Here is a 57,671-nt window from a genome sequence, read left to right on the forward strand (position 1 = left end):
AGTTTATGCTTTTCTGAAATTGAATTATATACTATTATTTTCATCAATGAAATTTAATTAATTTTCCCTAAAAGAAATTAGTAAGGATGTATCAATGTGACTATTATTTAGAATATTTTTTAAAAAATTCATCGATTTTATTAGTTGCTTGTGACACATATTCAGGATAATCATAGAGGTCTACGTGTCTTGCTCCTTTAACCTCAAAAAGCTCTTTTGGTTCTGATGCCTTTTCATAAAACTCTATAGTTGCTGGGGCAGTATTTGCCATTGCTTCCGAACCATATATTCCTAAATATGGTGTATATAAATAAGGTGCCCATTGCATTGCACTCACTAAAGGTTGTGTTTCAAACATCGTAGCTGCAAGTTTATAACTATAATTAGGGAATGTTTGAGTTCCAGCTCTTTCGGTTTGATAGTAGTCATAACCTTGCCCATTGATTGAGTTAGGGTCAAGCTTTTTAGGATCGTTCTTCTCAAAACCTAAAACATCGGTAGGTTCAAGTTCACCTTCTTCATACAATTTCTGTCTTGCATCATTGGACATTTTTATTAGTGTAAGCATTTGTTCTTTGCTTTGTCCTCCAAAAAATCTTGAATGAGCATCCAGCAATCCACTTACAGTTACAAGTGCTTTTATTCTTTTATCTGTAACCGCTACTATTGGCATATAACTTGCACTTGCACACCCTGCGATACCAAACAATTTTTCTCTATCTACAAAAGGAAGTGTGCCAAGGTAACTTACGCCATCTCTGATGCCTTCCATTTTCTTGAATGGATTTTCATCCTGCCTTAAATTCCCTTCACTATCGCCAAATCCAATATGGTCAAAAGCCAGATAAACATATCCAAGTTTAGACATTGCTTCGCCGTAATTAGTAGCCATTTGTTCTTTTACCTGTCCAACTGGTCCAGAAAATATAATGGCTGGATATTTTTTAGTTGCATCAAAGTCTTCTGGTGCGAATACTATCCCTGTTAGTTCTACTCCTTGACTTTTAAAAGTCACTTTATTTGTTCCTGCTTTAAAATTGCTCATAGTAGTTTCTTTTTTTGATGTGTTGTTACTTTTATCATTTGTACTCTGTTCTTTGTTACAGCCTACAGTTAATAAAAGAACCGTTATTAAAATTGATGTTTTTTTCATAATAATCGTGTTTAATTATCTCGTTACAAATTTATTGACCAGACATACCTTAAAACTTATACTTTCTTGTAAAAGACTTATACTTTCTGTAAAGTTTAAACCAAAAAAAGCCCACCAATTAGTGGACTTTTTATAGTATTTTTTGTGCGTTGAAACTTCTAATTTAAAGAATATGTTTTAATATATTGCTTAGGGCTCATCCCAACTTTCTTTTTAAATACTCTTGTAAAGTATTGTGGATATTCAAACCCCAATTTATAGGCAGTTTCTGAAATGGATAAATTAGGGTTCAACAACATGCCTTTAGCCTCTTCTACTAAAAATAAATTGATTTGGTCTACAGCAGTTTTACCTGTTTCAGCTTTAATGGTATCACTCATGTAGCGGTGGCTCACTTTTAGCTGAGCGGCCATCCAATCTACTGCCGGAATACCTTCCTCTGCGAATAAATTTTGCTCAAAATAGGTGTTGAGGATATCCTTAAATTTTGTGATAAGAATCTTGTTGTCATCCGTTCTATTGAGGAACTGTCTTTTGTAAAATCTGTCTGCGTACTTTAATAAAGTTTCTAACTGCGAAATGATAATCTCCTTGCTAAACTCATCCTGATTGTTATGATATTCGGTTTTAATATTCTTAAAAATATCCTTTATGATCTGCTCTTCTTTAGGCGATAAGTGAAGAGCTTCGTTGACATTATAATTAAAGAAATTATAGGTCTTAATCTTTTCATAGATATCTAAAGAACGTATATAATCCTTATGAAAAGATATATGATAACTCTCAGAGCTAAACACCACATCTTTGAACGTCAAGGTTTGATTCGGTGCCGTAAACAACATCGTTCCTTTGGTACAGTCGTATTTGGTACGCCCATAAGACATCTCACCCGAAATAATATTCTTAAGACTTATGCTGTAAAAACCACAGGTCATCACAATAGGTTCCTCAAAGGCATAGCTTTCGCAATTTGCTTGTTCATTTTCTGCTAATTGCGCATGCGAAACACTAAACAAAGGGTTTAACGGTTCCTTTATTTTAAAATGATTATGAAAGTCTGCTATATTTTTGAAATTCAAATTCGGCATTTCTGAGATTTTTTTTCTTTTAAAGTTACGACTTTATTTTAGGGATTAACTCTAATAAAGATGCTCGTATTAATAAGATTCGGTAGAGACCATTTCTGATCTCCACCTTATAATTTTTATTTATTGAAAAATTCCGCCACTGCATCTGTTGACACTTTTACAGCTTCTGGTTTATAATAGAAATCTACATGACTAAACCCTTCCAAAGCTAAAACTTCAGGATTATTGGTAAGTTTATCAATAAATTGAGTTGAACAAGGTGCCGTTGGCGCAGTTTTACCATATACCACTAAAGTAGGCTGTACAATTTTGTCTGCATAGGCTTCTCCTATAGAAAAAAGAGACTGCATCGCTTGGTCACCTATGTGCATATTCGAGTAATTTTCAACCGCTTTTGGCCCTTTAACGCCATCTCTACCATAGTAGTCATAAGTTTCTCCTGCCATTGCTGGATATGCTGCGGCTGCAACAAACTCTTCTCTTGACTGCTCATCAGTAAGTCCAAATGGCGCTACATAGTCTGGCTCTCCTGTTTCGTACTGCTTTTGCATTGAAGCATTTGCTGCTGCAATTTGTGCGTCGGTGACTTCTCTACCAACCCATTGGAAAGCATCTGCTGCCATCATCCCAGAAACGGTTGCAATTTTCTTTATTCTGTGGTCGGTTACCGCTGCCGATGCAATGATAGAACCACCTTGACATACGCCCAATCCATAAATGTCGCCTACAAAAGGTAGAGTCCCTAAATAAGAAACGGCATCCCAAGTGTTTTCTATCAATCTAAACATATACCTAGATTTTTTATGCTCGCCTGGTAATGCTGGTGAATCTCCCATTCCTAAATAATCAAACCCTAAAAAGATAAAACCTCTTTTTGCCATTTCTGTGCCATAAGTTGCTGGAATTTGACCTTTTACCTGTGGAAACGGACTTGCTCCTACAATGGTTTTATATTTCTTGTTTGCATCGAAACCTTCTGGAAGGTATAAGTCTCCTGCCAATTCTACGCCAAATGATGTAAAAGTTACACTGTTTTTTCCTGCTTTTAAATTTTCCATTTTATTTACTGTTTTGTTTGTTAATGTGTTATTTGCACTATTTTTTTGATTTTGTTTTTGCTTACAGCTTACTGTAAGGATGAGAATGCTTAGTATTGCTATAACCTGTTTCATTGTAATTACTATTTACTGATTTACATTGCAAATTTAGGTCGGCACATCGCTTAGAAATTTATACATTTTGGTAGGAAACTTATACATTTTGGTTTGCGCAAAACAAGCTGTTGAAAATTTATAATCATTAAATTGAAAAATTGTGTAACTTATCAATAGGTCTGCAGACAGACTCTTAAGACATAAAAAATAAAAACATTACAGATGGCATTTTTTAAACGGGTATTATCCACAATTGTAGGGCTCATTATTTTTTCATTTTTAAGCTTTATACTATTCTTTATGTTTATTGCTTTTCTGGGAAGTCAAGGAGAAGAGCCAATTATCGTAGAAAACAATTCGGTATTGAACTTAAGTCTAAATTTCGAAATCGAGGACCATATCGGCAAGAAAGAATATAAAGATTATACCTTCCTAAACGAGCATCCTAAACATAGTCTTTTTGGGATGATTAAAGCCATTGAATTTGCTAAAACGGATCCTAAAATAAAGGGTATCACTATAGAAAACAATCTCACTTTTGCTGGATATGCACAGCTTAGAGCTCTTAGGGATGCTTTAATCGATTTTAAGGATAGTGGTAAATTCGTCGTGGCTTACTCGGACATCTACACACAGCAATCGTATTATTTAAGTTCGGTTGCAGATAGCATATATGTCAATCCTTCTGGCACTATTGAATTTAAAGGTTTAGCATCAGAGCAATATTACTTTAAGGATTTTCAGGAAAAAACAGGTTTGAAAATGGAAGTGGTGCGCCATGGCAAATACAAAAGTGCTGTAGAACCATTTTTAGAAAATGAAATGAGTGCCGCGAATAGAGAACAAATAGAATCCTATTTGAATTCGATATGGTCAACCATCAAAACCGATATTAATCAGAGCAGAAACATCCCTTCAGAAACTTTAAATGTCATCGCAGATAGCCTACTAGGTCGTACTCCAGACTTAGCATTAGATAATAAACTCATCGATAAGGTGGGCTATTATGATGAATATACGGGTGCACTTAAGCAGCAATTAGGACTACAAATTGAGGATAAATTACCCAGCATTAGCATCCGTGAGTATTCAGAATATACCTATTCTAAATGGGCGTCTGGCTATAAGAAAGATAAAATCGCCGTGATTTTTGCTGAAGGAGACATCATATATGGAGAAGGAGATGAAAACTTTGTGGGACAAGGTATTATAAACAAATCCTTAAAAAAGGCTCGAGAAGATGATAAAATCAAGGCTATTGTTTTACGTGTCAATTCCCCAGGAGGAAGCGCCTTAACTAGCGAATTGATTTGGAGAGAAATTGAATTGACTAAAAAAGTTAAGCCTGTGGTAGTTTCTATGGGTAACTATGCAGCCTCTGGTGGCTATTACATTGCTTCTAATGCGGACTATATCGTGGCAGAACCTATGACTGTAACAGGAAGTATAGGCGTGTTTGGGATCTTACCAAATGGCACCGAGCTTTTTGAAAAATGGGGCATTAGCACACATCAAGTAACCACAAATACGAACGCCATTACCTATAGCTTTTCTAAGCCACTCTCTGAAAATCAACATAAGTATATCAAAGAAGGTATTATCGATGTTTATGATTTATTCTTAACCAGAGTTGCCGATGGAAGAGGTATGACAAAAGATGATGTCAATACTATTGCACAAGGTCGTGTTTGGACAGGTAGTGAAGCTATTGATATTGGACTCGTTGACGAATTAGGTGGTCTTGATACGGCACTTAAAAAAGCAACAGAATTGGCTAATATTGAGGACTATGCTATAAAAGAATTCCCCGTCTTTAAAAAGGATTTTATGGAGTCCTTAAGTCAATTGGGATTGATGAAAACCAAAGAAGAACTCCTAAAAGAAGAATTAGGTGAAGACGGCTACAAGGTTTGGAAAGAGATTAAAACACATACGCAACGCGAGGGCGTTCAACTGTTATTTCCTTATGGAACACATATTGAATAACTGAACCGTATGATGAGACCCTGATCCCGATAGTTATCGGGACAGGGTGACAGATTTACTTTTCCAAATATGCCCACATAAAATGAGGATGGTGTCCATCGCGACGTACCATCTTTACCCAAAGTAAGGTCATGTGTTCTAAATGTAGTGCTTGGTCCAAAGCACCAACATCTTTTGCATAAAATCCACTTGCCTCAATTATTGAAGTGACTTTATGCTTAGCATCGCTATCATTTCCAGCCATGAGCATGGCAGGTTTTTCTTTTGCATTCAGATATTCTGGATTGCTAAAATTCTCAAAACCATATATGGTATAGGCCTTCACAACATGGGCCGTTGGCGCCCATTCTTGAACCTTCTCCGATCCAGATACTTTACTGTCTAAGCCATGTGATATTCCTGCTCCAACAGGATTGCTGCAATCGACCAAAGGTTTTCCTTGAAAGTCTAAACCTTTGAGCAAGTCTTCATTTACATGAAATGGTGTCGCCAAAAACGTGACTTCCGAAGCTTCAATCGCCTCTTGAACAGGCAAGACCTTAAAATTTGGATTTTGAGTTAATGCCTTTTGTACACTCTGAGAGTTGGGATTATCATTGGCTACAATGATGTTATATCCTTTTTGTTCTAAGTTATGCGCTATGGCAAAACCTACATTGCCAATACCTATAAATGCTAGTGTCATTGTGTGTTGTATTTTGTCAGTTCGTGTGACGATTCTTATTTGTTTAACTGTGCCACTACCATTTTAGCTGTTGCTGCACCAGAATTCTGTTGTTGACCCGTAATTAAGTTCCCATCTGCTATGGTATAGCTTGAAAATGGCGCTGCGACTTTAAAATTCGTGTCTTTAAGTTTTCGGGCTTCAGTTTCTATTCTATAGGGTTGAATTTGCATACCCACGGCATCATCGGCAAATTGTTCTTCAGCATCAGCAAAACCTGTCCATGTTTTTCCCTTTACTAATAATTCTCCATTAGATGTTTTGACTTCCAATAAAAGTGTGGTGGAATGACATACTGCCGCACTTGGTTTGCCAGACTCGTAAAACGAAGTGAATAAAGTCTCCAAGTCTGAATTCCCTCTAAAGGTATACATCGGTCCTTGTCCTCCTACCAGGAAGATGGCGTCATAATCTTCTGAAGACACTTCGGTGAGCTTCTTGGTATTCGTCAACATTTGATGAAATTGATCTTGTTGCATATATCCTAATGATATCACATCGTGTGCTGAATAGCCACTTTCATCCATAGGGTTTGAATAGCCGTCCATTTCTAGTTGGCCTCCTTCGGTAGAAACCAGATCTACCTCATATCCCGCTTCTTGAAATACATATAAAGGATGCGTGAGCTCTGCCGCCCAAAAACCAATAGGCCAACCCGTTTGTTCAGAAATTGTCGGACTACTAGCCACCATTAAAATTTTTCCTTTAGTTGGTGCACCATGAAAATGCACATAATCGTTTTGTTCTATAATATTCATAATGCCTTGTCTTTAAATGCTATTCAAAATTATTAGGAATTCGTATTAGTTTGACATTTTGCTACCTTTGTTAGTAACTAACATCTATGTAAGTATGCCTGATTTTCTAAAAAATAACAAACGTTATTACACCCCTGTTGAATATGTCTTTGATAAGATTGGCGGTACCTATAAAATGCCCATTTTATGGCGATTAAAGGATAAGTCCTGGCGCTTTTCGGAATTAAAACGAAGTATATCCCACATCTCTGACCGCATGCTCAGCAAAAACTTAAAAGAATTAGTCGCTGATGGTTTTGCTACCAAAGCTATTATTCCTGAAGTTCCTGTAAAAACAGAGTACAGCATTACCGAAAAAGGAAAACGCGCCATCCCGATTATTGTGAGTTTACGCAATTATGGGTTTCAGTTGATGCAAGAAGACGGCATCAAGGACTAATTGTTCTCAAGAACAGCATCTCCCCAATCAGCAATGGATTGAACTATAGGGATTAAAGATTTTCCCAAATCTGTTAGTTGATATTCAACCCTTAAAGGTGGCTTTTTAGTATATACTTTTCTACTCACAACACCATCTTCTTCTAACTTCTTTAGCTGTAAACTCAAGGTACGCTCGGTTACTGTTGGCATGTCTTTTCGCAACTCATTATACCGCTTTTTACCATCTATTAAATGATAAAGAATTACGGTCTTCCATTTTCCACCAATGATGCCCATGGTAAGACTCGTACAGCAAGGATATTCTTTGCCTTTAAAGGTTAACATACTATTAAAATTTGGCAAAAAGGGATACTATCCTTTTTGACCGTTATTGCTTCAATACAAAACTATACTTAATTTTGCTACTATAAAAATTATAGTATAAAAAAATATTATTATTGAACCTATATGGAAACACCAAATATCAGTAAAGCCGACATCCTAAATGCATTTCAATACAGACATGCTACAAAAGAATTTGATGCTACTAAAAAAGTGTCTCATGACGACATTAACTTTATATTAAAAACAGCTAATCTATCACCTAGTTCATTCGGTTTTGAACCTTGGCATTTTGTGGTGGTTCAAGATCCAGAACTGAGAGAATTACTAAAACCCGTTGCTTGGGGCGCTCCTCTAAAATTAGATACTGCAAGTCATTTTGTTCTGGGCTTAAGCATGAAGGCTCCAATGACCAAATGGGACTCTGAATATATTATGCATATGATGAAAGACATTAAGCAATTTCCAAAAGACGTCATTGAAATGTATTCCAAATTTTACAGAGAGTTTCAAGAGCGTGATTTTAATCTGGATAGTGATAAAAAACTATTCGATTGGGCTTCAAAACAAACCTATATTGCCTTGGCAAATATGATGACCTCAGCTGCTTTGGCTGGAATAGACAGTTGTCCGATAGAAGGTTTTCACCAAGAAAAAACCGAAGCTTTATTAAGAGATAAATTCGATATTGACACCAACAAGTACGGGCTATCATTTATGGTAGCCTTTGGCTATAGGAAAGCAGAACCGCCATACGCAAAGTCTAGAAGAGATTTTGACGAGATTGTAACTTGGAAATAAAAGTTAAACCCCGATGAAACGCAGTAAGAAAATGCTAAAAATAACCTGTTCTCTTATAATTGTAGGAGTCGTATTTACCTGTAAAAACTCTAAAAATGAAACAGATTATAACAATTCCGACACAAAAGAAGACATCCAAAACCCAACAAATAAAGTTGTGCTAAGTTCTGAAATTGTTTGGGAGAAATTGAATCCGGCCAGAGGAGATCAGAGTCCACAGGCAGGAACTATCTGGGGAGATAGACAGGGAACAATAGCAACAGGGTTTCTAGCAAAGTTTGTCGATGGCTTTTCATCGCCACCACATATTCATAATGTTACTTATAGAGCCGTGGTAATTGAAGGCTTAATTCACAATGACGACCCGAACGCCGAAACCATGTGGATGAAGCCTGGTTCTTTTTGGACACAACCTGCAGGAGAAGCCCACATAACGTCAGCTAAGGGAGAAACCACCATTGCCTACGTCGAAATAGACTATGGCCCCTATTTAGTTAAACCCATTAATGAAGGCTTTGATAATGGCGAACGCCCCGTAAATATAGAAGCTTCAAATATACAATGGCTTAATAGCAATCAAACCCGCTGGATACACCCAGAGACTAAAGCTGAGATGAGCTTTTTATGGGATCATAAACAAATGAAAGGACTCAAAGGTGTATTTGTCAAACTTTCTCCAGGATTTAAGGGGTATTTAAAAAGTGATAGCAATACCTTTCATGCTGTTGTTATTCGAGGTAAGACCAACTATAAGATGCCAAAAACAGAAGCTATAAAGCAATTAGATGCCGGAAGCTATTTTACCTCATTAGGTCAATCTGTTCATACAATTTTTAACAGTGATGAAGGTGCAGCTGTCCTTTATATCCGGACCAATGGGGAGATTAAAATAGAGCCCATAAGTTAAAAACGTGCTTTGAATAAATATGGAATTCGAAACTATAAATAAGGGATACAATTCAGTTTTTAAACCTCACCAATTAAGTATTGGCATTGTAGTTCCTATAGAAAACTATGGTAACAATCCTATTCCGACATTGCAACACCATTTAGAGCGTGTAAAGCTCATTGAAAATCTTGGTTTTAAAGCTTTGTGGGTTAGGGATGTACCGTTTCATGTACCGTCATTTGGTGATGCAGGGCAAACTTACGATCCTTTTACATACTTAGGATTTTTAGCGGGGCAAACAAGCAAAATAGCCTTAGGTGTTGCTAGTATTGCCTTACCATTGCATCATCCTGTTCATGTAGCAAAATCTGCCATGACTATCGACCAACTTTCTAATGGACGATTGATTCTCGGTGTGGCTTCAGGAGATCGGTATGATGAATTTCCGGCTATGAATATTAATTACGAAAATCGAGGTGAGTTATTTCGTGACGCCTTTGAATATATTAGAAAATCACAAGATAATTTTCCAGCTTTAGAAAATAATCACTTTGGAAACCTAAAAGGCCATATAGACCTCTTACCCAAGGCTACAGCACATAAAATCCCTATGATGGTTACAGGTTATAGTCAGCAATCCTTAGAGTGGAATGCTCAATATGGTGACGGATGGATGTACTATCCAAGAAACTTATACCAACAGCAATACCAGATTAGAGAATGGCGCGATTTAGTTGAGGACCAGAGTCAATTTAGTAAACCCTTTATGCAACCGCTGTATATAGATTTACAAGATGATGATGATTTTAGGCCGCAACCTATTCATTTAGGATTCAAAATTGGAGCGAAACATTTGGTGAGCTATTTTCAGCATCTGCAGGATATTGGTGTAAATCATGTTGCCATAAACTTACGTTTCAACAATAAAAATATTGAGCCAACCTTAGAAGATTTAGCCAAAAAAGTATTACCCCATTTTTACTCAGAAATTAAACAAGAAACTACAAGATGAGCAAAACAATACTAATCACGGGAAGCACCGATGGCATAGGGAAATTAGCAGCCATAAAACTGGCAAAAGATGGACACCATATGTATTTGCATGGACGAAATTCTGAAAAGCTAGCCAATGTTATTTCAGAAGTAAAAGAAGCTTCTGATAATAACCATATTGATGGTTTTGTGGCTGATTTTTCAGATATGCAAGAAGTGAAAAATATGGCTAATTATATTAATGCTAAACTTTTAAAAATCGATGTACTTATCAATAATGCTGGTATTTTTAAAAGTCCATTAGATAAAACTAAAGATAGCCTAGACATTAGATTTGCGGTAAATTATTTTGCACCATATGTGCTAACCAATGCCTTATTGCCCTTATTAGAAAAAGGAGAAGATAGTCGTGTGGTTAACTTAAGTTCAGCCGCACAAACAACAGTGAGAATAGGTGCTTTAAATGGTCAAGCAACGGTCAACGTAGGCGAGGCTTATGCGCAAAGCAAATTGGCCTTAACGATGTGGAGTTTTCATTTGGCCAAACAATTAAGTGAAGTTTCGGTTATTGCGGTAAATCCTGGGTCATTACTAAATACGCGTATGGTGGCCGAAGCTTATGGACAACATTGGTCTCCTGCTGACAAAGGCGCCAGCATTTTATATGAATTGGCAGTTTCTAACGATTACAAAGGTATCACTGGAAAGTACTTTGATAATGATAAGGGCAGTCCAAAAGGGAACTTTGGTCCTGCACATCCTGATGCTTATGATGATGTACTAATTGAAAAACTAATGGTTAAGACTAAGGCTATTTTGGATCATATTATTTAGGAAAAAAGACCTAAAAGTAAAAAGTTTCATTAATTCCTTAATATGTTTAATTTAATGCTACGTAGTTTAAATATTTTTACTGGTCTAATCATTGTTAAGCATCATAATGAAATCCTATTCTATAGCCGAATTTGTAAAGTACATTAATGTCTCCAGGAATAAGAGCGATGACATTCACATCACCAAGTACCATGAGCATCCGAATTTACGCTTACAGTCCGATGCCATTACCACGAACTTTTACCTCATCGCTTTGAAGTATGATTTTGAGAACTATGAAGTTTTTGGTCAGACCAACTATGATACAGGAAGCGCTTTCGCATACTTCGACCTACCTCACCAACCCATAGAGTGGTCCGTAAAAAGACCTTGGAGTGGCTATCATATCCTTATTCATGAAGCTTTGTTTAAACGATTCGCAAAGGACTATAATTTCCTTAATTACAAGAACCACGAATCGCTTTTTGTTACCGAAGAAGAAGAGCAACTGCTCATAGATTTATTTAAAAAAGCCTATGATGAGTACTACAAAGCACATTTTTCAATAGAAATACTCTTGTCTTACGCACAGTTAATCCTGTCTTATATTAATACCTTTTACCAGCGGCAGTTTAAAACGCGTAGTAAAAAGTACAACAAAGTAGTCTCTGATTTTTACAAAAATCTTGAAGCGTACTTTGATGATAGTAAAGACGTATTCGAATTACCTTCTGTTTCCTATTTTGCCTCAAAATCCAATCTATCTTCAAACTACTTTGGCGATGTCATTAAACACTTTACAGGCAACTCGCCAGCCGAACATATTCAAGAGCATTTATTATTGGTTGCGAAAAACAAATTGCGCCAACCCGATTTGAGTATTAGCCAGATTGCCTACAGCTTAGGCTTCGACTATCCTACCTATTTTACACGTTTTTTTAAGAAAAAAACTGGTGTTACACCAACCGTTTTTAGAAAGCAGTAATTTGTTTCAATCATACCGTAATTTGTTTTCAAGCTTAGGGTAGTGCTTACCATAATTTTGTGCTTATAAAAACAACATTATGGCTTTCAAAAAAATATTAGATTATCGTATGGACAACGCCCTAAGAGGTAGAATGGGTGAAAACGCATACCATAAAGCGCTACTTCAGCAAGAGGAAATCTCAGAAGACAACTATGCCACCATAAAATATTTAGCAGAGTTTGCTGTTCGACCGATGTTTAGAACACCAGTACACAAAACACCAGCTGACCATGGCATGACTACTTGGGAGGATATTTATTTTCCATCAAGTGATGGTACACCATTAGAAGGTTGGTACATCCCATCGGTGAAAGGCAAATCCGATCAATTAATTATTATCAACCATCCCATGCCCATGAGCCGATCTGGATTTACTGGGCATTTTGGCGAACCCTTTTCTTCGGTAGACAGCTTAGAAATCGATTTTGTAGCGCATATGAAACATTTATCGGAAGCTGGCTATAATATTTTGGCCTATGATTTAAGAAACCATGGCAATAGCAGCGCTGCAAATGGCGGTATTTGTGGCATTGGACGTTATGAATGGCGTGATGTGGTTGGAGCACAACACTACGTAAAAAACCACCCCAAATTAAGGACCATGAATGTTGGATTGTACAATCGTTGTACTGGTGGGAATGCGGCCTACGAAGCCATGTACCGTCACCCAGAGTTGTTTGAAGACATCAAATGCTTCTTCGGTCCTTTAACCGTTTCCATGACCGCTTTAATGACTTCGTTCGCAGGTTTAATGGGATTAGACCAATACATGGCGCTAATGGATTACGAACAGCTAAAGCTAGGTGGATTTACTAATGGCGAAATGCATCCTCAAAATTATGCGAAGGCCGTAAAGGTACCTTATTTTATGGCGCAAGTATTAGAAGACGATTGGACGGATAATCCAAAAGATGCGCAAGATATTTTTGACCATATTAGCTCGGAAGACAAGGAATTATTTTGGATCGAGAATACTAATCGACGATTTGATGGCTATAACTACTTCGGTTTATATCCAGAAAAGATGATTGCTTTTTTTGATAGGTATATGAAGTAAAAACAATAAGCCACTAGAACATATAGCATAAATAAAGCAGTATTTACATACTGCTTTTCTTATTTTTATAGTGTATAAACCGAAGAAACCTAGGCTATGAATATTCATCACATTCGTAACGCTACTATGATCATTGAAACTGGTGAACATGTCATTTTAGTTGACCCCATGTTAGGTGCAAAAGGAACGGCTGGACCACCATTCACCTTATTTCGGTTTAAGCCAAAACGCAATCCCATAGTTGATTTGCCAGACCATTGTCAACCTATTTTAGACAAGGTCACCCATTGTCTTATTACCCATAAGCATCCTGACCATATTGACAAGGCGGCTGAAACCTTTCTAAAAGAAAATAACATTCCTGTTACGTGTAGCATTTTGGATGAAGCATTTTTTAAGAAAAAAGGATTGAATGTTGTACAGACGGTTGACTATTGGAAACGTGCTGATTTTTTAGGCGGTAAAATTGAAGGCATCCCTGCACGCCACGGTTATGGTTATGTGGCTAAGCCCATGGGCAACGTTATGGGATTTTATTTAGAACTCAGAGATGAGCCTAGCCTATATTTAAGCAGCGATACTATTTACACTAATGACGTCGATAAAGTGCTAAAAGACTATCAACCAGAAATTTCAGTAGTAGCTTCTGGCACAGCGCAGTTAGACTTTTTTCAACCTTTATTGATGCGTATGGATGATATTGTAAAGTTTACAAAAACAGCACCGGGTAAAGTTGTTGCTAATCATTTAGAAGCTGTAAATCATTGCCCAACGAAGCGGTCGGATTTAAAAGCACATTTTGAGCGAGAAGGTCTTTCGCATAAGACTTTCATTCCTGATGATGGGGACCTGATGGTATTTTAGAGGTATTATATATTTACAATTTTACAGTCTTCAAATGCTATAGCATCAAAATTCTTAGACGTCCAATGACTTAATTGTTTTAAAATGGGCAACAGACCTTTGCCCCGCTCCGACAATGAGTATTCTACACGAGGTGGAGTCTCTGCAAAACGTTGGCGCAGAATTAATCCGTCGTCTTCGAGTTCCCTTAGTTGCTGCGTGAGTACTTTTTTTGAAATATTTGAGATAAACAGCAATAGTTTCCCAAAGCGAAGCGGTCCATTGGCCAAAAGATAAATGATGATAGGTTTCCATTTACCACCTATAATATTCATCGCATGCACAAGCGTACAGCTATTGGGATTATCAATTACTTTTCGAGCCATAGTTACCTTTTAGTTACCACAAATTTAAGTGAAAATTTTTTAATAGTCTCTTTTATAAACTATTAATGGTAACTTTGTGAAACAATTAAAATCCAACATCATGAAAAACATATTTATCATAAATGGTCATGAATCTTATGAGTTTTCAAAAGGACAACTCAATAATAGTCTAGTAGAACGCTTAAAAAATAGACTTTCGAATGACCGTTTTGAGATTAAAGCCACGACCATGAAAGACGCTTACAATATCGATGATGAGATTGCTAAGCACCAATGGGCAGACCTCATCATCGTACAAATGCCGGTGAACTGGATGGCCACCTCTTGGAGTTTCAAAAAATATCAAGATTATGTCTATAGCTTTGGCATGGATGGTCGTCTGTGTGCTGGAGATGGTCGTACGCGTCAAGATGCTTCCAAACAATATGGAACTGGTGGAACTCTTACAGGAAAAAAATACATGTTATCCCTAACGTTTAATGCACCTCAAAACGCTTTTAACGATGACAATCAGTGGTTTTTTGAAGGGAAGAGTGTCGATGACCTGTTTTGGCCAACACATTTAAATTTTAAGTTTTTCGGCATGGAAGCACTACCGACATTTGTCTGCTATGACGTTCTTAAAAATCCCGATATCGAAAATGATTTTATACGTTTCGACCAACATATTAAAAACTATATTTTAAATGCTTAAGAGATGATCACACAACAAAAACTTACACCACAAACGCAAGCACAAGCACTTCATGTGAACTTGCTCGGAGGAAATACTTGGAAACTCGAAGACCAAAATCCAGAGCATTTTACCATGCTTGTATTTTACAGAGGCTTACATTGCCCTGTTTGCGAGAAATATCTCAAAACGTTAAACGGTCTTTTAGATGCTTATGCCGAAAAGGGCGTAGATATTATCGCAATTAGTATGGATGTAGAGGCTAGAGCCAGAAAAGCGCGTATGAAATGGGAACTTTCCGAAGATCTTAAACTTGGTTATGGGCTCGATGCAGAGACGGCAAATAAGTGGGGCCTATACCTAAGTAAAGCCATTAAGGATTATGAGCCCGATGTTTTCAACGAACCTGGGTTGTTTTTGATAAAGCCGGATAACTCCATCTATTTTGTTACACTTAATTCCACACCTTGGGGACGACCGCATTTAGCGTCCTTTGTGAAGGTGATTGACTTTATAAACACCAGTGGTTATCCTGCTAGAGGTGAGCTATTGGACATTTAGCCATATACTGGTAAATTATCCTTAATTTCAAGGAAAATTAGTTCCTACATGGATTTAAAAAAGAATGCAGACCGATTTACCGGAAAGGATTATGTGTCTTTATACAATAGATATCGACCAGAACCTCCTAAAGCTATTCTACTTCAAGGCCTCAACTATTTAAATGTTGAAAAGGCCCATATCATCTTAGATTTAGGTTGTGGAACAGGAATTTCTACTCGAACACTAAGTAATTTCGGAACTAAAATCATTGGCATAGACCCAAGTTTAGAGATGCTAGTGATCGCAGAGGGACAGACGCATCATAAGCATATCTCATACCAACAAGGCTTTTCGAATGCAACTGGGATAGCATCCAATTCAGTCGATATGGTCACCTGTTCCCAATCCTTTCATTGGATGGAACCAAAATCTACGCTCACAGAGATCAACAGGATTTTAAAGGATAATGGTGTATTGGTGGTTTATGATGCCATTTGGCCACCAAGTCTGAGCTATGAATTGGAGGAAGCTTATTTCAAATTATTTGAGAATGTAAAAAAACTAACCGGGGAATTGGGAGAGGTCATTGCCCATAAATGGGATAAGAAGAAGCATGTTACAAATGCCGAAAATAGCAACTACTTTAGTTATGTAAAAGAATCGTATTATCACAAAATAGAGACATTCAGTAAAGACCACTTTATCGGTTTAGCCTTGAGTCAAGGAGGCCTAGAAGCCTTGTTGAAACTCGGTTACAGTGAAGAACGGATTGGTATCACAGCATTTAAAGATTATGTAAGCTCAACTCAAAAGCACCCAGAAACCTTAACCTATAATTACCGCGTTATATTCGGTGTAAAACGAAGACAATAACTTATGGATTATCTAAAAGAAACCTTTTATTTAGATTATAGCAGTCCGCAAATTCAAGATGTAATAGCTGAATTTCAGGAATTGACTTCCGATAAGGAAAAAATTGAAAAATTATATCTCAAGGTCCGCGATGGTTGGCGCTATAATGCTTATACGATTGGCCTAACTGAAGACCACTATAAAGCCAGTACAATTATAAAGAAACCGGAAGCACACTGTATCGACAAGGCCATTCTTTACATTGCTGGATTAAGGGCATTGAACATACCGGCTCGATTGCGCTTAGCAAAAGTCTCCAATCATATTGCGGCAGAACGCCTCGAAGCAAAATTGGGCACTAACGAATTAGCACCTCATGGTTTGGTGGATGTCTTTTATAATGGTCAGTGGAAAAAATGTTCCCCAGCTTTCAACAAGGAACTTTGTGACATGTATAATGTCGATGTATTGGATTTTGATGGTAGCGAAGATTCCATACTTCAAGAATACAATAAGGATAGCAATAAATTTATGACTTACTTAGACGATTACGGTCATTTTGACGATGTCCCCCTGGATTATATCAAATCTATATTCAAGGATCATTATCCTGAGCTTTATAAAAGCTATAAAGAAGCAAAGGATATTAGGTTTTAAATAAACTTTGACATTGCCTAGTCCTAATTATCTCGTAAAACCTATTATATTTGCCACCTTAATTTAAAGGTTTACTCTAGTGAGCAGGACCCTTATCTCGCAGACCTTTTTACAGACTTTGCAACTGCAAAATCTGCAGACTGCTATTACCCCATCCGAACCCTTAGACCTTACTCAGGGTGGTAGCAAAACACACCTCAAAGGCCTTGTTGGCTCGTCACTGTCCTTTGTCATTGCGGAGGTTTTTAAAACTGCCGAAAAACCTTTTCTTCTGGTATTTGACGATAAAGAAGAAGCGGCTTATTACCTCAACGATTTAGAACAACTCATTAACGACAAAGATGTCTTATTCTATCCGGGTAGCTATAGAAGACCCTACCAAATAGAAGAAACCAATAATGCCAATGTGCTTTTAAGGGCTGAAGTATTGAACCGAATTAATTCGCGTAAAAAACCAGCGATAATTGTCACCTATCCTGAGGCCTTATTCGAAAAGGTGGTGACCAAAAGGGAACTCGAACGAAATACCTTAAAGATTTCAGTGGGTGATCAATTGAGTATCGATTTTGTGAATGAGGTGCTATTCGAATATAAATTTAAACGTGTAGATTTCGTTACAGAACCGGGAGATTTTTCATTGCGCGGGGGCATATTGGACGTGTTTTCTTTTTCGCACGATGAACCTTACCGTATTGAGTTTTTTGGGGACGAAGTAGATAGTATAAGAACTTTTGATGTTGAGACACAATTATCTACCGAACGTATAAAGAAGGTCAGCATCATTCCAAACGTCGCCAATAAAGCCATTGCAGAAAAACGGGAGAGTTTCCTTAAATACATCTCGAATAAAACCGTAGTGTTTGCTAAAAATCCAGCATTTATTTTCTCAAGAATTGATGACTTTTTTGTGAAGGCTCAAGAGGCTTTTAAGAATTTATCTTCAGACATCAAACACGCTGAACCTGAAGAACTGTTTTGTAATTCTGAATTATTAAAACGTCAGTTTTTAGATTATAATTTAGTGGAGTTTGGGTCACAGGCATTTCATTCGGACGCTGAGGTTCTCGAAGCGTCAAGGGAGCGTATGGACGAGGTCACTTCGAGAACCTCAGTGACCAGTATAACCTTTAATACGACACCACAACCTTCATTCAATAAGCAATTCAATCTACTCATTGAAGATTTGAATGAGAATCACGCTAATGGTATTACCAATTATATTGCTTGTGTCAGTGAGCAACAAGCCAAACGTTTTCATGACATTTTTGAAGACCATGAAGCGAATGCTAGCACTGAGCACAGTCGAAGTGTTAACTATAAGACACTAGTGCTTTCTCTTTATCAGGGGTTTATTGATGCTGAACATAAGATTGCGGTTTATACCGATCATCAAATCTTTGATCGCTACCACAAATTTCATCTTAAAAATGGCTATGCCAAGAAACAAGCCATCACTCTTAAGGAATTGACCAACCTCGAAATTGGAGATTATGTTACACACATAGACCATGGGATTGGCAAGTTTGGTGGGCTGCAAAAAATAGATGTCGAGGGTAAAAAACAAGAGGCCATAAAGCTCGTTTATGGTGAACGGGATGTCTTGTATTTAAGCATTCACTCCTTGCATAAAATTACCAAGTTTAACGGTAAGGACGGTAAGCCACCAAAAATCTATAAACTCGGTAGCAAAGCCTGGAAAAACCTCAAACAAAAAACCAAATCCCGTGTTAAGGAAATTGCTTTTAACCTCATTAAACTCTATGCGAAAAGGAAACTAAAAAAAGGGTTTCAATATGCTCCCGATAGTTATATGCAGCACGAGTTGGAAGCCTCTTTTATCTATGAAGATACCCCAGATCAAATCACTTCGACGGCGGACATAAAAGCCGATATGGAAAGTGAGCGGCCCATGGACCGATTGGTCTGTGGTGATGTGGGTTTTGGAAAAACCGAGGTAGCTATTAGGGCTGCGTTTAAAGCCGTTGACAACGGGAAGCAAGTCGCCATTTTAGTGCCGACAACTATTCTAGCCTATCAGCACTATCGCACCTTTAAAAAACGACTTAAAGACTTTCCGGTCACCATAGATTATATAAATCGTTTTAGAACGGCTAAGGAAAAACGATTGACGCTTGAAGGCTTAGAAAAAGGGAGTGTCGATATCATTATTGGAACACATCAACTCGCCAATAAGACAGTAAAGTTTAAAGATTTAGGTTTGCTCATTGTCGACGAAGAACAAAAATTTGGTGTCGCCGTAAAGGAAAAATTAAAGACCATTAAGGAGAATGTAGACGTGCTGACTTTAACTGCGACTCCAATACCTAGAACGCTTCAGTTTAGTCTTATGGCTGCAAGGGATTTATCGGTTATCAATACACCACCACCAAATCGCTATCCTATTGAAAGTCGTGTTATTCGATTTAATGAAGCCACCATTCGCGATGCTGTTAGCTATGAAATTCAACGGGGGGGACAAATATTTTTTGTCCATAACCGTATTGAAAACATTAAAGAAGTTGCTGGTATGATTCAGCGTCTAGTACCAGACGCTAAAATTGCCATTGGTCATGGACAGCTCGATGGTAAAAAACTTGAGCAATTGATGTTGGCCTTTATGAACGGTGAGTTCGATGTTTTAGTCAGTACCACCATTATAGAAAGTGGTTTGGACGTCCCCAATGCCAATACGATCTTTATCAATAATGCCAATAATTTTGGATTGAGCGATTTGCATCAAATGCGTGGTCGCGTCGGTCGTAGCAATAAAAAGGCCTTTTGCTTTTTCATTACACCAGAGTATTCGGCAATGACTACCGATGCCAGAAAACGAATTCAGGCCTTGGAACAATTTACAGAATTGGGCAGTGGGTTTAATATTGCTATGAAAGATCTCGAAATTCGCGGTGCTGGTGATTTATTGGGCGGCGAACAAAGTGGATTTATTAATGATATTGGATTTGATACCTATCAAAAGATTTTAAACGAAGCTATTGAGGAGCTCAAAGAAGCAGAGTTTGCCGATTTGTACCAAGATGATGGTAAACCCAAACAGTATGTCAAAGACATCACTATCGACACGGATTTTGAATTATTGTTTCCGGATGATTATGTCAATAACATTACGGAACGTTTAAACCTATATACCAAACTAAATGCTATAAAAACCGAAGCCGAGCTTCGGAAGTTTGAATCCGAAATCATCGATCGCTTTGGGGAACTGCCCATCCAAGTCCTCGATTTATTTGATAGCGTCCGATTAAAATGGGTCGCCATAAAAATGGGGCTTGAAAAAATCATCATGAAACAAGATAAGCTCATCGGTTACTTTATTCAAGATCAACAGAGCAAGTTCTATCAAAGCGAAGCTTTCACAAAGGTCTTACAGTTTGTACAACAGCATTCTGGGGTATGTAAAATGAAAGAAAAACAAACCAGAAACGGATTACGTCTGCTCATCACATTTGAGAACATTAAGTCTACAAAAGATGCATTAAATGTTCTTTCAAAGATTTAAATTCATGTCACCTCGAGCACACGCGTGTCGCTGAAGCTTTAGCGACACGCGTGCGCTCGACCAGACAGAAAAATTAATGAAAACAAATTCACACACAAACCATTTGCTTTGGCTAACACTAGCCACCATTTTTATCAGTACCTCCGGTGCTTTGGGTAAGTATATCAGCATGCCTACTCCGGTGATTATTTGGTGGCGTTCAGTTTTAGCCGCTATAGCCTTATTGGTATTCTGTCTGTACAAAGGTATCAGCTTAAAAATTCATACACGTAAGGATCGTTGGACTTTCATTTTAGCTTCCATTCTTATGGGAGCCCACTGGATAACGTATTTCTATGCCCTGAAGCTATCCAATGTAGCCTTGGGGATGTTATCGCTTTTTACCTTTCCGGTCATAACGGCCATGCTTGAACCCTTGTTTTCAAAAGTCAAGTTTGATCCTATGCATATCCTCTTAGGCGGATTAGTCTTATTAGGCATCTATATTTTAGCGCCTGAATTCGACTTGAAAAGCAGTCAGTTACAAGGCATTCTTTTGGGATTATTATCGGCATTATGTTATTCGTTGCGCATATTAATACTGAAAGGACATGTAGCGACCTATAATGGGACCATGTTGATGTTTTATCAAGTCGCTGTATTAGCAATGCTATTAGTTCCTACCCTATTTATGAAAGGGGCTGCAAATATTAGCACGCAGTATCCTTATGTGATTCTTTTAGCGGTATTAACTACTGCTATTGGCCATACCTTATTTGTAAACAGTCTTAAATATTTTAGAGCCAGTACGGCAAGTATCATAGGGAGTAGCCAACCCATATTCGGAATCATTATTGCTTACTTTTTCTTGAATGAAATCCCAACAATACATACATTTGTTGGTGGATCACTTATACTGATAACCGTACTTATTGAAAGCATTCGGTCAAAAAACAAATAATGGCGTAATTATTGAGGCTAAACAACGGATTACTATTGGTAATAAAATAGTACACAACACCCCTAGAGGGGACTTTAGGGGTGTAAATACAAACTAATTATGAGAAAACTAATCTTAATAATCTTTTTAATTCCATTTTTCATAACAGGCCAAAGCGTAAAAGGCATGTTTTCTCCTGCAAAAGATTTTACACATGCGTTTTTATACCAAGCCACGCCAGAAGGTGCCAACTATGTTAATCATGGAAAATTAGATAGTGAAGGTCGTTTTGAAATCCCCATAGATTCAACAGCCCCTCCAGGCATTTATAAAATCGTTTATGCGATACCACCAGAGGAAAATAATTTTGATTTTATCTATGATGGCAAGGAAACCGTAGCGTTCAATTTTAGCTACGAAAAAGGGGTAGAGTTTACGGAATCTGAGGAAAATAAACTGTGGAATTCTTATTTAAACAGTATGGATATGGTCAACCAGACCATAAGCAATTACTATTCAAAAGGCGGTACGGATATAGAAGGATTCAGTTCTATTTTCAAGGTTGCTAAAGACACGCAATTGGCCTATGAGGCATCTGCTAATGGCAAATTAGTTTCCGCATTTATAACCGCCAACAAACCCTATATTCCGACTCAATATGAAGATTTAAGCACCTATACCAATAATTTAAAACAACATTTTTTTAAGGAAATAGACTTTGGCAATTATGTCCTTCAAAGTTCGTCATTCTTGATAGATCGCGTGACAGCTTATGTCTTTAATATGGTTGCAAATCCAACAGATGCTACTTATAAGGGTCTCATTGATGATGTCGCAGGTGCTATTAGTAATGACAACCTCGTAATAAAAACCTATCTCCTCGAAGTATTGTGGCAACGTTTTGTGAGCGCAGACAATCATGACGTCGCCAATTATATCGCAGATCAACATCTTATGGCACTGGCAAAACAAACGGACAATAAGGTTCTCGCAGAGACCATTAGTTCTTACAAGAGCACGTCTGTTGGCACCAAAGCTCCAAATTTTGAAATTGCATCTTCAGAGCGCACCACGAGTTTACATGAGCTCAAAGGCTCCGAATACTACTTGCTTATTTTTTGGAGTAGTGGATGTAGCCATTGCTTAAATGAGCTTCCAAAAATAAAACAACTGGTGGCCAACAAACCAAATATAAAAGTGGTGGCTTTTGGTTTAGAAAATGAACCAAGCGATTGGACCCAAGAAATCAAAAAATATCCGGAGTTTATCCATACCATCGGTTTGGGCAAATGGGACAATCCAATTGTAAAAACCTATGGCATTACCGCAACACCGATGTACTTTTTATTAAACAGCGCGAAGGTTATTATGGCTAAGCCTTATGAGTATAAAGATGCAGAGGCGGCTTTAAAAGATTTGTAAGAAAAACGCCCAGTCAACAAGTATCGACTGAGCGTTTTGAAACTAAATAACCAACCAAAATTTAGTTTCCTATGTTTCTTTTACTTTCCCTAGGATTATCAACCTTAGGTGTTTTTTGCTTACGCTTTTTAGGCATGCTTCTCTTTTCAGTAATTCTACCTTGCGTATCGGAACTTCTATAATAGGCGATATAACCTCGACCTTCAAATTCATAAACGGTTCCCGATGCCGCGTGGAACAGCTCTATAGTTCCGTCATTAATAACGCTAAGCTCAAAGAATTCATTGTCGAAGAAATCATAATCTAACGTTAAAGTTTTGAGATACATATTTCCGGACACATCACCTACTCCATAAACCCCCGTATAGTCCCAAAAAATGGTATTAGGGTCATTCACATTTATATCTTGTGAGCTTCTAAAGGTCGAATCGTTACCCCCAGATAAAAACTGCAAGTAGTTTTCATTATCAAACTCGTTTAAAACTCCGAAATCACTGGTATATACTTTTTCCCAGGCTTCGTATTCTTGTAAGAAATAATGGATATTGTCATAGAACACAAAATCATAATCAAAAGTTGATCTTTGGTAACCATCCAAAAAGTAAGAGGTATCATTAAATGGGTTATATAACTCTATGGTATTATTATCGATTTGATAGACATCAAAAGTGTTGTAGCCATCGATAACATGATCGACGTCCAATATCATATCGTAGGCATTGTAAGTGCCTATCTGCACACCAAAACCATTACCTTGGCTACCAATACCAACCAAGTTATTATTAGCAAATAAACGGCCATTATCAAAGCTTAAGGTAAATGCAATTTCCATATAGGGTGTTTCGCCAAACCCCTGTGTCGCATTAATATCGACATACCACAATTCGTAAGACTGCAATAACTGATTTAATGAAATTGCAGGACCATTATCGTTAATAATAATCTCCTCAGTATAACAAGAAGTTAATAGTGTCGCACATAGCGCAAATCCGAATAGTAATCTTAATGTCTTCATAATTCAACGGTTTTTAGGGTTCCTATAAACCTAATTTCAAAACGCGTGCCAAATTCAAAAATGATGCCTATATCCGTATGACTAAAGCATTTATATTTTATGTATTTTTGGAACACTAAATTGATAGATACTCCATGAGTGATTCCAAAAAATATGCTGTGTTTGGCGCGGGCAGTTGGGCCACAGCTATTGTAAAAATGCTTTGCGAAAACTTGGACGAGGTTGGATGGTATATGCGCAGCGTTTACACCAAAGAACATTTATTAAAAGAGCAACACAATCCCAGTTATTTAAGCTCCGTAGAGTTTCATATTGACCAACTGCGGTTAAGCAACGACATCAACGACATTGCAGATTGGGCCGATTATCTCATTTTTGCAATTCCATCGGCTTTTATGCAATCTGAACTTAACAAGTTAACAGTTAATATTAGTGAAAAAGTAGTGATCTCCGCCGTTAAAGGCATCATTCCAGAATCGGGTTTGTTGGTGGGCGAGCATTTCCATGATATCTACAACATTCCTTTCGAAAATATTGCCGTGATTGCTGGGCCATGCCATGCCGAGGAAGTGGCTTTGGAACGTTTATCCTATTTAACGATTTCTTGTGCTGATGCAGAAAAAGCACAGGCCATTGCAGATCAGTTATCGAGCGCTTATATTAAAACCAAAATCAGTGATGATATTATTGGTGTTGAATATGCCGTAATGTTGAAAAACATTTACGCGATTGCAGCTGGTATTGCACACGGCTTGGGTTATGGTGATAATTTTCAGAGCGTCTTGATGAGTAATGCGATACGGGAAATGAAGCGTTTCATCAAAAAAATGCACAAGATGAAGCGTAACATAAACAATTCAGCCTACTTAGGCGATTTATTGGTTACAGGGTATTCTGTGTTTTCCCGCAATAGAATGTTTGGTAACATGATCGGTAAAGGATATACCGTAAAATCCGCACAATTGGAAATGAATATGATTGCCGAAGGCTATTATGCCACCAAGAGTGCCAAATTGCTCAATCAGAAAAATGTTAAAAAAACACAATTACCAATCATCAATGCCGTGTATGCCATTCTTTATGAGAATAAAAACCCGAAAAAGGTCTTTAAAAAATTGACGGAGAAGTTGGATTAAGGCATATAATAATTACAGCGTTCTGTCATTGCGAGGAATGAGGAACGAATGACGTGGCAATCTCATTTAAAAACGAAAAACAAACCTTTTAAAGATTGCCACATCACGCAAAAAAGCGTGATTCGCAATGACATCTCAATTACTTCACCAAAACCCCTTTCAGATTCATCAAAGGTACCGTCTGCAAAGCATTTACATTAATCGTATTTTTACGAAACAGATAGGTCTTGTCGAACATTTGATTTCCCTCAAAAAAAGTCACTTTAAACGTATTATTGAGTGCCAATACCTGCTCTTGTAAATATTCAATCTTGGCATAACTTCGAGCAGGCAATTGGGCAATAGTATGCCGCATTGGAGGTGTTATTTTATCTTCTGATGTTCCCTGAGATACAATTAGTACCGTATCTAAATCGGTATCACTATTATTAATAATATAGGCATTCCAATCCAGCGTTTTATACTCAAGGTGCTCTTCTTGCACTACAGCGATATACACATCTTTAACTTGTGGGATATTTATGTCTTTTTTCATTTTATGCTGTTCCGATAACCACCGAAATTAGATATAATACTAAAATAGATTGGTCACTTAGAGAACCTCAGCTACCAAAGTAGAACTCTTATTTGATGCCTGAGGCTCACGAAGGCATCATAATTCTTTTTGTTAATTATAAATTAAAAGCAAAAATATAAAAAGTGAATTCCTTAATTTAGAATCTCACCAATAAAGCTATAGACCATGAAACTCAAACTCCTTTTTGTTGCGCTTTTATACTGCGCCATAGGCCTCGGCCAAACCAATGAAAAAATTACGACGTTGGAAACAGTCGAAGTTTTAAACAATAATGAAGAAGAAGCCCTTTACTATTTTCAAAACAACTGGAAAAAACTGAGAGAAAAAGCGGTTGAAAAAGGTTATATAGACTCCTATCAACTATTAAAAACAACCTATAGTGATGAGACTCCTTTTCATGTGTTATTGGTAACTACATTTGCTAATGAAAGTCAATTTGAGAATAGAGAAACGCACTTCCAAGAACTCATAAAAGCTAGTGGGGGCTTAAAGCTTATGAATGATAAAAAACCTTCAGAGTTTAGAAAGTCCGTTTTTTCGGTTGTTGGCGCTAAGCATTTGGAATAATCCCCCCCTTTCTTTATAGTGAAATCATGAGATTCCTGCCTACGCAGGAATGACACTAAAGCGCAGATTTAAACTGCTCTAAGAAACGTACGTCATTCTCACTCAACAAACGAATATCGCTAATCTGATTCAATAACATGGCAATACGGTCAATACCCATACCAAAAGCAAAACCTGAATACGCCTTAGAATCAATACCACAGTTTTCTAAGACATTCGGATCTACCATACCACAACCCATAATTTCTAACCAACCGGTCCCTTTGGTAATCTTATAATCGGTTTCGGTCTCTAGCCCCCAATACACATCGACCTCAGCACTAGGCTCAGTAAATGGGAAATAGGATGGACGTAATCTTATCTTGGACTTTCCAAACATTTCAGTTGTAAAATACTGCAAGGTTTGTTTTAAATCTGAAAAGCTCACATCTTTATCGATATACAAGCCTTCTACCTGATGGAAGAAACAATGCGAGCGCGCCGAGATGGCTTCGTTTCTATAAACACGTCCTGGTGAAATGGTACGAATTGGAGGTGTATTGCTTTCCATATAACGCACCTGTACCGAACTGGTATGCGTTCGCAATAAGATATCTGGATTGGTCTGAATAAAGAAGGTATCCTGCATATCTCGAGCAGGATGGTATTCTGGTAAATTCAAAGCCGTAAAGTTATGCCAATCGTCTTCAATCTCAGGTCCTTCACTAACATTAAAGCCAATGCGAGAGAATATATCAATAATCTGATTCTTTACAATAGAAATAGGATGACGTGCTCCCAAGGCAATAGGTTCGCCTGGACGCGATAAATCTCCATAAATCCCTTGCTCTTCGTCTTTGCTTTCGAGTGCTTCCTTTAAGGTATTGACTTTATCTTCGGCCGTTTTCTTAAGCTGATTTATCGTCTGCCCAAACTCTTTCTTTTGCTCATTGGCGACATTTCTAAATTCAGCAAAATACTGCTTTAACAAGCCCTTAGACCCTAAATATTTAATTCGGAAGGCTTCGACATCATCTTTAGTCTCTGCGCTAAAGGCTTCTGCTTCAGCGATGAGTTCTTTTAACTTATCAATCATGTTCTCCAATATTGAAGTCGCAAATTTAGTTTTTTTTAATGATTATTAGTCTTTGAGTCAGGTCGAAACTAGTCTATATATTCAGTTTCTACAAAATAGTTAACAATGGCTTCCTTCATTAACACGCTTTGTTCTCCTGCTCTCAAAAATGGCAACTGCTCCTTCACCTTATAATGTGGCCAACCGTCTTCATCTACATAATCGAATTCATAAAAGCCATAAGGTTCTAAAAGCTTACAGATGGCGATGTGCATTAAATCGAGCTTATGGTCCTTTTTATAATCGCGATGTATTTGCCCAAGTTCTTGTACTCCGATAAGGTAGATAATAGAATCTAGTTCTAAGGTATCCCCATCAGCAAATTGCTTAGAGAGCTTCTCAACAACGAGGTCCCAACGCTCTTTTAACTGTTCATCTCTTGCCATGATATATCATCAATGAAAGGACAAAGTTAAAACTTTTAGAATTGCCATTGCAAGCCAATAGTTATAAATTGATTTCTATAGTCTCTAAATGATCTGGCTTCTATATTGGTATTATTTGTAGTTCTTATTCTGCTGTAAAGTGTCCCTACTAAACGCAATCTATCAGTGAGTTGCTGCTCTGCATTCAATCTAAAATTGACATAGTCGTACCTCACATTTTCACCAATAGTTCCTTCATTGTCCTGTGCCTCAATATCTGTATAGTTTCTAATAATATATGAAGTATTCGCATAGATTTTTGTGCCTTTATTTTTATAGCGCATGGTCAATTCGGGCCCAAATTGATTAAATCCTGATCGCTGAATCAAATTATCGATGCGCTGATAGAATTGAAAGCTCGCTTCTATATCTAGTTGCTTTGATATTGGATATTCATAGAACGGTGCGATTTTGATATAAGACCAGTCGCGTTCGCCCTCCGAGTCGATATCCGAAGCATTAAACGTATCGTACAAACGCTTTTTAAAATAAGCCTCTATTCCGTATTTATGTTTTAGTCTATTGACCCGAAATTCCTGTTCGGTAGTCAGTTCTACGCCAAATTCGTCGAATTCCAAATCTCTGGTTCCAAAAGCGTCAAAGTCTCTAAAATTGTAAAAAAGCTCAACCGTAGTCTGATTCTTTTTAAATGGTGAAAATTCCAAACCTGTACTGGCTCCATAATTGGTGAACCCCAGTGGATTTACCAATACATCCTGAGCACCATCTAAGCCTTCACGATCCATGCGTCTAAAATTTACTTCAGCTAAAAAACGTGTGGTTCTAGTAATGTCATAGTCGTATTTAGCAAAAGTTGAAATGGACCAGTAGGAATCATCTACATTTTCATAAAAAATTCTCGCATTGGGGTTTACAGAAAATCGCAATCGATTCTTCTTCCATTTATAGCTGTAATCAAAATCGAGGTCTATGTCCTGCAGTAGACTGCTGGCTATTAAATTATCCGCGTTAAAGAACTGGCCATCGATTTGCACTTGCTTTGGACTTTTAAAGTAATTATGCTCATAACCGCCTTGGGTTTCTACCGTTAATTTTGTTTTAGATTGCGCATGTATACTGAACGCAAAGGCCATCGTTATGAAGGTTATAATGATTTTATCCATGATAAATTTTAAGAGTTAATTAAAAAATGAGAGAAAGTCGCTGAACTATTCTTTATAGTGTTGTTTAATGGCTTCTGCCATACCTATTTTATTGACCAACTGAATACCCAACCCCGGCCGTACATTGACTTCCATAATTTGGGGACCTTTAGCTGCATCGATCACTAAATCGATTCCCAAATAGTCTAAGGGAAACGCTTTAGCCGTATCAATGGCTAGCTGGTAGAGCTCTTTCCAGTAAGGAATGGGTTTGCCATTAATCGGCTCGGGATTATCTGGATGACAGTCCAAATAGTTTTTACCATCATAGGTTTGTGTTAATACCCCTTTAACCATATCTACCCCAATGCCCACCCCTTTTTGATGAAGGTTGGCTTTGCCATTAGATTTGGACGTCGGCATGCGTAACATCCCAATGATGGGCTGTGCTTTTAATGTAATAATTCTAAAATCTGGCACCCCATCTCCATAAATTTCCGCAAAGAATGGATGTGGTACAATACATTCTTCAATGAGGCAACTATCCTGAGAATTCATAGAATAAAATCCAGAGACAATACTGGTGATATGATGTGTTATTTTTGCTTCCGAAATGAGCTTCCCTCCATTTTTCCATTGTCCTGTGCTATCCTTTCTCAGAATTAATATGCCACCACCACCAGAACCATTGGCTGGTTTAACGGCCATGGACTCATACGCCTTGCAATGCGCCCATTTTCGTTTCACATCACTTATTCTATCGATGACCGCGTATGTTTTTGCTGTTGCTATATTATTACTATGCAGAATAGATTTAGCCTTAACTTTATCGTCTGCCCATTGATAGTCTTTACGTTGGTTATTGGGATAGATCAATTCAATGTTTCTCTGATTCAATCCCATCACACCATTTTTGTTTTTTAGCTTTAAAAAATTGCGAAACATTATGATATTGTTTTAAGGTTAAGTATAGGATTAAAGCGTATTAACTCCGACCAGCGTAAGCCCACATAGCGCCCTAAAAACATCGATAATACCACGATGATGAGTAAAATTTCAGGAAATATGATAAGGGCTGACGCCAATATATTACTCGATAATAACAGGTAACAAACGCTAACAGCGATTAAGGTTTGAAATAGCATATTGGTCGCTTTTCCAAATCCATCTTCGAGAATAAAAGTTGAAAATCGCTCGGCCGAAATCGTTAAAATAATTATTGGGAAAAAGCTCAAGGAGCCTAACCAAATATTATTTGTAATCACTCCAACGTAAGACCCAGTAATAATAATGACCACCATCAAGGTCAACGAAATGACCAGTTTTGGTGTGTGCAATAAGCCTAATTTAGAAAAAGGCTGAGAGATTAAACCTATAAAGAAGATTAGAAATAAAAAGATACTTATGCCGAGCATAAAACCCGTTTTTAACAATGAAAAAGCAATGAGAACCGGTAAGAAGACCCCAAAGGTTTTTAACCCAACAACATTCCGCAACAAAGCGACAATAAATCCCCCTAAGGGCAATAATAGTAGAAGAATTAAAGACTTAGCAGATAATATACCTTGATCCAACAAACGCAACAGGGAAAACGGAATCATAGCGCTAATCTCTTTGCTACTGGCATCAATAAAAGGCACATTGATCTGTTGTTTTACTTCATAGTTATAATCAAAACTTATATCCGTCGAATGTGTCAGTAAAAATTCGTCATTTTCATAAAGTTCCAAATAGTTGGCTGGTATATACGCAAAATGATTGTTTACTGTATCAAAAGGAATCCATTGGTCGTTGATATAAATTTCTACCCAAGCATGAGATTGTCTTGTATTGGCCGTATTTAGGATCATTCCCCCTTTTAATCGCGCGGCATAACCCAAATGCCTAGACAACGCGACCAGCAATCTACTCTTTCCATTGCATGAGGCCATATTTTGCTCCAATGCACTAAGGGCGTCTGTTAATGTAATAATGGGTTCGTTGGGAATTTGATGAACATAATCAAAAAGCGCCGTTATAACCTTTTTATCACTTGACTTTTTCTCCGCTATTGAGTTTGCAAGGGCTGCAATTTTTGGATGATCTTTTTGAATGTATTCCGTGCTTTCAAAATAACGCTGGTCTACAGTTGAATGACTCCGAAACTTTTCAGGTAATGAAAATGATTTAGATTTCCCTTGAAACTCAAAACTGTAATCAATTTTTGTATAGGCATTTGGCGTTGTGACTTTCCAAAGTCCTCTTAGGTTATTGCCCTCGGCTTTTTTATTGAATACCACATCAGTTTCCAATTTGTTTTGCTCTGAAGTGATGCGTTGTCTATCGGAATTTTTGGGCAAAAAAGATTTTACTTTGGCAAGTTCATCATTGGTTCTCAAAAAATATTGATAGTTTACAGTAAAGCGTTCTTCCGGGTAAAAGTCTCCGATTTTATCTGATATCGCTACTATTTTATAGACTAATAGTATGATGGCGACCATGAGCAAAGACCCAAAAATAATTCTGAAGTGGTTAAGTGAATTCATAGGTATTATTGTTTAATTTTGTTTGGTAAACAGGTTTAAACAAAAACACCCTACCCCCATTTAAAAAAATTTCTAAATGAATAATACGCCTTCTGTATGTGATGAACATATTTACAAAAAGGTATTCGACGACTACGCTGAAGAACTTAGAAATTATTTGTATTACAGATCTGGCGATATGGAACAAGCGGAAGACTTGGTTCAAGATGCATTTATTAAACTCTGGCAAAACTGCAAAAAAGTGCTTCTTAATAAAGCCAGAGGTTATTTATACGCCATCACAAAAAATGCATTTTATAATGAAGCGGCACATAAAAAAGTGGTTCTTAAATATGCCAAATCACCCCAAAAAACTGCTGATGTCGAAACACCACAGTTTAAAATGGAAGAGACCGAATTTATGGCTAAGCTAGAAAATGCCATTAATACTCTATCTGCTGGTGAACGTGAAGTGTTTTTAATGAATAGAATTGAAAAAAAGACCTATAAGGAAATGGCAGAGCATTTAGGAGTTTCGCAAAAAGCGATTGAAAAACGAATGCATAAAGCCCTAGTAAAACTGAGAAAAACCATAAAAAATATTTAGAGGGTAGGGTAAATTTCAATAAGCCTGTTATCCAACTGAATGGGGCAAAATTATGTTTGAAGAAAGAGACGATACAATATTAGCAAGATGGTTAGCCGATGCGCTTAGCCCTGAGGAATTAGAGGCGTTTGAAAAAACGGATGAGTTCTCGGAGTACCAAGCCATTGCTGATGCTAGTCGTCGATTTCAAAAACCAGACTATAATAAGGATGCACTCTTTAGTAAGATTACTCAAGCTAGAGAAACCACTCAAAAGACGAAAGTTATTAGGCTAAAACCAATACTGTACAGCTTAGGGGTAGCCTGTTCTATTCTGATTCTTTTAGGCCTATTTTTTAGTTCCAAAACCTATTCAACAGGTTTCGGTCAACAACTTGTTATCAACTTACCTGATGGCTCTAAAGTAAATCTTAATGCAAATTCCTCATTAGAACACAGCCGTTTTTTCTGGACAAAAAACAGAACTGTGGACTTAGAGGGCGAAGCCTTTTTTGATGTAGAAAAAGGGCAGACATTTAGTGTCATCACCGAATCGGGAACGGTGTCGGTTTTAGGTACAGAATTTAATGTTAGAGCTAGAGAAAAGAGTTTTGGACTTCAATGTTTTGAAGGCAAAGTGAAATTTGAAGATGCCAAAGCCAACAATGCGATTCTTACCGCTGGGGATGCTATCATTATCGTTAACGGTAACATAGAAAAGTATGAGGTTTCTACAGCAAAACCACTTTGGTTAGATGGGGTAAGCAGTTTTAACAATCAAACCCTTAAGACTGTTATCGATGAACTAAGTTCCCAATATAATATTCGTATTAAAAATAAAAATGTAGATTTAAGCCAACGATTTACGGGTAGTTTTGTGCATAACGATATTGAGACAGCATTAAAAACAGTACTCGTTCCTATGGATATTAAATATACCCTTCAAAATTCTGTTTTAGAACTAAGCGAAAAATAGCATTAATTTAATGAGATTGAATCTTGTCATATTTTTTCTGCTTTTAACCTTAAGCGGATTTTCTCAAAATACATTAGATGTTGACTACAGCAATACTTCACTTAAGCTTGTCATATCGGATATTGAATCTAAAACGCAATTGCTCTTCTCATACAAGGAGATAGTCATTGCAGACAAAAAAGTAAACTTAAAAGCTAGTGAAATCTCCTTAGAGAATCTATTAAAGCGTATCGGGGAACAATGCAACGTTAGATTTCAATATGTATCGGAAAAGCAGATTATCATTAAGTCCATAGATACACAAATTACCATTTGTGGTTACATATTTGATGCCTCTACAAATACGCCACTATCTTATGCAGATATTATCATTCTAGGTAAACCCAAAATTACAGTCAGTGATAACAACGGCTATTTTGAGATCAACGATGTATCAACAACAGATATCGTCCGCATTCAATATCTAGGCTATAGCACGCTAGAATATCAAGCTAAAACACTTATAAATACTAGCTGTAAAAATGTGTTTTTGAGCGAAGATTCTGAGCTTTTAAATGACGTCATAATTAATGCCTATATTACTTCGGGACTTGATAAGTCAAATGATGGCTCCACGACAATAACCAATAGTGAAATAGGCGTTTTACCTGGGCAATCCGAGCAGGATGTTTTTCAGAGTCTAGCCACGATTCCAGGTATTACTAGTCTCAACGAAAGTGTAAGTGATATTCAAATCAGGGGAGGTAATAAAGACCAAAATCTTATTTTATTCGACGACATAAAACTCTATAATACTGGTCATTTTTTTGGAATGCTATCTGCGATAAACCCTCATATTATTGAAAGTACAAAAGTATATAAAGGTGGGGCGAGTCCAGAATATGGGGATCGTATTTCGGGTATTATAGACTTGTCTACGGCAAGAGCCATACCTGATTCTACACAATTTGGTTTTGGAGTTAATGGCACCCATTTAGATGGTTTTATTAAAGCGCCTCTTAGCGACAAAGTAAGTGTTTTATTCTCCTTAAGGCGCTCTTATGTTGATGTAGTAACAACGCCTACCTTCGATGCTTTTTCAGAAAAAGTATTTGAAAACACGTCATTGTTTATTGATGAAGATGGCAGTATACAAGATGAAAATGACGAAGGTTCCGAAACGGATTCGGATAATACGTTTTATTTTTTTGATACCAATATGAAGTTGACTTTTCGTCCCTCTTCAAAAGACTACATAGGCATCAGTGGTCTGCTAACCACAAACAATTTGGATTTTTTATCCACCTTTGAAGAAGATAATATTCTCGACCAATTAGATATAGAGAATAGAGGGATTAGTGCGGTTTGGGTTCATAATCATGAAAAACTGTCCTACGCCACAAAAGCCTACTTTTCATCTTTTGAAAGCGCGTATAATAATTCATTTTCGAATGAAGGCATAACGGAGGAACAAAACAATCGTTTAAACAAGGTCGAGGATTTTGGTTTCAGTTTTAATCTCAGTTATAATTTTTCTAAAAAGCATAAAGCCAAAATTGGATATCAGTTTAGTAATAATGATGTGTTTTTTAACTTATCGCGACAAATTACAGATGATGACATAGAGGACGACGAGCGCGATTTCAATTCAACTGCGCAAAACTCTAATACCACACACACCGTCTTCGGGGAATACATTTTTAAACCAAAAGACAATAGCTTTATGAGTTTTGGCCTCAGAACCTCACGATACAGTGTGTTTAATGATTTTTATATAGCACCGCGTCTTAATATCGAATATCCCATTTTTAAATTCCTTCGTTTAAAAGCGACTGCGGAAAGGCGGTATCAGGTGATTAGCGAATTGGTTCAATTTGAGGACACACAGGTCCGATTAGAAAATCAAGTATGGACACTTTCTGGCATTGATGATATCCCACTACTGAGCAGTACTCAATTTTCCGGAGGTGTCATTCTAAATATTGACGATTTTATCGTAGACATAGATGCTTATACTAAACAGATAAAAGGTTTAACGTCGTTTACTAACGGATTTACCAATGCTACTCAGGATTTTTCTGAGGGTGAAAGTGATATTTTCGGTATTGATGTACTGGTAAAAAAGTCCTTTGATCGTCTTAATCTATGGGCCGGCTATACTTTTAATGACATCAATTATACCTTTAATGAAATTCAGAGTACATCCTTTAGAGGAAATAATGACATCACTAATAATTTTAGACTATCTGCAAGTTATGATCTTGAAAAGTGGCAATTCTCTTTGGGCTGGAACTATAGAACAGGAAGCCCTTTTACACCTATAGAGAGTTTTGACACAGATAATGACGACATTAATTTTGGTCCTATTAACAGCCAGAGATTACCCGATTATCACAGATTGGATGCCTCGTTAATTCATAGATTCGAGCTCTCTAAAACTAATAAAGTCAAGGGCATTTTTAGCATATCTTTCCAAAATATATATGCGCGTCAAGTGCCTCTTTCTGTGTTTTACAGAGCGGATACTAATCCATCCACAGATACGGAAGAGCTCAATAGAATTGAACAGCTATCTCTGGGTTTTACGCCAAATGCCACACTAAGAGTCAACTTTTAAACGTTATATTTAAAACCTAACAACTACTAATTCTATGAGCATTATAGACATCATACTGGCAGCCCTTATATTATTTGGATTTATAAGAGGTCTCTTTAAAGGCCTTTTTGTGGAAATTGCCTCACTCTTAGCCTTGGTGTTAGGGGTTTACGGAGCTATTCACTTTAGCTACTTCGCAGCTGATGTATTAGAATCTAAAGTGGATTGGAATGAGAAAACTATTAACATTGTCGCCTTCGCTATTACCTTTGTTATTATTGTTTTGGCCATTAGTTTGGCAGGAAAGGCATTGACCAAACTAGCGGATTTTGCAGCTTTAGGCATGCTAAATAAATTACTCGGTGGCGTTTTTGGAGCCTTAAAAATCGGCTTGATTTTAAGTGTATTACTGATTGTATTTAATAAACTCAACAAAACACTCCCTTTTATGGAAAAAGAGGATCTCGATAAAAGTGCACTATACGAGCCCGTAAAATCATTGGCACCTATGATTTTTCCCAATCTTATAAAAAGCGAGTCCGAAGAGGATATGACTACCGAGGAAGAAGTATAACGCTATAGATTAAAGCATTTCTACTTTTCCTGTATGCAGACTGTATACACCCCCAACGATAGCTATTTCACCATGTGCTTCCATCTCTTCCAAGATTGGGCTTTTCTTTCTGATGCGGTCCATCGTTAGTTTGACATTATTCTCAACAGTTTTCGCCACAAATGCCTTATTAGACGAATTGGCCTCACCTTCAACCTCATCTGCAGATTTTCTAACCGCCGGCATAATATTATCTAACATAGCTGTAATATTTCCCAGTTCCACACCATCGCAGGCCGCTTTCACGGCACCGCAACTTTCGTGTCCCAAAACTAATATCAACTTACTTCCTGCGACATTGCAAGAGTATTCCAAGCTTCCAAGGATATCGGTATTTTCGAAATTACCGGCTACTCTAGCTACAAAAATGTCACCAATGGCTTGGTCTAAAACTGTTTCAACCGGTACGCGAGAATCTATACAGGATAACACCACAGCTTTTGGAAACTGCCCAGTAGTCGTCTGATTGACCAAAGCCGCATTATCTGCCCCTTCAGAACTTCCATTGACAAACCGTTTATTGCCCTCCAATAAATCTTGTAGAACACCACTAGGTGTCATTTTGCTTTGTAGGTCCTTAGTTATTGCTATATTTTTCATTCAAATCGGTTTTAATTATCTTTTCTTTCTAGTTTTCATCTTTCTTCCGCAACTTAAAAAACGCAATAAAGCTCTCTGGGTTTTCAACAATACCACGCTCAGAGAATAGTTTAATATTGATATTACGCTCTTTGGCCTTGAAAGCAAAATCTTCGAGAATTTCTATGATATCATTATCGAGATATCTCGTATTCCTTACATCTAATTCTAGTGTAGAGTCTTCAGGCACGCGATCTAACTCTTTTAAAATAGCTCCTTTGTTAAAAAATGTTACCTCCTCGGCCAGTGTCATCTTAACTTTCCCATCATCAATATCTTCACCTTCTTTATGTAGGAAGTGCGAGTTTTTATAACTTCTATAGAGCACGATAAATATCCCTACCGCAAGCCCTAGACCTATTCCTTTTAATAAATCTAAGAATACAATACCCAAAACCGTTACCATAAAAGGGACAAACTGCATCCAACCCCCATTGTACATGGCTTTAAACGTTGAAGGCTTTGCCAATTTATAGCCTACGATAAATAATACCGCAGCCAATACGGATAGTGGAATATAGTTTAATATTTGAGGTATAGTAATCACTGAAATCAATAGGAAAAACCCATGGATAATAGCACTTGCTTTTGTTTGTCCACCAGATTGAATATTGGCTGAACTACGAACAATAACTTGTGTTATAGGAAGACCACCTATAAAACCAGATACCATATTACCTGTGCCTTGAGCCAATAATTCCCTATTGGTCGGTGTTACTCTTTTATGTGGATCGAGCTTGTCTGTAGCTTCAACACAGAGCAGTGTTTCTAATGACGCCACCAAGGCAATCGTAAAGCCAGTAAGTATCACATCACCTCTAGTAATGACTTCAAAATTAGGGAAGGCCAATAAGGAGGTGAGATCAGATAGACTTTCTGGTACAGGTACAGACACCAAATGTTCTGCACTAAGACTTAAACTAGAATCTCTGGTTAGAAAGAAAAAAACAATCCCTGCAACAACAGCTACAAGCGGACCTTGCACCAATTGAAAGATTTTACCTTTCTTGCTCAGCACATTACTCCATAAAATCAATATTGCCATCGCCACCAGTGCTATAATCGTGGCTCCTTTATCAAAATTACCACTTAGTAAAGCATTTAAAGTTTTTAATAGTTCGGTAAAGGTATTCTCCCCGTCCATTTGCAAAAATGCGAAGTCTCCTTCCGGGTTTTTGTCAATACCAAAGAAATATGGAATTTGCTTTAAGATAATTATAATTCCTATCCCTGTAAGCATACCTTTTATAACCGATGAAGGAAAATAATAACCAATTATGCCTAGCCTAAGCAATCCAAATACAATTTGAATGGCGCCTCCAAGTACTACAGCAACTAGGAAATTTTCCCATCCCCCAAGTGCTGTTATGGCTGTGAGCACTATGGCTGCCAATCCAGCCGCTGGCCCACTTACACCTATTTGAGATCCACTTAGAAACCCGACGACTATACCGCCGACAATTCCGGCAATTAAACCTGAAAATAAAGGGGCGCCACTGGCTAAGGCGATACCTAAACACAACGGTAGGGCCACGAAGAATACAACTATACTAGCTGGTATATCACTTTTTAATGATTTAAACATATTTATATTGTTATAAGCCTAGAAAAAATCCCAAGGCTTTGATTGAATTTAATTATGAAACTTGATAAAGTTCTTTGATTGATGGTCTTATGTCCATCCTTTTTTCGGAGGTGGAAAAATTAAATTTGGGTGCGGTTTTAAGTATGTTTTAAAGGTGTAGCCTATACAACCTAGACTTATGTAATCTAAGGATGTGCATTCGGATTCTTCGGAGACGCATTCAAGCAGAAGCTTTAAATCTTCTTTTTCTTCTTCCTCCCCAAGTCCAAATAACATAGAGCTATCAATAGTATTATCTAGTGATATAATAATAGTCGGTGCACTATTTATTAACATGAAAAACATCATGAAAAAAAGTGCTAGGTTTTTTTTCAAAGTCATAGGTTGTGCTACGAACAAATATAACACTTACAATATATGATTTTGTTAAGTAAATCTAAAAGGACTTGATCATTTTTATATCCGCTGCAGGAATCCAGCCCGTGGAATTATCTGAAAGTTGAATTTTTTTCCAATCCTTATAGGACTCCAAAACCTGTACTTTGGTCCCTTCGTGAAGTCTAAATACCTCTTCTGATACCCTATTGGCTTCTGATTTAACCCTAGATTCTTGGGCAAAAACAATCGCAGGATTGTCTTTACTGTCCAAACGCTCTTTTTGAAAGGCCATAGCAATAGAAAAACATGCTAGGAACAAGCTCAATATACTGACCACAAATGCAATGCGTTTTCTTGACGTAGCATAAGAGAAATGGTACATTAAAAACAATAAAACAAAGACGATAACACCAGCAATGGCTATTTTCGCCCACGCATCTATACCAAAGGTATTTACCACGTTATTGATAATTCTGGCAAAGCCCACTTGAGGTGCTATATCAATAGCATCTATGGTCATATTTTGAGCGTAAGCCAGGTTATTTTTTATATCTGGATCATTAGGATTGAGCAATAATGCTTTTTCATAATAATAAACACTTGGAGCAATATTGTTAAGCTTGTAATTAGCGTTCCCTAAATTAAAGTAAACTTCGGCTGAATGTTCACCTGTTTCCAATATGGCTTCGTACGTATCGATGGCTTCTGCATACTTACCATCATTGTACAAGGCATTGGCCTCATCAAAATGTTGATTATTCTGTGAGAATGCTAAAAATCCCAGACAACAAACTAATATGCGTATCCCTTTTTTCAATCTATCTTATTTGTTTATCTATTAGCGAAATTGTTTTTGCCGATTTATCATAGTCATTCTGCATCGTCACTTGGGTTATTGGGGTATAACGCGCTAATTCACAGTTTTCCAATATGGATATAAAACCTGATATCGCCTCTCGCTCAACTTGTCTTTTAGCAAGGAGAGCGTCGATTTTCTCTTTATTAAAATCACTGGTTTCAATATTCAACTTGGCTTTTAAATAGTTATGGAGTGCTCGTTCCAGGGATTCGTAGAAAACATCTTTCTGTCCTAGATTTTTCTTAGCTTCACTGAGATACTTTCGAGCTAAGCGGTCTGCTTTCCGAATACGATTACCTTGAACATCTGCATCCCGTTTATCTTTTGCTTTTCTGATCACTATCGCTACGGGTATTGCCAAAAATGGTAACAACAACATCGCCCAAAATCCTGAAGATTTAAAGAAAGGCTTACTAACGATTGAGGACCAATTAGAGGTTGTTTTTATAAACGCAAAAGTATTGGTCGCTGGTCTCACTGTTTGCTTTGTATTGGTCGTTGCCGTTGCCTCATCCGTATTATTTATGGCCGCCGTAGGGCCTTCAAGGACGTCAATAACAATGTCGTCGGAAGTAATCCGCTTATAACTTTCCGTTTTTAAATCGAAATAAGAAAAGGAAATGGCTGGTAGCGGATATTTACCTCTATACTGTGGTACAATTGTATAAGTATCCGAAATGCGACCTTGCATGCCGCTTAAGTTTGTACGTACGCTTTCCTTATGTTCGGGTTCATAAACCTCAAGCGAACTAGGGGTTGTTAATTTTGGGAGTTCAAATAGCTTCAGGTTACCTTTACCCGAAACTTCAATTTTTGCCTGAAGCGACTCTGTGGCATTGAGCTGACTTTTAGATGTTGTGACATTAAAATTAAAATCCCCTACCGCTCCTTTAAAATCTGAAGGTTTCCCTTGTTCTGGTAAAGGCTTTACATTAATGGTTCTACTCCCAGCAGTTATGGTCTTAGGAACTTTGGTCATTATTTGACGTCCAAAAATATCCGCTCGACCCGAAGGGATTTCGACGGTAACATCCAACACCAAAGGTTCTAGTTTTAATTTTCCTATTTTTTGTGGATAGAGCACTGTCTTTCGGAGAACAACAAAACGATATTCTTCACCTTTATACAGACCCTTCTGAATATTCAATCCCTTAATCTCAATATTCTGACTCCAAAAATCATTATAACGTGGATTGTCTTTTTCTCTCCAATTGCTCACTCCTGTTTCTGGAGATACGTATAATTTATAAACGACTGTTAAGCCTTCGTTCAAATAGGGGTTGGTTTTTGAAACCTCAGCTACCAGATGAATATTTTCGGAAGCGACGTCCGAAGCATCAGGAGGACCATTTGGCCGATCAACCGCAGCGGTCACGGTAATGGTTATAGGAAAGGTTTTATATATCTCGCCATCGATTTCAATTTTTGCCTGTTTTATAGTAAACTTGCCTCTTTTTTTGGGAGCCAAAAAATAACTATAAGTCTTTAAATAGGTCTTTTTACCATTGGCATAAGAATTCATTAAAGAGGTGTTGGGTCCGCCAACAACTGTGAAGTCTTCGAAACTCGGAGGCACAAAATTGTCCCCATCTTTATTCATCTCGAAATCGATGCGCAAACGTTCATTAATCCCTAATTTCTTTTTACTGACTTTAGCTTCAAATTTTACTTGGGCCTGACTGAATACGCCTAAAAAAAGGATTAATAGAACTACTATGTTTTTAAAACTTTGCACCTGCATAGTATATCGCTATACTTACTTAACCGTTATTTTTATTTTGTCAGTTGTAATAGTTATGTCCTGCTTTTGCATTTTAAATCTCCCAAAAGCATTTTTTTCCGTTTTTGAAGGAATAGAAACTTGAACATTCAAGGCATATGCTGGTAGTACGAGGTTTCCTTTTTTATTGGGATTTAAAATAACTTCTTTAAAAACTACAGTTCTATAGTCTTCCCCTTTATATGCCTCTTTCACAATTTTGAGATCATCGCGCTTTGAATCATTCATTTCAAAGTCTTTGTATAATGGTTTGTAAGCTTCATTCCAATTTTCTATTCCTGTATCGTGAGACACAAATAATTTGTATTTCACAACGATAGAATCTGAAACCAAAAAATTGGTCTTATCGAGTTCGGTGATAATAAAAACCCTGTCTTTCAGTTCTTCAATATCTGTTTTAGCTTCAAACTTTACTTGGGCAGACATGATACCTGTTATAAGTAACACAACTACAATGGATATATTCTTTATAAATTTCATCTTTTTACCTTTAAAAATGGTTATGAAGCAAGCTCGTACTAGAAACGTAACGAGCTACCAGTCCTTCTCTGTTTTTACTTTAGCCCCTTTTTGCTTTTCGGCATTTATCTTTTGCTGAACTTTCTGCTCTTGGTTCTGCATGGCCTCTAAAATATTCTTTATTTGCTGAGGAGACATTTGTCCTGGTTTTGGTTTTGGGTTTTGGTTCTTGTCTTTCTTGTCCTTTTCCCCTTTGCCATCATCTTTTTTGTCGTCTCTTGGCTTTCCGTTTTCGTCTTCTTCCTTATCCCCTTGCTTTTTATCTTTATCGCCTTCGTCCTTTTTATCCTTATTGTCTTTATTCTCGTCTTCTTTCTTTTGTTCTTCCTCCTTATCCTTTTCCTCTTCCTTATTCTCGTCTTTCTTGTCGTCTTCGCCTCCCCCATCTTTTTGCTGTTCGGCACATTCTTTTGCTAAGGCAAAATTGTAACGCGTTTCGTCATCATTGGGATTATTTCTCAAAGCATCCTTAAAGGCTTCAACCGCTTCTTTACACAAATCGTTTTGCATTAAAATATTTCCAATATTATGATACGCTCTATGCTTCTCGTCCTTGGTAGATGCATTCTTTGCAGCCTCCTGACTTCTATATAGTGCTTCCTCAAAGCTTCCTTTCTTGTAATAAGAATGGGCTAAATTGTAGGATCCGACCGCCTTGCTTGGTGCTTTAGAAATGGCCCTTCTATACTCCATTTCTGCTTCCACATAATTGTCATCATCCAATAGCTCATTGGCATTATAAACCAAATCGGTCGCCTTCTTTTCGGCCCTTAGCCGTTCTTTGTCAGCTTCCTGAGAAAATCCTGAATAGCCAATCAATGCTATAAGAATACCTATGTAAAGTTTCATACCATTCATACTTTAATTTAAAAGTAACAAACCCTTTGTTTTATTAGCGTTAAAGAAACTCTAAAAGTTCTCATTAAACAAATTAAGTTTCTTTAACCAAGCTGTTTTTCGCTCTAAAAAGAAGATATCGATGAATAATAGTAAGATGCCCAGACCTAAAAACCATTGAAATTGATCCTTAAAATCAGCGATTTGCTTAGACTCAAACTCTTTTTTATCCATTTTGTCCAGCACATCTTTAATAGTGTCTACGACTTCTGCAGTATTGCTTCCATTAACGTAAATCCCATCGGTCTCATCTGCAATTTCTCTTAAAGTCGTTTCGTCTAAACGTGTAATAACCGTTTCACCATTGCTATCTTTTTTATAATTTAGGACAATACCATTTCGCTTTATGGGGATGGGACCTCCTTTAATATCTCCTACACCAACGGTCAATATTCTAATACCTTCTTCCATTGCCTCTTCTGCGATATCCACAGCTTCGCCCCCATGATCTTCACCATCTGAAATAATGATTAATATGCGATTGGTTTGCTCTTCATCATCATAATAGGTTTTTGCTAATTGAATGGCTTCATGAATGGCTGTCCCTTGGGAGGATAGCATATCTGTATTCATGTTTTGCAAAAACATTTTTGCGGATGCATAGTCCGTAGTTATTGGCAGCTGGGGAAAAGCCTTACCTGCATAGGCAATAATACCTACACGATCACTAGCTAAGCTGTTTATAATCTCCCTTACTAGTTGTTTTGATTTTTCCAATCTATTAGGTGCAATATCTTCGGCCAACATACTCTTAGAAACATCTACGGCAAAAACAATATCAACACCTTGACTGCGCACAGTTTCTAGTTTCGTGCCAATTTTAGGATTTACCAAAGCTAATGACAAGCATGCAAATGCGCCACAAAGCACCAACACTTTTAAAACACCCTTAAAAAGAGATTGGTTAGGACTCAATCGCCTGAGCAATCCACTATCCGCAAACTTTTTCTGCGCAGAACGTCTCCAAATCTGCAATAACATAAATAGCAGAATAATTACTGGGATTGCCAGTAGGGTCCAAAACCATATTTTTTCGTCAAGTCTAAACAAAGCTCCTAAATATTGTATGTCGTAACACTAATTCTATTAAAAGTAGTAACCCAGCTAGCAGGACTAGTGGCCTATACTTTTCTTCATAATTATAGTATTTCTTTTCCTCTATTTCAGTTTTTTCTAGCTTATTGATTTCCTTATAAATCTCTGCTAATTTCCTGTTATTTGTCGCCCTAAAATACTTCCCCCCAGTTGCTTCCGCAATTTCCTCTAATAGCTCTTCATCAATTTCTACTTGTTGGCGTCCATATCTGAAAGTCCCGTTGGGATTGATGGACATAGGCGATAAGGCCATCCCATTTGTCCCTAAGCCAATAGTATAGACTTTAATACCGTATTCTACAGCTAATTCGCTTGCTATTTTTGGGTCAATAAACCCACCATTATTGACACCGTCTGTTAAAAGGATAATCACCTTACTTTTAGCCCTACTGTCTTTAAGTCGATTGACAGAGGTCGCTAAACCCATGCCTATTGCGGTACCACCTTCAATAATAGTGTTGTATTTAATGTCTCTTAGTGAGCGCTGAACAATAGATTTGTCGCTGGTTATTGGTGTTTTGGTATAGGCTTCACCAGCATATTCTACTAAACCTATTCTGTCATTGGGGCGACCATCGATAAAATCTGCAGCAACAGCCTTCAAGGCTTCTAGTCGGTTGGGGCGTAAATCTTTAGCCAACATACTTGCAGAAACATCAATAGACATCACAATATCAATACCCCTTGTTGTTTTAGTCTTTGTAGATACATCTACGGTTCTCGGCCTTGCCAAGGCTGTAATTAATAACCCTAGGGCCAATAGTCGAAGTACAAATAGCAAATGTCTCAATTTTGACCAAAAAGAGGATACATTTTTAAATCCTTGAATACTGGATATCTTAAGCTCAGCGGTTTGTTTATTGTGTTTAAAAACATACCAAAGTATGGCTATTGGTATGAGCAATAAAAACCAAAAGAGTTCCTTATTTAAAAATTCTATATTCTCTAACATCAGTTCTTTGCTTCTTGTTCGGCATCTGCTTGTTCATCTGACTTTAACTCGATAGAATCCGCAATTCTATCTATCATTTCTACGGCATATGTATCATCTTTTGCCCAAATCAATGTAACATGCATTATAGCATCTGTAGTGGCAAAACTAAAAATAGCATAGTCTCCTTTTAAGGTGTCGTCCGAGTTAGGAATAGGGAAATCAGCATTTCCGTAGGTTTTAATGCCCTCAACAGCATTTGGTGTGATATATTGCTCCCCTTTCGTAATGATATTCTGAATATTCTCAGTTTCCCACTCGCTCAAAATCCCCTCTATAGATTGTGCCACATTTTTTTCAATTTCTTCTTGCTTTTGCTGATTTTGAGCATCAATGGCCCGAATTGTCATAACCTCAATACGAATCTCATGGGCTTCACTATTGAAGGCAAAAATTGTACGCTCAAATTTATCCTTTAGCTCGTCTGGAAGTGAATCTTGTATCCGCTTCAACACTTCAGGTGTTTCTATATATACAGGAGGAAAACCATAGGCACTTTCAACCCATTCACCTTCTAGAAGTTCTTTGCTCTCATGACCTATTATCGTATCCTTTACATATCCAAATCCATATCTCATACCAAAGCCCACAAAAGTTGCAATGACTAAGCATAAAGAAATGAGTACGGTCAAAATAACCTTTTTGCGTTTCTTTTTTCGCTCTTGGTCTTCTTTGTACTGTTGGTCTAAAAGCTTCTCTTCTTCAGTAGGTTCTGGCAAAGACGCTTTAACGCTATCCACCTCCTTTTCTATAGTTGCTCTATCCATCTCAATGAGTGCCATATCCGGCGCTGATTTTGCGAACTTTACCAAATCGGCACGTTTTAAAATCGTCTCGAGATTATGGAGGGTTTCTTTTGTAAACGGAAACTGATTGCCCTCTTTTAATAATTGAAGCCTTGAAATCAATTCGTCAGTCGTACTTTCTAAGGAGCGGTCATAAACCTTTTCGTCCAAATACTTCCTTATGACCATGGTCAATTCAGAATAATAGGCTTTCACCTTAGATTGTATTAAATAAGGGCTTTCGTCCAACTTTTTTAAAGCTAATTTTGCACGGTCGTATGCTGGTAATAATGCGATTTCCTCTTCTTCAGTCAATGGTTTTTGTCTCCAAATAAACCAATACAATAAAAAGGCCACCAAAGCTATTGCTGCGAGTGCTATTAGTAGCCAAAGCCACCATTTGCTAGCGCTTTTCTCTACGTCGATTATGGGTTTAATATCGTAGAGTTTTTGCTTTGTGGTATCGACTTCAATAGTATTAACCTCCACTTTAAGCGAATCCGTAAAGAACGGTTTATCAGCTATGATGATCTTTTGTCTAGGAATGGTATAAGCCCCAGAATCGAACTGTGTAAGCTTATAAATTCTAGACAATAAAAACTTGGCGTCTTTTCTAGTTGTATCTATATCTAAAGCTTCTACAGCCTCGAGAGGCATGAAGGTTTGACCTTCGGGAAAAACCACAAGGGCAGAAGAGTCCGCTTCAACTTTTATTTTGTAGTTGATTTGTTCACCAATCCGGATTTTAGTGGTATCCACTTCTGAAGTAACTTGAGCGTAAGACACAAGACTGAAGAGACACAGGACCAAACCTAAAACCAATCGATTTCTTGTTAAGGCAATTCTCGTGTATGACGTTTCACTTTTCACTTCTAACTTAATTTATCCTCTTCGCTTAAAATAACCCAACAACTTCTTGACATAACTCTCATCGACACGGCAGTCAATAGTCCCTGCTCCTGATTTGGTGAAAGCGTCTTTAAAATAGTTGACTTTATCATTATAAAACTTCCCGTAATTCAACCTCACTTTTTTGGAGCCCGTATTGACAAGCATCAACTCTCCGGTTTCTTCATCTTCCATCTGTACCATGCCTATATTCGGAATGGTTTCCTCGTGCTTATCGTAAATTCTAATGCCTGTAATATCATGTCTTCCTGCCGCGATTTTTAAAGTTTGCTTATAATCGTCTGCAATAAAATCGGACAATACAAAAACAATGGCCTTCTTTTTCATCACATTGGATAAAAATTTAAGGGCTTCCGCCACATTGGTCTTTTTACTTTTTGGCTTGAACTCTAAAAGTTCTCGTATGATCCTCAAAACATGAGAGCGTCCTTTTTTGGGTGGAATATAAAGTTCAATCTCATCAGAAAACAAAATCAAGCCTATTTTATCATTATTCTGGGTAGCAGAAAAGGCTAGTGTAGCCGCAATCTCAGTAACAATTTCATCTTTAAACTGATTTCTTGTACCGAAAAACTTACTGCCGGAAACATCGGCCATGAGCATCATGGTGAGCTCGCGTTCCTCTTCAAATACTTTTACAAAAGGTTCATTATAACGCGCTGTGACATTCCAATCGATATTTCTTACATCGTCACCAAATTGATATTGACGAACTTCGGAAAACGTCATACCACGCCCCTTAAAGGTAGAATGGTATTCTCCTCCAAATATATGATCAGACAAGCGACGTGTCTTAATCTCTATTTTCCGTACTTTTTTTAGAAGTTCTTTGGTGTCCATCTTTCCAGTGTTCAATATGCAATAACCAGTGTTCAGAATGAAGAAATCAATATACAGTTGCAATTATTTTAACTGCAAACTAAAAAACTGAACACTGAGTACTGATTAAGGTACTTCGATTTCGTTGATGATTTTGTTGATGATATCTTCTGAGGTCACATTTTCGGCTTCGGCTTCGTAAGTAATGCCTATTCTGTGTCTTAAAACATCATGAACGACGGCACGTACATCTTCGGGAATAACGTAGCCTCTTCGCTTTATAAACGCATAGCATTTTGCAGCAGTAGCCAAGTTGATGCTACCACGCGGCGATGCCCCAAAAGAAATCAGCGCTTTTAAATCACCGAGCCTGTACTTTTCAGGATAACGTGTTGCAAAAATGATATCTAAAATGTATTTCTCGATTTTTTCGTCCATATAAACTTCCCGTACCGCTTCTTGAGCACTTAAGATTTGTTTAATGGAAACCACCGGATTTACCTTGCCGAAAGCACCTTTAAGGTTGGCCCTTACAATTAGCTGCTCTTCCTCTAATTTTGGGTAATCAATAACTGCTTTCAGCATAAAACGGTCTACCTGAGCTTCTGGTAAGGGATAAGTTCCTTCTTGTTCTACTGGGTTTTGAGTGGCCATAACCAAAAACGGCCTGTCTAATATAAAGGTTTCATCTCCAATAGTGACTTGCTTTTCTTGCATGGCCTCTAATAAAGCGGATTGCACTTTGGCCGGAGCTCTATTAATCTCATCAGCTAAAACAAAGTTGGCAAATATTGGCCCCTTTTTTATAGAGAAATCATTCTCTTTAATATTGTATATCAAGGTTCCTATAACATCGGCAGGTAATAAGTCGGGTGTAAACTGAATTCGACTAAAACTCGCATCAATAGCTTTGGATAGCGTATTAATAGCCAATGTTTTTGCCAAACCAGGAACACCCTCTAACAAGATATGTCCTTGACCCAATAGGCCTATCAATAAACGTTCTACCATGTGTTTTTGCCCAACGATTACCTTGTTCATTTCCAAGGTCAGCAGGTCTACAAAGGCACTTTCTTTTTCTATCTTTTCATTAATTGATTTTATATCAATTGTACTCGTTTCTTCCATGTTTTAAGGGTTTATGAACGCACTAATTTTTAGTCATTTTTCGAAGTTGCAAAATGTTAAAATAATTCGGTAGTTGCTGTTAACAATTGGTTAAAAAATAAAGAGCCATAATGGCTTATGGCTCTTTAGATCTTGATTAATTATGGATTAAGATAATTAATATTCGATTTGTCTAATTGCTGTATATAATTTAGGGTTAAGTATCATCATATTTTCATCCTCATCATAGCTAATCGATGCATCAATATCTATATCAATGACAACATCATACCGCCTCCTGGGATTTAATTGTGTTCTAATTAAATTGGATGGCTGAGCATCCCCTAAATACGTTACATCCAAGCTATGTAAGGTGTTATTAATATCTATAAAATTATTATCGCCAAGTACTAATCGTATTTCATAAACGTAATTTGCTTGGGTCTCTATATCATCTACTAAAAGTAATGGATTATCTTCGCTTAAATCGCATGCATTGTGAACACCTTGATTCAAAACGTCTAGACTTACCCAGGCATTAGGACTATGGTCATCGTCTTTAACTTTCAGCTGAACATCCTCAATGTCTATATAGACCTTATCGGCCGTATTTGCTGTGCTTTTTAATTTTACGGTAATGCTAGTGACATCAGTATCTACGTCGATATCGTCTTTTGAACAACTGGTAAAACCAATTGAAACTATCAGTATAAAAAGTAGATATTTTAATGATTGCATATAGGTCATGACTTGGGATATGGAATAATTATGAAACAAGGATACTTTAATCCTTAGGTTTTAAGTATTTTTATACATCAATTGCAAAAAAATCCATATAACCTGAAAAAAAAGTGAAATATTCTCGATTAATTGCAGGTACTATGACCTGGGGAAGTTGGGGCAAACAACTCTCAAAAAAAGAGATGGCCGATTTAATGCATCACTGTCTCTCTCTCAATATTACCACCTTTGACCATGCCGATATCTACGGCGCTTATACGACCGAAGCGGACTTCGGAAAAGCATTCCTCGATTCTGGAATTCAAAGGGACGCTATTCAACTTATATCAAAGTGCGGTATTCAATATGTATGCGAAAACAGAGACAATAAGGTAAAACATTACAATTACAATAAAGATTATATCATCTGGTCTGTTGAGCAATCCTTAAAACATCTCGAAACCGAATATTTAGATCTCTTATTATTACACCGACCTAGTCCTTTGATGGTTGCTGAAGACATTGCTGAAGCCATTACTATTTTGAAAAAAGATGGTAAAATCAGAGATTTTGGAGTGTCTAATTTTACGCCATCCCAAATGGAAATGATTGGCTTACGCATGGATATTGATGTCAACCAAATTGAGTTTTCATTGACAGAACATTCGGCCATGAACGACGGCACTTTAGATTATATGACCACCTGCGGTATAAAACCCATGGCTTGGTCTCCATTAGGCACTGTATTCAGGGAGGATAATGAGCAAACGAGACGTATCCATAAACAACTTGGCGAATTGATGGACAAATACAATGCTACTGAAGACCAACTACTGCTGGCTTGGACAATGAAACATCCGGCTGGTATACATCCGGTAGTTGGAACCACAAATAAAAAACGGTTGCAACAAGCTATGGACGCTTCAAAAATAGATCTTGAACTTGAAGACTGGTTTTTAATATTGGTGGCTAGCCAAGGCCATAAGGTTCCCTAGGACAATTAACACATTGCATCACAGTTTACAGTAATTCAGATTGTTCTAGATAATTATGACAAGATTAAATCTCAAAAAACACTTTCCCAAAATTGTTATCCTAATTGTCGGAATTTATTGGGTCTATAACTATTTTGAAAATCAACACGAAATAAAAAATATGGATTTTGGGATGAAGGCTAATCAAATTAGAACCGCAATAAATATTCCAATAATAGATGAGTATATGAATTCCAAAAATGGTTATAGATGGGAAACTCGAAATGAAAAACCAAAGGCAGGAGAGACACTACATGTTTGGAAAAATATTAGACCATCTGAATCAGAAAAGCTCATTCTAAATAACGAATTTGATGCATTTAGAAGACGAGACGAAAATGGAAGGGTTATGCAATTTAATATCATTAGTAATGTTATTGGTGATTCAACGTCTTTAAGGAGTGGTAAGTTTTTTTATTTCGACTCTAAACTGACCTATAAAAAAGACTTGACAGAGAAGGAAATAGACAGTATAAGTATAAGTTGGGGTTTAGATTATTTAGTTAAAAATAAATTTTTGACCATATAAGTAACGGAATTATGAAAAAAACAGCCTTAATTACTGGCGCAACCAGTGGTATTGGCAAAGCCACAGCAGAAGAATTCGCCAAACACGGCATTAACCTTGTACTCTGCGGACGTCGCCAACATCGGCTCGATAGCATTGAAAAAGCCCTATCCAAACAAACCGATGTACACACTTTAAATTTTGATGTCCGTCATAGAGAACAGGTTTTAGAAGCTATCGCATCCTTGCCCAAAGAATTTCAGCATATCGATATTTTAATCAACAATGCTGGCAATGCCCATGGCTTAGACCCTATACATAATGGCAGCTTAGACGACTGGGATGCCATGATGGATATTAACGTTAAAGGCCTGCTCTATGTGAGTAAAGCCATCATCCCAAAGATGACCGAGCGTCAATCTGGTCATATTATAAATATTGGATCCTCCGCAGGTAAAGAAGTCTATCCAAAAGGTAATGTGTATTGCGGTAGTAAGCACGCGGTGCTGGCCATTACCGAAGGCATGCGTGTCGACCTCAACCCTTTTGGTATTAAAGTCACCGCTATTAATCCTGGGTTGGTAGAAACGGAATTCTCTGAGGTTCGCTTTAAAGGCGGTGAGCAAGCCAACTCCGTTTATAAAGGCTATAAAGCCCTGCAGGCTGAGGATGTGGCCGAAGTTATTTACTTTGCGGTATCGCGACCAGCACACGTGAACATTGCAGATGTACTTATGTTTTGTACGGCTCAGGCAAATTCTACGATTGTGAAAAAGTCTTAATGACTACTGAACTAAAATCTAAATGGGTGGATTTATCTTCAAAATATACAGAAGACAAAGCCCTTGTAATTTCTTATTGGGACGAGATTGTAAAACACTATTCGGGTAAAAATAGATACTATCACAACCTCTCTCATATTCAAAATATGTTGAGTCAAGCCGAAAATTTTAAAGACTCCATTTTTGATTTTGATATTCTGCTTTTTGCCATTTGGTACCACGATATTATCTATAAACCAACTAAAAAGAACAATGAAGAGAAAAGTGGGATTTTAGCCAAAAAACGTCTTAAATCGCTCAGTATTGGAGAAAAAAGAACTATAAATGTTCTAAAATTGATTAGTTCAACAAAAAATCATAATGTTATTTTAAGCAAAAATGAGGATAATGCCTATCTTTTAGACTTTGATTTAGCGATTCTTGGAACGGATTGGGAAACCTATAAGAACTATACCCAGAACATTAGAAAAGAATATTGGATTTATCCTGATTTCATGTATAAGTCCGGAAGAAAAAAAGTGCTTCAACATTTTTTAAAACGCGACACTTTGTATTTTACGGAAACCTACATCACAAGATTTGAAAAACAAGCTCGGAAAAATTTAAAAAAAGAAATTGAATTACTTTAAAAATAAGATTCCCTCTTTCGAGGGAAATTAATATGATCAACAAACGCCTGCTTATAAAGCACTTACTGGCTCACAACGATGAGAATAGTTTTTACGACAAAAAACGAAAGGTCGATATCAGTCATAAGGAAGGAAAAGCCAAATTCCTAAAGCATATCTGTGCCCTTTCTAATAGTAATCCTAAAAACAATTCATATATCGTCATTGGTGTGGAAGATGAAGACAACAACATTATTGGCACCGATTTTTTTGATGACAGTAAAATACAAAACCTGATCAATGCCTATTTAACCAATCCCCCCATTGTTCAATATGAGAATATTCCTTTTCCCCATCTTCCCGATGATAAAGTTGTGGGCTTAGTCACCATTAGACCAATCGATAGCATTACATCATTAAGAAAAAACATCTGGAAGTACTACGGTGGTTCCGTTTTTTTTAGAGATGGGAGCATGAGTATGCCAAAAGTCTTCGACATCGAAATTAAGGATGTGAATTCTAAAATTGTGGCGTCCATCGAAAATCATGCTCAAAATAATATCGAATTAACCCTCGATGGTGTGTTCGATTTTATGAATAAACGCAAAGATTTTAATCCGCTTTACAAGGTATTTAAGGAGTATTTTGTGTTGTGCTGGTCTGGCCAAAAAAAGCAGGTGAAGGACGAAGTATTCTATTCTCGCGTTGACATTGAATTGATTAATGAACAAGTCCGATTATTCTATTCGGCTCTGGATGAAGTCGCTATTTTTTATGATGATGATTCTTTTAAGATTGTAGAATATGTGCGACTTGGGCTTCATAAGTCCTTCAAGTATTACAAACTCGAAGAAAAAACAATTCACTTTGACAATAATGCCAATTATTCCATTGAGGCCAATTTAATTTTCGAACCACCACAATACGATAAAAAGGTATTGCACCATATTTACAATACAAATAACGCCCTATTAGAAAAACTCGAAAAAGGTATCACTATTGCTAATCATGAAATACCAGATCTCAAAAATTTAGCTGCGAGTTATTTAATCTGCTACCTCAATGGTTTTGAGGACGCCTTACCTAAACTTGACTATGTAAAACCTTATTTAAAAAAGTACAGTTTAGAGCTATATGAGTCCTATAAAGAAACCATTAGAATATTGCGAAAAGTGAAGTACAGTTAATTTGGTCGAATTTAACTTAGGTTTTATCCTTGTTTTTTGCATCTTGTCGAAATCGGAATGCAGGATGTGCAGATGATACATTTTTTTCGACCATTCATCAAAAAAATAAAATATCGCACCGATTTTATGCGCATCTTTGGAATGCTATTAATCAATTATATAACCTTGTTTCATTTTGCTATTAGCAGCATTTGAGACAAGGTTTTTTTAGACAAAACCTAATAGCTTTTGTTTGGAATTGATAATCCCTTCTGTAGAGACATTCATCCAGTTCCTCAATATCGTTTTATAAACAGCCCTAAAGTCAATCTCATATTTTAAATCCCCATTATTGTCCAAATCACTAAGACTAGCAAGTTTATTGTAGAAGCCAGCCTTTCTTAAATTCTTACCGATAACAAAAACATTATTTGCGGCACCATGATCTGTCCCATTTGCTGCATTTTGTTTGACGCGACGCCCAAATTCTGAGAATGTTAAAATCAATGTATTATCAAAGGTCTCATTTCGCTTTAGGTCTCTTACAAATGCCGAAATACTCTCAGCATATTGGGATAATAATCGTTTTTGAACATTGGGTTGATTGGCGTGTGTGTCAAATCCACCCAAAGAGGTATAAAACACTTTAGTGTCTAATCCAGAGTTTATAAATTGGGCCACATTTTTAAGCTGTTTTGCAAATTGGTTTTGAGGATAATCTTCCTGGGACAACTTTACTTTAGTGGTTTCATAAATATACTTTGCCGAGGACTTTGCTTCAATCATGGTTTGATAGAGATAACCTAAATTATGCTCGCTTAAATGTTGATCATTGTAATGCTTAAGAACATTACCAAAAAACGGATCTTTAGCAGTTCTGTATAGCATCTTATAATTATTGGTGGCAATGCCGTTAAACCGTTCCCCTTTCATGGCCAAACTTAATTGCTCATCCATCTCTATAGCATTATAGGGTTTATTACCATAAGCATCTAAGTAGCGTCCTAACCAACCGCTCTGCAGATAGGTGTCCGAATCACTTGCCGTTTGCCAAATATCCATCGACCTAAAATGCGACCGTACCGGATTTGGATACCCCACATTGTTGATAATGGATAACTCCCCTTTGTCAAATAAAGTTCTCAATGGTGCTAGACTGGGGTGAAATCCAAGATCATCATTGAGCTTTATAATATCCTTTGTAATGGCTAAGCGAGGTCTTGCATTATAATAGATATCGTTGTTGTATGGTACGATGGTATTCAATCCGTCATTACCACCAGACAATTGAACAATGACCAAACGTTTATAACCAAGCTTTGTCGATGGTGCGGCCTCAAATGCCTTAACAAAACGTGGTACAAATAGCAAACTACTTGCCAATGCCGAATCTTTTATAAATTTTCTTCTGTCCATGATTAACACATTTGATATTCGGGCAAGGACATCAACTGAACACAAAAATCGCGTTTAGAGGCCTTGCTGAATGTCTTTAAATAGTCAGCCGTACCTTCATTTACTGTTCCTTGAATAAGGATATTTGTAAGTTCTTCCGTCTTAATAGTTTTAAAATCATCTAAAAACGAATCCCAATCTGGTAAGGTTTTAAAGGGTAATTTCCCTTTGCTCCTTTTAAAATATTGTGCTGCGAATCGATCATTAAAATCCCCATAAGCTTTAAGGGAAATCATAGCGTTATTCAATAGAAGTGAAGGAAGCTTTAAGCGTACCATAATGGTATTGGCGTCTATCCAAGCCTTATCTCCTTTCCAACCTGCTACATTAGGGGGATCTAACAGTATTTGTCCCAACAGTCTTTGGATAACGATGATATCCCTTTTTCTTTCAAATGTTACTGGAACGGTCTTGGCCATACCTACTAGAAACTCTACCGGAGATTTAATCTTTGCGCCTCTATTTTTTTCATGGTAAAACCAATCCGACATAAAGACAAATCGCATGAGGTTCTCGATATCATAGTCATTGTAGAACACATCCGTCATGGCTTCAATATGACTATTGTTAGGTACAGGGTTTACAAAATAACGGTATACCTTATCCGAGATGTAACGTGCACACTGTTTATTTTCTAAAATAATATCGATGATATCATCGCCATCAAATCTCCCAATATTATCAAAAAAGGTTTTATTGTCATGGTCATGCTGAAGTCCCCTAAAAACAAATTCACCTTCAAAATTATGGTTGTAACCCGTAAAAGCCCTGGCGCTCTCCTTAATATCTTTTTCAGAATAATGGCCTTCCCCTAAAGTAAACAGCTCCATTAATTCACGGGCAAAATTCTCATTGGGCTTTTGCTTTCTGTTTTGTTTGCCATTGAGGTACTTAAGCATGCTTGCTTCTTTAGAGATAGCTTTGACAAAATCCCCGAAATGACCAAGCGCAAGATATCTAAGCGTGTTATTGTATTGAAGCATGTACTTGGGATTTCTATCTCTGCAAACAAAATGATTAGCCCAAAATAATGTCATACGTTCTCTTAATAGTTCCTTAGCATGAATCATTCGTGCCATCCAAGCATTACCCAAATCCAGGATTCTAATATTACTTTTTTCTCTCAGTTCTTTGGCTAGCGACGGGAACTTCTTCAGGTCTTTAGGATCGATCCCATTCAAATAAGACAAGTCAATCTCTAAGGGTGTATAGGATTTAGAATCTTCGAAAAGCGCATCGACAACCTGCTTTCTATCCAAAGGTATTTTGTTGAGCATCGTAGGCTGTATACCAAAGCCAGCTCGCCAATATAAATGTTGAAGTTCTTTCGTTGTCATAGGATTTAGACTCGTTATGCCCTTAATAGTTTAATACTACCAAAAACCATTCCTAAAGTTAGTTATAGATTTGGTAAGATTAAAAATAAGGTAGGTAGAAAACCGATCAACGCTATGACAAACCTATTCTTGTTGTCTTTTACCCTAAAAAATATAATGAAAGGAATAGCAAGAAAAAGTAGGGTATATATCAAAAGTGCCACCCAATCCCCCGCCCTCGTTAGATAATCAAAAGTACGAATACCTTCATCTAAAAAGGCAATCACATTTGTGATCAAAAAACTTATCAAAACTAACCCAAGGAGCTGTTTTCTAGACATAAAAAAACCGTTTCTAGATGAGAAACGGTTTTCCTTAGTATATATTTTAACCTTTTTTATAGCAGATAAAAAATCAAATATACCACAGGTAAAAAACCCATACAGGCAATTAATAACCTGTATTTAGATTTTTTAAAAAGCCATAGAAGTAGTATTGGCAAAATCATGAATACCACCAAGCTAATTAAAAGAAGGTACCACATTTCAACTATATAGTTAACACCTTCTCCATCATAATCTAAATATGCAAAGATGTTAGTTAATACAATGTTTATTAGCAATAATATTAAGACATCTCTTCTTTTCATAGTAACTAACTATAGGTCGAACTTAATGCCTTGTGCTAAAGGTAACTCAGTCGTATAGTTAATGGTATTGGTCTGACGACGCATATAGATTTTCCATGCATCAGAACCGGACTCACGTCCACCACCCGTCTCTTTCTCGCCTCCAAAAGCACCACCGATCTCAGCGCCAGAAGTCCCGATATTCACATTGGCAATACCACAATCAGAACCCGCATGTGATAAGAAGCGTTCGGCTTCGCGCAAATTATTGGTCATAATTGCAGAAGACAAACCTTGAGCCACATTATTTTGAATCTCAATGGCATTGGTAACATCACCTGAATACTTTAGTAAATAAAGTACCGGAGCAAAAGTTTCGTGCTGTACTATTTCCATAGTATTATTGGCTTCAGCAATTGCTGGCTTTACATAACATCCGCTTTCATAACCCTCACCAGATAGCACACCGCCTTCTACCACAATGTGCCCTCCTTCTTCGACTACTTTATCTAAAGCGGCTTCGTACATTTTTACAGCATCCGTATCAATTAATGGTCCAACATGATTATGTTCATCTAACGGATTACCGATTCGCAATTGTTTATAGGCATCAACAATGGCATTTTTCACTTGCTCATAAATCGAATCGTGAATGATTAAACGACGTGTACTAGTACAACGTTGACCACAAGTGCCAACGGCTCCAAATACAGCCCCAATAACTGTCATTTTTATATCGGCATCTGGTGTGACAATAATCGCATTGTTACCACCTAATTCCAATAAAGATTTTCCTAAGCGCCCTGCTACTTCCTTAGCCACAATTTTTCCCATTCTGGTAGATCCTGTAGCCGAGACCAAAGGCACACGTGTATCCTTGGTC

General features: G+C 37.2%; 58 protein-coding genes (2 of these 58 running past the window's edge). 27 read left to right on the top strand and 31 right to left on the bottom strand.

Annotated elements, in window-relative coordinates; genetic code table 11:
• From ACO052_RS01930 to ACO052_RS01945, 4 genes are all read right to left on the bottom strand, one after another.
• Positions 1-44, bottom strand: partial view of a helix-turn-helix domain-containing protein gene (locus ACO052_RS01930; protein ID WP_422106332.1) — the beginning only. It extends 886 nt beyond the left edge of the window; 44 of the gene's 930 nt are visible here — the first part of the coding sequence; the start codon lies at positions 42-44; its stop codon lies beyond the left edge, outside the window.
• Positions 45-103: 59 nt separating this feature from the next.
• Positions 104-1,153 carry an alpha/beta hydrolase gene (locus ACO052_RS01935; protein ID WP_422106333.1) on the bottom strand — a complete coding sequence of 350 codons (1,050 nt, stop codon included), beginning with the start codon at positions 1,151-1,153 and terminating at the stop codon, positions 104-106.
• 158 nt (positions 1,154-1,311) lie between these two features.
• Complete coding sequence (locus tag ACO052_RS01940; protein ID WP_422106334.1) at positions 1,312-2,241, bottom strand: helix-turn-helix domain-containing protein; 930 nt, start codon at positions 2,239-2,241, stop codon at positions 1,312-1,314.
• A gap of 116 nt (positions 2,242-2,357) precedes the next feature.
• Positions 2,358-3,413 (bottom strand): alpha/beta hydrolase, encoded by a 1,056-nt coding sequence (locus tag ACO052_RS01945; protein WP_422106335.1) that lies wholly within the window; start codon positions 3,411-3,413, stop codon positions 2,358-2,360.
• Between the two features lie 204 nt (positions 3,414-3,617).
• Between ACO052_RS01945 and sppA the strand changes: the two genes are divergently transcribed.
• A complete protein-coding gene (sppA, locus tag ACO052_RS01950) occupies positions 3,618-5,381 on the top strand; it encodes a signal peptide peptidase SppA (protein ID WP_422106336.1) in 1,764 nt (587 codons plus the stop codon).
• Between the two features lie 55 nt (positions 5,382-5,436).
• On the opposite strand, the gene ACO052_RS01955 is transcribed toward sppA, so the two are convergent.
• Together ACO052_RS01955 and ACO052_RS01960 are read right to left on the bottom strand one after the other, a co-directional pair.
• A complete protein-coding gene (locus tag ACO052_RS01955) occupies positions 5,437-6,066 on the bottom strand; it encodes an NADPH-dependent F420 reductase (RefSeq protein WP_422106337.1) in 630 nt (209 codons plus the stop codon).
• 35 nt (positions 6,067-6,101) lie between these two features.
• Positions 6,102-6,863 (bottom strand): type 1 glutamine amidotransferase domain-containing protein, encoded by a 762-nt coding sequence (locus ACO052_RS01960; RefSeq protein WP_422106338.1) that lies wholly within the window; start codon positions 6,861-6,863, stop codon positions 6,102-6,104.
• 94 nt (positions 6,864-6,957) lie between these two features.
• Between ACO052_RS01960 and ACO052_RS01965 the strand changes: the two genes are divergently transcribed.
• On the top strand, positions 6,958-7,302 hold the full coding sequence (locus ACO052_RS01965) for a winged helix-turn-helix transcriptional regulator (RefSeq protein ID WP_422106339.1): 345 nt from the start codon (positions 6,958-6,960) through the stop codon (positions 7,300-7,302).
• Here the strand turns inward: ACO052_RS01965 and ACO052_RS01970 are convergent.
• Positions 7,299-7,628, bottom strand: coding sequence for a winged helix-turn-helix transcriptional regulator (locus tag ACO052_RS01970; RefSeq protein ID WP_422106340.1), 330 nt, complete (start codon positions 7,626-7,628; stop codon positions 7,299-7,301). The genes ACO052_RS01965 and ACO052_RS01970 overlap by 4 nt on opposite strands.
• A gap of 123 nt (positions 7,629-7,751) precedes the next feature.
• Here ACO052_RS01970 and ACO052_RS01975 point away from each other — a divergent pair, with 123 nt between their 5' ends.
• The 7 genes from ACO052_RS01975 (at position 7,752) to ACO052_RS02005 (ending at position 14,069) form a co-directional block, all read left to right on the top strand.
• Complete coding sequence (locus ACO052_RS01975; RefSeq protein ID WP_422106341.1) at positions 7,752-8,426, top strand: NAD(P)H-dependent oxidoreductase; 675 nt, start codon at positions 7,752-7,754, stop codon at positions 8,424-8,426.
• A 13-nt stretch (positions 8,427-8,439) separates the two neighbouring features.
• Positions 8,440-9,333, top strand: a complete 894-nt coding sequence (locus tag ACO052_RS01980) for a DUF4437 domain-containing protein (RefSeq protein ID WP_422106342.1) — start codon at positions 8,440-8,442, stop codon at positions 9,331-9,333.
• Positions 9,334-9,352: 19 nt separating this feature from the next.
• Positions 9,353-10,327 (top strand): LLM class oxidoreductase, encoded by a 975-nt coding sequence (locus ACO052_RS01985; protein ID WP_422106343.1) that lies wholly within the window; start codon positions 9,353-9,355, stop codon positions 10,325-10,327.
• Positions 10,324-11,142: an SDR family NAD(P)-dependent oxidoreductase gene (locus tag ACO052_RS01990; protein ID WP_422106344.1), complete on the top strand. Its 819-nt coding sequence runs from the start codon at positions 10,324-10,326 to the stop codon at positions 11,140-11,142. Before ACO052_RS01985 ends, ACO052_RS01990 begins: the two co-directional genes overlap by 4 nt.
• A 106-nt stretch (positions 11,143-11,248) precedes the next feature.
• Complete coding sequence (locus ACO052_RS01995; protein ID WP_422106345.1) at positions 11,249-12,106, top strand: helix-turn-helix domain-containing protein; 858 nt, start codon at positions 11,249-11,251, stop codon at positions 12,104-12,106.
• Positions 12,107-12,185: 79 nt separating this feature from the next.
• Positions 12,186-13,205 carry an alpha/beta hydrolase family protein gene (locus tag ACO052_RS02000; RefSeq protein WP_422106346.1) on the top strand — a complete coding sequence of 340 codons (1,020 nt, stop codon included), beginning with the start codon at positions 12,186-12,188 and terminating at the stop codon, positions 13,203-13,205.
• A 96-nt stretch (positions 13,206-13,301) separates the two neighbouring features.
• Complete coding sequence (locus ACO052_RS02005) at positions 13,302-14,069, top strand: MBL fold metallo-hydrolase (RefSeq protein WP_422106347.1); 768 nt, start codon at positions 13,302-13,304, stop codon at positions 14,067-14,069.
• 5 nt (positions 14,070-14,074) lie between these two features.
• Here the strand turns inward: ACO052_RS02005 and ACO052_RS02010 are convergent, their stop codons facing one another.
• Positions 14,075-14,434, bottom strand: coding sequence for a winged helix-turn-helix transcriptional regulator (locus tag ACO052_RS02010; RefSeq protein WP_422106348.1), 360 nt, complete (start codon positions 14,432-14,434; stop codon positions 14,075-14,077).
• A gap of 100 nt (positions 14,435-14,534) precedes the next feature.
• Between ACO052_RS02010 and ACO052_RS02015 the strand changes: the two genes are divergently transcribed.
• The 7 genes from ACO052_RS02015 (at position 14,535) to ACO052_RS02045 (ending at position 23,017) form a co-directional block, all read left to right on the top strand.
• A complete protein-coding gene (locus tag ACO052_RS02015; protein ID WP_422106349.1) occupies positions 14,535-15,128 on the top strand; it encodes an NAD(P)H-dependent oxidoreductase in 594 nt (197 codons plus the stop codon).
• Positions 15,129-15,131: 3 nt separating this feature from the next.
• Positions 15,132-15,668, top strand: coding sequence for a peroxiredoxin-like family protein (locus ACO052_RS02020; RefSeq protein ID WP_422106350.1), 537 nt, complete (start codon positions 15,132-15,134; stop codon positions 15,666-15,668).
• Between the two features lie 48 nt (positions 15,669-15,716).
• Positions 15,717-16,523: a class I SAM-dependent methyltransferase gene (locus ACO052_RS02025; protein WP_422106351.1), complete on the top strand. Its 807-nt coding sequence runs from the start codon at positions 15,717-15,719 to the stop codon at positions 16,521-16,523.
• A 3-nt stretch (positions 16,524-16,526) separates the two neighbouring features.
• A complete protein-coding gene (locus tag ACO052_RS02030; RefSeq protein WP_422106352.1) occupies positions 16,527-17,159 on the top strand; it encodes a transglutaminase-like domain-containing protein in 633 nt (210 codons plus the stop codon).
• Between the two features lie 79 nt (positions 17,160-17,238).
• Positions 17,239-20,676 carry a transcription-repair coupling factor gene (gene mfd / locus ACO052_RS02035; RefSeq protein WP_422106353.1) on the top strand — a complete coding sequence of 1,146 codons (3,438 nt, stop codon included), beginning with the start codon at positions 17,239-17,241 and terminating at the stop codon, positions 20,674-20,676.
• Between the two features lie 76 nt (positions 20,677-20,752).
• Entirely contained in the window at positions 20,753-21,616 is an 864-nt protein-coding gene (locus ACO052_RS02040; protein ID WP_422106354.1) for a DMT family transporter, read from the top strand.
• A gap of 99 nt (positions 21,617-21,715) precedes the next feature.
• Positions 21,716-23,017, top strand: coding sequence for a TlpA family protein disulfide reductase (locus ACO052_RS02045; RefSeq protein ID WP_422106355.1), 1,302 nt, complete (start codon positions 21,716-21,718; stop codon positions 23,015-23,017).
• A gap of 61 nt (positions 23,018-23,078) precedes the next feature.
• Here ACO052_RS02045 and ACO052_RS02050 read toward each other — a convergent pair whose 3' ends face one another.
• Complete coding sequence (locus ACO052_RS02050; RefSeq protein WP_422106356.1) at positions 23,079-24,032, bottom strand: nicotinic acid mononucleotide adenyltransferase; 954 nt, start codon at positions 24,030-24,032, stop codon at positions 23,079-23,081.
• A 134-nt stretch (positions 24,033-24,166) separates the two neighbouring features.
• On the opposite strand from ACO052_RS02050, the gene ACO052_RS02055 reads away from it, so the two are divergent.
• Positions 24,167-25,168, top strand: coding sequence for an NAD(P)H-dependent glycerol-3-phosphate dehydrogenase (locus tag ACO052_RS02055; RefSeq protein ID WP_422106357.1), 1,002 nt, complete (start codon positions 24,167-24,169; stop codon positions 25,166-25,168).
• 139 nt (positions 25,169-25,307) lie between these two features.
• On the opposite strand, the gene ACO052_RS02060 is transcribed toward ACO052_RS02055, so the two are convergent.
• The gene (locus tag ACO052_RS02060; protein ID WP_422106358.1) at positions 25,308-25,703 is read right to left on the bottom strand and encodes a hypothetical protein; all 396 of its coding nucleotides are present in this window, start codon (positions 25,701-25,703) and stop codon (positions 25,308-25,310) included.
• Between the two features lie 207 nt (positions 25,704-25,910).
• On the opposite strand from ACO052_RS02060, the gene ACO052_RS02065 reads away from it, so the two are divergent.
• The gene (locus ACO052_RS02065; RefSeq protein WP_422106359.1) at positions 25,911-26,312 is read left to right on the top strand and encodes a hypothetical protein; all 402 of its coding nucleotides are present in this window, start codon (positions 25,911-25,913) and stop codon (positions 26,310-26,312) included.
• Positions 26,313-26,367: 55 nt separating this feature from the next.
• Here ACO052_RS02065 and pheS read toward each other — a convergent pair whose 3' ends face one another.
• The 5 genes from pheS to ACO052_RS02090 all read right to left on the bottom strand — a co-directional run bounded on the left by pheS (position 26,368) and on the right by ACO052_RS02090 (position 31,479).
• The gene (gene pheS, locus ACO052_RS02070; RefSeq protein ID WP_422106360.1) at positions 26,368-27,387 is read right to left on the bottom strand and encodes a phenylalanine--tRNA ligase subunit alpha; all 1,020 of its coding nucleotides are present in this window, start codon (positions 27,385-27,387) and stop codon (positions 26,368-26,370) included.
• Positions 27,388-27,455: 68 nt separating this feature from the next.
• Positions 27,456-27,812, bottom strand: a complete 357-nt coding sequence (locus ACO052_RS02075) for a hypothetical protein (RefSeq protein WP_422106361.1) — start codon at positions 27,810-27,812, stop codon at positions 27,456-27,458.
• Between the two features lie 35 nt (positions 27,813-27,847).
• Entirely contained in the window at positions 27,848-28,975 is a 1,128-nt protein-coding gene (locus tag ACO052_RS02080; RefSeq protein WP_422106362.1) for a hypothetical protein, read from the bottom strand.
• A gap of 45 nt (positions 28,976-29,020) precedes the next feature.
• Positions 29,021-29,899 carry a sugar-transfer associated ATP-grasp domain-containing protein gene (locus ACO052_RS02085; RefSeq protein WP_422106363.1) on the bottom strand — a complete coding sequence of 293 codons (879 nt, stop codon included), beginning with the start codon at positions 29,897-29,899 and terminating at the stop codon, positions 29,021-29,023.
• Complete coding sequence (locus tag ACO052_RS02090) at positions 29,899-31,479, bottom strand: 7TM domain-containing protein (protein ID WP_422106364.1); 1,581 nt, start codon at positions 31,477-31,479, stop codon at positions 29,899-29,901. Before ACO052_RS02090 ends, ACO052_RS02085 begins: the two co-directional genes overlap by 1 nt.
• A 76-nt stretch (positions 31,480-31,555) precedes the next feature.
• Between ACO052_RS02090 and ACO052_RS02095 the strand changes: the two genes are divergently transcribed.
• Genes ACO052_RS02095 through ACO052_RS02110 form a run of 4 tightly spaced genes read left to right on the top strand, consistent with a single transcriptional unit; the run spans position 31,556 to position 36,169 of the window.
• The gene (locus ACO052_RS02095) at positions 31,556-32,065 is read left to right on the top strand and encodes an RNA polymerase sigma factor (protein ID WP_422106365.1); all 510 of its coding nucleotides are present in this window, start codon (positions 31,556-31,558) and stop codon (positions 32,063-32,065) included.
• 52 nt (positions 32,066-32,117) lie between these two features.
• Complete coding sequence (locus tag ACO052_RS02100; protein WP_422106366.1) at positions 32,118-33,020, top strand: FecR family protein; 903 nt, start codon at positions 32,118-32,120, stop codon at positions 33,018-33,020.
• Between the two features lie 10 nt (positions 33,021-33,030).
• On the top strand, positions 33,031-35,616 hold the full coding sequence (locus ACO052_RS02105) for a TonB-dependent receptor (RefSeq protein WP_422106367.1): 2,586 nt from the start codon (positions 33,031-33,033) through the stop codon (positions 35,614-35,616).
• A 34-nt stretch (positions 35,617-35,650) separates the two neighbouring features.
• A complete protein-coding gene (locus ACO052_RS02110; protein WP_422106368.1) occupies positions 35,651-36,169 on the top strand; it encodes a CvpA family protein in 519 nt (172 codons plus the stop codon).
• Between the two features lie 9 nt (positions 36,170-36,178).
• On the opposite strand, the gene ACO052_RS02115 is transcribed toward ACO052_RS02110, so the two are convergent.
• The 13 genes from ACO052_RS02115 to ACO052_RS02175 all read right to left on the bottom strand — a co-directional run bounded on the left by ACO052_RS02115 (position 36,179) and on the right by ACO052_RS02175 (position 49,309).
• Positions 36,179-36,808, bottom strand: a complete 630-nt coding sequence (locus ACO052_RS02115) for a carbonic anhydrase family protein (protein WP_422106369.1) — start codon at positions 36,806-36,808, stop codon at positions 36,179-36,181.
• Positions 36,809-36,836: 28 nt separating this feature from the next.
• Positions 36,837-38,432 (bottom strand): SulP family inorganic anion transporter, encoded by a 1,596-nt coding sequence (locus ACO052_RS02120; RefSeq protein ID WP_422106370.1) that lies wholly within the window; start codon positions 38,430-38,432, stop codon positions 36,837-36,839.
• Positions 38,433-38,519: 87 nt separating this feature from the next.
• Complete coding sequence (locus ACO052_RS02125; RefSeq protein ID WP_422106371.1) at positions 38,520-38,813, bottom strand: hypothetical protein; 294 nt, start codon at positions 38,811-38,813, stop codon at positions 38,520-38,522.
• A gap of 55 nt (positions 38,814-38,868) precedes the next feature.
• Positions 38,869-39,627: a tetratricopeptide repeat protein gene (locus ACO052_RS02130; protein WP_422106372.1), complete on the bottom strand. Its 759-nt coding sequence runs from the start codon at positions 39,625-39,627 to the stop codon at positions 38,869-38,871.
• Position 39,628: 1 nt separating this feature from the next.
• A complete protein-coding gene (locus tag ACO052_RS02135) occupies positions 39,629-41,410 on the bottom strand; it encodes a BatD family protein (protein WP_422106373.1) in 1,782 nt (593 codons plus the stop codon).
• A gap of 15 nt (positions 41,411-41,425) precedes the next feature.
• Positions 41,426-41,929, bottom strand: coding sequence for a hypothetical protein (locus ACO052_RS02140; RefSeq protein WP_422106374.1), 504 nt, complete (start codon positions 41,927-41,929; stop codon positions 41,426-41,428).
• Between the two features lie 54 nt (positions 41,930-41,983).
• Positions 41,984-42,817 (bottom strand): tetratricopeptide repeat protein, encoded by an 834-nt coding sequence (locus tag ACO052_RS02145; RefSeq protein WP_422106375.1) that lies wholly within the window; start codon positions 42,815-42,817, stop codon positions 41,984-41,986.
• A 60-nt stretch (positions 42,818-42,877) separates the two neighbouring features.
• Positions 42,878-43,915, bottom strand: coding sequence for a vWA domain-containing protein (locus tag ACO052_RS02150; RefSeq protein ID WP_422106376.1), 1,038 nt, complete (start codon positions 43,913-43,915; stop codon positions 42,878-42,880).
• Positions 43,908-44,912 carry a vWA domain-containing protein gene (locus tag ACO052_RS02155; protein WP_422106377.1) on the bottom strand — a complete coding sequence of 335 codons (1,005 nt, stop codon included), beginning with the start codon at positions 44,910-44,912 and terminating at the stop codon, positions 43,908-43,910. Before ACO052_RS02155 ends, ACO052_RS02150 begins: the two co-directional genes overlap by 8 nt.
• On the bottom strand, positions 44,912-46,579 hold the full coding sequence (locus tag ACO052_RS02160) for a hypothetical protein (protein WP_422108028.1): 1,668 nt from the start codon (positions 46,577-46,579) through the stop codon (positions 44,912-44,914). The genes ACO052_RS02155 and ACO052_RS02160 overlap by 1 nt, the downstream gene beginning before the upstream one ends.
• Positions 46,580-46,618: 39 nt before the next feature.
• The gene (locus ACO052_RS02165) at positions 46,619-47,485 is read right to left on the bottom strand and encodes a DUF58 domain-containing protein (RefSeq protein WP_422106378.1); all 867 of its coding nucleotides are present in this window, start codon (positions 47,483-47,485) and stop codon (positions 46,619-46,621) included.
• 105 nt (positions 47,486-47,590) lie between these two features.
• Complete coding sequence (locus tag ACO052_RS02170) at positions 47,591-48,592, bottom strand: AAA family ATPase (protein ID WP_422106379.1); 1,002 nt, start codon at positions 48,590-48,592, stop codon at positions 47,591-47,593.
• 156 nt (positions 48,593-48,748) lie between these two features.
• Complete coding sequence (locus tag ACO052_RS02175; RefSeq protein ID WP_422106380.1) at positions 48,749-49,309, bottom strand: DUF4382 domain-containing protein; 561 nt, start codon at positions 49,307-49,309, stop codon at positions 48,749-48,751.
• Between the two features lie 113 nt (positions 49,310-49,422).
• Between ACO052_RS02175 and ACO052_RS02180 the strand changes: the two genes are divergently transcribed.
• Genes ACO052_RS02180 through ACO052_RS02200 form a run of 5 tightly spaced genes read left to right on the top strand, consistent with a single transcriptional unit; the run spans position 49,423 to position 53,410 of the window.
• Positions 49,423-50,286 (top strand): aldo/keto reductase, encoded by an 864-nt coding sequence (locus ACO052_RS02180; protein ID WP_422106381.1) that lies wholly within the window; start codon positions 49,423-49,425, stop codon positions 50,284-50,286.
• 55 nt (positions 50,287-50,341) lie between these two features.
• Positions 50,342-50,854, top strand: coding sequence for a hypothetical protein (locus ACO052_RS02185; protein ID WP_422106382.1), 513 nt, complete (start codon positions 50,342-50,344; stop codon positions 50,852-50,854).
• 11 nt (positions 50,855-50,865) lie between these two features.
• Positions 50,866-51,615 (top strand): SDR family NAD(P)-dependent oxidoreductase, encoded by a 750-nt coding sequence (locus tag ACO052_RS02190; protein WP_422106383.1) that lies wholly within the window; start codon positions 50,866-50,868, stop codon positions 51,613-51,615.
• Positions 51,615-52,244: a hypothetical protein gene (locus ACO052_RS02195; RefSeq protein WP_422106384.1), complete on the top strand. Its 630-nt coding sequence runs from the start codon at positions 51,615-51,617 to the stop codon at positions 52,242-52,244. Before ACO052_RS02190 ends, ACO052_RS02195 begins: the two co-directional genes overlap by 1 nt.
• Positions 52,245-52,276: 32 nt before the next feature.
• Complete coding sequence (locus ACO052_RS02200; protein ID WP_422106385.1) at positions 52,277-53,410, top strand: ATP-binding protein; 1,134 nt, start codon at positions 52,277-52,279, stop codon at positions 53,408-53,410.
• A 207-nt stretch (positions 53,411-53,617) separates the two neighbouring features.
• Here ACO052_RS02200 and ACO052_RS02205 read toward each other — a convergent pair whose 3' ends face one another.
• The 3 genes from ACO052_RS02205 to ACO052_RS02215 all read right to left on the bottom strand — a co-directional run.
• A complete protein-coding gene (locus ACO052_RS02205) occupies positions 53,618-54,805 on the bottom strand; it encodes a DUF1501 domain-containing protein (RefSeq protein WP_422106386.1) in 1,188 nt (395 codons plus the stop codon).
• Between the two features lie 2 nt (positions 54,806-54,807).
• Positions 54,808-56,181, bottom strand: coding sequence for a DUF1800 domain-containing protein (locus ACO052_RS02210; RefSeq protein WP_422106387.1), 1,374 nt, complete (start codon positions 56,179-56,181; stop codon positions 54,808-54,810).
• A 637-nt stretch (positions 56,182-56,818) separates the two neighbouring features.
• On the bottom strand, positions 56,819-57,671 hold the 3' portion of the coding sequence (locus tag ACO052_RS02215) for an aldehyde dehydrogenase family protein (RefSeq protein ID WP_422106388.1). Its footprint extends 701 nt past the window's final position; 853 of the gene's 1,554 nt are visible here — the last part of the coding sequence; its start codon lies beyond the right edge, outside the window — the gene reads right to left on this strand; it ends in the stop codon at positions 56,819-56,821.

It is taken from the genome of Winogradskyella sp. (assembly GCF_965228925.1).
Lineage (GTDB): Bacteria > Bacteroidota > Bacteroidia > Flavobacteriales > Flavobacteriaceae > Winogradskyella.

Excerpts from the sequence above, each read along its gene's own strand:
- ACO052_RS01935 (WP_422106333.1), bottom strand. The coding sequence starts at position 1,153 with ATGAAAAAAACATCAATTTTAATAACGGTTCTTTTATTAACTGTAGGC.
- ACO052_RS01940 (WP_422106334.1), bottom strand. The coding sequence starts at position 2,241 with ATGCCGAATTTGAATTTCAAAAATATAGCAGACTTTCATAATCATTTT.
- ACO052_RS01945 (WP_422106335.1), bottom strand. The coding sequence starts at position 3,413 with ATGAAACAGGTTATAGCAATACTAAGCATTCTCATCCTTACAGTAAGC.
- sppA (WP_422106336.1), top strand. The coding sequence starts at position 3,618 with ATGGCATTTTTTAAACGGGTATTATCCACAATTGTAGGGCTCATTATT.
- ACO052_RS01955 (WP_422106337.1), bottom strand. The coding sequence starts at position 6,066 with ATGACACTAGCATTTATAGGTATTGGCAATGTAGGTTTTGCCATAGCG.
- ACO052_RS01960 (WP_422106338.1), bottom strand. The coding sequence starts at position 6,863 with ATGAATATTATAGAACAAAACGATTATGTGCATTTTCATGGTGCACCA.
- ACO052_RS01965 (WP_422106339.1), top strand. The coding sequence starts at position 6,958 with ATGCCTGATTTTCTAAAAAATAACAAACGTTATTACACCCCTGTTGAA.
- ACO052_RS01970 (WP_422106340.1), bottom strand. The coding sequence starts at position 7,628 with ATGTTAACCTTTAAAGGCAAAGAATATCCTTGCTGTACGAGTCTTACC.
- ACO052_RS01975 (WP_422106341.1), top strand. The coding sequence starts at position 7,752 with ATGGAAACACCAAATATCAGTAAAGCCGACATCCTAAATGCATTTCAA.
- ACO052_RS01980 (WP_422106342.1), top strand. The coding sequence starts at position 8,440 with ATGAAACGCAGTAAGAAAATGCTAAAAATAACCTGTTCTCTTATAATT.
- ACO052_RS01985 (WP_422106343.1), top strand. The coding sequence starts at position 9,353 with ATGGAATTCGAAACTATAAATAAGGGATACAATTCAGTTTTTAAACCT.
- ACO052_RS01990 (WP_422106344.1), top strand. The coding sequence starts at position 10,324 with ATGAGCAAAACAATACTAATCACGGGAAGCACCGATGGCATAGGGAAA.
- ACO052_RS01995 (WP_422106345.1), top strand. The coding sequence starts at position 11,249 with ATGAAATCCTATTCTATAGCCGAATTTGTAAAGTACATTAATGTCTCC.
- ACO052_RS02000 (WP_422106346.1), top strand. The coding sequence starts at position 12,186 with ATGGCTTTCAAAAAAATATTAGATTATCGTATGGACAACGCCCTAAGA.
- ACO052_RS02005 (WP_422106347.1), top strand. The coding sequence starts at position 13,302 with ATGAATATTCATCACATTCGTAACGCTACTATGATCATTGAAACTGGT.
- ACO052_RS02010 (WP_422106348.1), bottom strand. The coding sequence starts at position 14,434 with ATGGCTCGAAAAGTAATTGATAATCCCAATAGCTGTACGCTTGTGCAT.
- ACO052_RS02015 (WP_422106349.1), top strand. The coding sequence starts at position 14,535 with ATGAAAAACATATTTATCATAAATGGTCATGAATCTTATGAGTTTTCA.
- ACO052_RS02020 (WP_422106350.1), top strand. The coding sequence starts at position 15,132 with ATGATCACACAACAAAAACTTACACCACAAACGCAAGCACAAGCACTT.
- ACO052_RS02025 (WP_422106351.1), top strand. The coding sequence starts at position 15,717 with ATGGATTTAAAAAAGAATGCAGACCGATTTACCGGAAAGGATTATGTG.
- ACO052_RS02030 (WP_422106352.1), top strand. The coding sequence starts at position 16,527 with ATGGATTATCTAAAAGAAACCTTTTATTTAGATTATAGCAGTCCGCAA.
- ACO052_RS02040 (WP_422106354.1), top strand. The coding sequence starts at position 20,753 with ATGAAAACAAATTCACACACAAACCATTTGCTTTGGCTAACACTAGCC.
- ACO052_RS02045 (WP_422106355.1), top strand. The coding sequence starts at position 21,716 with ATGAGAAAACTAATCTTAATAATCTTTTTAATTCCATTTTTCATAACA.
- ACO052_RS02050 (WP_422106356.1), bottom strand. The coding sequence starts at position 24,032 with ATGAAGACATTAAGATTACTATTCGGATTTGCGCTATGTGCGACACTA.
- ACO052_RS02055 (WP_422106357.1), top strand. The coding sequence starts at position 24,167 with ATGAGTGATTCCAAAAAATATGCTGTGTTTGGCGCGGGCAGTTGGGCC.
- ACO052_RS02060 (WP_422106358.1), bottom strand. The coding sequence starts at position 25,703 with ATGAAAAAAGACATAAATATCCCACAAGTTAAAGATGTGTATATCGCT.
- ACO052_RS02065 (WP_422106359.1), top strand. The coding sequence starts at position 25,911 with ATGAAACTCAAACTCCTTTTTGTTGCGCTTTTATACTGCGCCATAGGC.
- pheS (WP_422106360.1), bottom strand. The coding sequence starts at position 27,387 with ATGATTGATAAGTTAAAAGAACTCATCGCTGAAGCAGAAGCCTTTAGC.
- ACO052_RS02075 (WP_422106361.1), bottom strand. The coding sequence starts at position 27,812 with ATGGCAAGAGATGAACAGTTAAAAGAGCGTTGGGACCTCGTTGTTGAG.
- ACO052_RS02080 (WP_422106362.1), bottom strand. The coding sequence starts at position 28,975 with ATGGATAAAATCATTATAACCTTCATAACGATGGCCTTTGCGTTCAGT.
- ACO052_RS02085 (WP_422106363.1), bottom strand. The coding sequence starts at position 29,899 with ATGTTTCGCAATTTTTTAAAGCTAAAAAACAAAAATGGTGTGATGGGA.
- ACO052_RS02090 (WP_422106364.1), bottom strand. The coding sequence starts at position 31,479 with ATGAATTCACTTAACCACTTCAGAATTATTTTTGGGTCTTTGCTCATG.
- ACO052_RS02095 (WP_422106365.1), top strand. The coding sequence starts at position 31,556 with ATGAATAATACGCCTTCTGTATGTGATGAACATATTTACAAAAAGGTA.
- ACO052_RS02100 (WP_422106366.1), top strand. The coding sequence starts at position 32,118 with ATGTTTGAAGAAAGAGACGATACAATATTAGCAAGATGGTTAGCCGAT.
- ACO052_RS02105 (WP_422106367.1), top strand. The coding sequence starts at position 33,031 with ATGAGATTGAATCTTGTCATATTTTTTCTGCTTTTAACCTTAAGCGGA.
- ACO052_RS02110 (WP_422106368.1), top strand. The coding sequence starts at position 35,651 with ATGAGCATTATAGACATCATACTGGCAGCCCTTATATTATTTGGATTT.
- ACO052_RS02115 (WP_422106369.1), bottom strand. The coding sequence starts at position 36,808 with ATGAAAAATATAGCAATAACTAAGGACCTACAAAGCAAAATGACACCT.
- ACO052_RS02120 (WP_422106370.1), bottom strand. The coding sequence starts at position 38,432 with ATGTTTAAATCATTAAAAAGTGATATACCAGCTAGTATAGTTGTATTC.
- ACO052_RS02125 (WP_422106371.1), bottom strand. The coding sequence starts at position 38,813 with ATGACTTTGAAAAAAAACCTAGCACTTTTTTTCATGATGTTTTTCATG.
- ACO052_RS02135 (WP_422106373.1), bottom strand. The coding sequence starts at position 41,410 with ATGCAGGTGCAAAGTTTTAAAAACATAGTAGTTCTATTAATCCTTTTT.
- ACO052_RS02140 (WP_422106374.1), bottom strand. The coding sequence starts at position 41,929 with ATGAAATTTATAAAGAATATATCCATTGTAGTTGTGTTACTTATAACA.
- ACO052_RS02145 (WP_422106375.1), bottom strand. The coding sequence starts at position 42,817 with ATGAAACTTTACATAGGTATTCTTATAGCATTGATTGGCTATTCAGGA.
- ACO052_RS02155 (WP_422106377.1), bottom strand. The coding sequence starts at position 44,912 with ATGTTAGAGAATATAGAATTTTTAAATAAGGAACTCTTTTGGTTTTTA.
- ACO052_RS02165 (WP_422106378.1), bottom strand. The coding sequence starts at position 47,485 with ATGGACACCAAAGAACTTCTAAAAAAAGTACGGAAAATAGAGATTAAG.
- ACO052_RS02170 (WP_422106379.1), bottom strand. The coding sequence starts at position 48,592 with ATGGAAGAAACGAGTACAATTGATATAAAATCAATTAATGAAAAGATA.
- ACO052_RS02175 (WP_422106380.1), bottom strand. The coding sequence starts at position 49,309 with ATGCAATCATTAAAATATCTACTTTTTATACTGATAGTTTCAATTGGT.
- ACO052_RS02185 (WP_422106382.1), top strand. The coding sequence starts at position 50,342 with ATGACAAGATTAAATCTCAAAAAACACTTTCCCAAAATTGTTATCCTA.
- ACO052_RS02190 (WP_422106383.1), top strand. The coding sequence starts at position 50,866 with ATGAAAAAAACAGCCTTAATTACTGGCGCAACCAGTGGTATTGGCAAA.
- ACO052_RS02195 (WP_422106384.1), top strand. The coding sequence starts at position 51,615 with ATGACTACTGAACTAAAATCTAAATGGGTGGATTTATCTTCAAAATAT.
- ACO052_RS02200 (WP_422106385.1), top strand. The coding sequence starts at position 52,277 with ATGATCAACAAACGCCTGCTTATAAAGCACTTACTGGCTCACAACGAT.
- ACO052_RS02205 (WP_422106386.1), bottom strand. The coding sequence starts at position 54,805 with ATGGACAGAAGAAAATTTATAAAAGATTCGGCATTGGCAAGTAGTTTG.
- ACO052_RS02210 (WP_422106387.1), bottom strand. The coding sequence starts at position 56,181 with ATGACAACGAAAGAACTTCAACATTTATATTGGCGAGCTGGCTTTGGT.